This is a genomic window from Enterococcus sp. 125944, from assembly GCF_051909435.1.
GTDB lineage: Bacteria > Bacillota > Bacilli > Lactobacillales > Enterococcaceae > Enterococcus_D > Enterococcus_D gallinarum.
In genome coordinates, this window is record NZ_JBQASY010000009.1 from 1 (window position 1) to 55,796 (window position 55,796).

Below are 55,796 nucleotides of genomic sequence, written 5' to 3' on the forward strand. Positions count from 1 at the left end.
TGGCGATAGCGAGAAGGATACACCTGTAACCATGCCGAACACAGAAGTTAAGCTTCTTAGCGCCGATTGTAGTGAAGGGTTTCCCTTTGTGAGAGTAGGACGTCGCCACGCGTTTTTTTTAAATTATGGGGGTTTAGCTCAGCTGGGAGAGCATCTGCCTTACAAGCAGAGGGTCAGCGGTTCGAACCCGTTAACCCCCATATGAGCCGTTAGCTCAGTTGGTAGAGCATCTGACTTTTAATCAGAGGGTCACAGGTTCGAGCCCTGTACGGCTCATAGTAATAACCTATGCGGGTGTGGCGGAATTGGCAGACGCACTAGATTTAGGATCTAGCGCCTTCGGGCGTGGGGGTTCAAGTCCCTTCACCCGCACTTCATTGCCGGCTTAGCTCAGTTGGTAGAGCATCTGATTTGTAATCAGAGGGTCGAGGGTTCAAGTCCTTTAGCCGGCATCAGGAATACGCGGAAATAGCTCAGTGGTAGAGCACCACCTTGCCAAGGTGGGGGTCGCGGGTTCGAACCCCGTTTTCCGCTTTTGCCATCGCAATCAGCCGGGGTGGCGGAACTGGCAGACGCACAGGACTTAAAATCCTGCGGTGAGTGATCACCGTACCGGTTCGATTCCGGTCCTCGGCATTTCTTAATATGCGCCCATAGCTCAATTGGATAGAGTGTTTGACTACGGATCAAAAGGTTAGGGGTTCGACTCCTCTTGGGCGCGTTTTAGCAACGGGAAGTAGCTCAGCTTGGTAGAGCACTTGGTTTGGGACCAAGGGGTCGCAGGTTCGAATCCTGTCTTCCCGATTATATTTTCAAAAGGGGCCTTAGCTCAGCTGGGAGAGCGCCTGCTTTGCACGCAGGAGGTCAGCGGTTCGATCCCGCTAGGCTCCATATCATTTGAATAAATGATTTTTTCGCGGTGTAGCTCAGCTGGCTAGAGCGTCCGGTTCATACCCGGGAGGTCGGGGGTTCGATCCCCTCCGCCGCGATTATTAAGAGCCTGGACCTTTAGCTCAGTTGGTTAGAGCAGACGGCTCATAACCGTCCGGTCGTAGGTTCGAGTCCTACAAGGTCCATTGTGGCATTGTATATGTTGGAGGATTACCCAAGTCCGGCTGAAGGGAACGGTCTTGAAAACCGTCAGGCGGGTAAAACCGTGCAAGGGTTCGAATCCCTTATCCTCCTTTACTGGATTCTTGATCGGATTGTAGATCAATGAGTACAGCTTTTAATTACTTAAAGCAGCTATTGCTTAATTAGTAATTTATTATCGCGGGATGGAGCAGTCTGGTAGCTCGTCGGGCTCATAACCCGAAGGTCGTAGGTTCAAATCCTGCTCCCGCAATTGCTTCTGTTAATACAATAGAAGCGTCAAATAAAAACTAAAATATGGTTTGGTAGTTCAGTTGGTTAGAATGCCTGCCTGTCACGCAGGAGGTCGCGGGTTCGAGTCCCGTCCAGACCGCCATGCGGGTGTAGTTTAGTGGTAAAACCACAGCCTTCCAAGCTGTTGTCGCGAGTTCGATTCTCGTCACCCGCTTTAGTTTTTATTTTTTGGGCCTATAGCTCAGCTGGTTAGAGCGCACGCCTGATAAGCGTGAGGTCGATGGTTCGAGTCCATTTAGGCCCATTGAACTATATATTTTGTTACATTTGGGGAAGTACTCAAGTGGCTGAAGAGGCGCCCCTGCTAAGGGTGTAGGTCGGGAAACCGGCGCGAGGGTTCAAATCCCTCCTTCTCCGTTTTAGCGGTCCGTTGGTCAAGTGGTTAAGACACCGCCCTTTCACGGCGGTAACACGGGTTCGAGTCCCGTACGGATCATTGCAACACTTTTTGGAGGATTACCCAAGTCCGGCTGAAGGGAACGGTCTTGAAAACCGTCAGGCGGGTAAAACCGTGCAAGGGTTCGAATCCCTTATCCTCCTTTACTGAACTCTTGATCGGGTTGTAGATCAATGAGTCCAGCTTTTAATTACTTAAAGCAGCTATTGTAATTAGTAATTTATTATCGCGGGATGGAGCAGTCTGGTAGCTCGTCGGGCTCATAACCCGAAGGTCGTAGGTTCAAATCCTGCTCCCGCAATCAAAAAAACTAAATATGGTTCCGTGGTGTAGGGGTTAACATGCCTGCCTGTCACGCAGGAGATCGCGGGTTCGATTCCCGTCGGAACCGTTATGGCTCGGTAGCTCAGTTGGTAGAGCAATGGATTGAAGCTCCATGTGTCGGCAGTTCGATTCTGTCCCGCGCCATCTTGCGGGTGTAGTTTAGTGGTAAAACCACAGCCTTCCAAGCTGTTGTCGCGAGTTCGATTCTCGTCACCCGCTTTAGTTTTTTTATTTTGGGCCTATAGCTCAGCTGGTTAGAGCGCACGCCTGATAAGCGTGAGGTCGATGGTTCGAGTCCATTTAGGCCCATTGAATTTTACTTGGTCCGTTGGTCAAGTGGTTAAGACACCGCCCTTTCACGGCGGTAACACGGGTTCGAATCCCGTACGGATCATGAAAGCATCCTTTGGAATGCTTTTTTTTTATGTTTTAAAAAAGGCAATTTTAAAAGTTTTTCCATAAATTAGGCACAGTAGGTCAAAATTTGTTATAATCAGTCCGTTGCAAGTTCCCGAAAGGATTCGCAGCTGCGAAGATGCCTTGTAACCGAATCGAAATTTAGGGGGAATACAAAAAATGACAGAGAAACATTTATTTACTTCAGAATCTGTATCTGAAGGACATCCAGATAAAGTGGCTGATCAAATCAGTGATGCTATTTTAGATGCGCTGCTTGCTGAAGATCCAATGGCACGGGTTGCCTGCGAAACCTCGGTGACGACCGGATTAGTATTGGTTTTTGGCGAAATCTCGACAAGTGCCTATGTAGATATTCAAAAAATTGTTCGCGAAACCATCAAAGGAATCGGTTATACACGGGCAAAATTCGGCTTTGACGGTGACACTGTGGCGGTATTGGTAGCCATTGATGAACAATCACCTGATATTGCTCAAGGCGTTGACAATGCATTAGAAGTACGCGATGAAGCGAATGAAGAAGAAATCGGTGCCGGAGATCAAGGATTGATGTTTGGTTTTGCTGTTGATGAAACACCAGAATTGATGCCATTACCAATTGCATTGAGTCACCGTCTTGTTCGGCGATTAGCAGAACTGCGTAAAACGAATGAATTGACCTATTTGCGTCCTGACGCAAAATCCCAAGTAACTGTCGAGTATGATGATCAAGATCAGCCTCGTCGAGTGGATACAGTTGTTATCAGCACACAGCATGATGATGCAGTAGACAATGAAACGATTCGTCATGACGTTATTGAAAAAGTGATTAAAGAAGTGATACCAGCTTCTCTTTTAGACGATGAAACAAAATATTATATCAATCCGACAGGACGATTTGTCATCGGTGGGCCTCAAGGGGATGCCGGATTGACTGGTAGAAAAATCATCGTAGATACTTATGGTGGATATGCAAGACATGGCGGTGGCGCATTTTCTGGGAAAGATGCAACAAAAGTTGACCGTTCTGCTAGTTATGCTGCACGCTATATTGCTAAAAATATCGTTGCAGCGAAACTTGCCCGAAAGGTAGAGGTTCAGCTAGCTTATGCGATTGGTGTAGCACAACCTGTATCGATTCGAATTGATACGTTTGGAACCGGAAAAGTCAGTCAAGAGAAATTGATCCAAGCTGTAAGAGAGAATTTTGATCTGCGGCCAGCTGGAATTATAGAAATGTTGAATCTACGTCGTCCGATTTATCGTCAGACAGCGGCATATGGACATTTTGGTCGTACAGATATCGACTTGCCATGGGAACAAACAGATAAAGTGGATGCTTTATTGGCAAGTGTGAAGGAATAAAGAGGCGACCTCTGTTGATGTAAATCAATAGAGGTTCTTTTTTTTGACTTAGAAGAGGGGGAGAATGATGAAAACGAATGTGACACGTGTGACGATTGCTGTTTTTGTTGCAACATTTATGACGGCTATCGAAGGGACGATCATTACGACTGCTATGCCGACGATCGTTGGTTCTTTACACGGGATCGAGATCATGAATTGGGTTTTTTCGATTTACTTATTGACTAGTGCTATGTTGACACCCATTTACGGTAAACTTGCCGATACCATTGGTCGTAAACCGATTTTTTTATTTGGGACACTGCTCTTTATGATTGGTTCCGCACTCTGTGGCTTGTCAAACAGCATGCTGACACTCATCCTTTCGAGAGCTGTTCAAGGAATCGGGGCTGGTGCGATGATGCCTGTTGCATTGACGATCATCGCCGACTTGTACCCTGTAGAAAAGAGAGCGAAAGTCTTGGGTTTGAACAGTACTGCTTGGGGGATTGCTAGTGTCGTCGGTCCATTAGCTGGTGGTGTGATTGTTGATACAGTCGGTTGGCACTGGATCTTTTTTATTAATGTGCCGATTGGTGTGTTTCTTCTTGGCATGATTTGGTTTTATTTTCATGAAAACAAAAAGACGAAGAAATCTGAGAAAATGGATTTACTTGGTAGTTTTTTGATGATGGTCACATTAGTTTCTCTGCTTTTAGGGTTTCAGTTACTAGGCGATCAGGGGTTAAGTGTTGCTGTGGTAAGCTTACTGATTTTGACTATTGTAACATTCCTGCTGTTTTATCGAGTAGAGAAAAAAGCAGCAGATCCATTAATTGATTTAGCGTTATTCCATTCTAGAACTTTTGTGGTAGTAAATATTGTCGCAGCACTAGCTAGCGGTTTTTTGATGGGTATCGATGTGTATATCCCAATGTGGATGCAAGGAGTCTTAGGAATGAGTGCAGGTATCGGTGGTCTTGTACTAGCACCGTTATCGATTTTATGGATGGTCGGCTCATTTCTAGCCAGCCGCTGGTTGCTGAAGCGGTCGGTTTCATGGGTCCTAACGGCTAGTCTATTAATTACGCTTGTTGGCGCAATCTGGCTTTTTATTACCCCAATGAAAACGTCTTTTCTCTGGTTTTTAGGAATCTCTTCAATTACCGGAATCGGATTGGGAGCGACGATGGTCGTTTGTACCGTGACTGCTCAAACCAGTGTTCCTCATTCACAAATTGGGGTAGCGACCTCCTTCAATACGCTATTAAGAACAATTGGTCAGACAATCATGGTTTCTGTTTTCGGGATCGTCTTGAATATCAGCAATAATTTTGGATTGAAAGAAGCAGGTATTCAAGATCAGGAAATCATGAATCGCTTAGTGGACCCAACTGCTGCTAAGAAACTTTCAACAGACATTCTGCTTCAATTACGAGGAATTTTGTACGATGGATTACATTGGGTATATGGATTAGGATTGTTGCTGATTGTGCTTGCTTTGGTGTTTGCCCGTACAATTCGGCGAGAATCTGGTACAATGATAAAAAAAGAATCGCAGGTGATTTGATGGCTTTTATACAAGCAAATATCTATTCAAATGTTCTTGAAATGGAAGTAATGGTAAACGTGATTCTCCCCCAAACTACCATCAAAAAGGTAGGTACAACTACAAAAAATGATCAAAAAGAATTACCAGTTCTATATCTATTACATGGAATGGGCGGTAATCATAGTGTCTGGGAAAGACGAACTTCGATCGAGCGCTATGTGAGCGACTATCAAATGGCAGTGATCATGCCTTCGACTGATTTGGCTTGGTATACAGATACAACTTATGATATGAAGTACTGGACCTTTGTTGCAGAAGAGTTACCGCAAATCTGCCGAGAGCTGTTTCCTCAATTGAGCAGTGATCGGGAGAAGACATTTGCTGCCGGTCTATCTATGGGGGGCTATGGTGCTGTTAAGTTGGGTTTGCGTAAACCAGAGAGTTTTGCTGCCGTTGCCTCTTTGTCCGGGGCTTTAGCGATTGCTGAAAGCATGGATTCTCTTTTAAAGATTCGAAATACTTCTTACTGGGAAGGGATTTTTGGCCCATTGGATCAGTTTCAAGGTTCAGAGAATGATTTGATCCATTTGATCGATACGATTGATCCGCAAAAGGCACCGCGCTTTTATATTAGTTGTGGAACAGAAGACCAACTGTTTCCTGCAAGTGAATATGCAGTTGCAAAAATGCAGGAACGTGACTTGGCAGTGACATTTGAGTCTGGTTCCGGAGATCACGATTGGCAATTTTGGGATCAGTGGATCCAACGAGTATTAAACTGGCTCGTTGAAGGAAAATAAAAAACATCAGAGACCGAAGAATAGTCAACGGTTCTCTGATGTTTTTTTTCGTTCGATACAAAACAGGACTGGTGGTTGGTTGCGCTGATTGATGAATTGATAGGACAGCACGTTAAATTGCGCTTGTGGTAATTGACGACAAAAGCGATGAACAGCTTCTAACTCTTCAGGTCCGCCTTCGTGGCCATAATAGCATACAAGGATGATCCGACCGCAAGGAACAATACGTTGGATCAATGCTTGCAGTGCCTGTTCGGTCGTCTCAGGTAAAGTAATGATTTTTTTATCGCTCTTTGGTAAGTAACCTAGATTGAAAATAGCTGCATGAACGGCATCAGGGACGTAATCCGCTACTGTTTCATGTCCTTGGTGGATCAGTTCAACTTGCGGCAGGAGTCCTTTTGCTAACAAGCGTTCTTTTGTTGTGGTCACTGCTTGTTCCTGAATATCAAAGGCATAGACTTTGCCTTCAGGTCCGACTAGTGTTGCCAACAGCTCGGTATCATGGCCATTTCCCATGGTGGCATCAACTACGGTCTGTCCGGGTTTGACGACTTCTTGTAAAAGGGTGTGGCTATAACGCATGGCTGTTTGTAGCATAGATAGCCTCTTTTCTAACATCAAATTTTCCTTGATAGGAGTCGCGGCGCAGCATTTCTTTATCGATCTCATTCAAGACTTCCCATTTTTTGAGACTCCACATAGGTCCAATCAAAGCATCCCAAGGAGCGTCACCTGTCAGACGATGAATGATGATCTCCGCAGGAATCATTTCTAGTTGGTCGCAAATCAAAGAGACATAAGTCTCTCTTTGCATCAATTGCAGCTTGCCTTCATGATAGTCCCGGAGCATGCGGGTATTTCGCATCAAATGCAAGAGATGGAGTTTGATCCCTTGAATATCTGAGTCCAAGATTGTTTTCCGCACATTTTCCCGCATCATTTCTAATGTTTCACCAGGGAGTCCATTGATCAAATGAGTACAAACCTGAATGCCATGTTTTCTCAATTTAGCGACACCATCAAGATATGTTTGATAATCATGCGCACGGTTGATTGCGTTGCTGGTGGTTTCAAAGGTTGTTTGTAACCCTAACTCCACCCACAAATAAAAGCGTTGGTTCAATTCAGCTAGATAGTCTACCACATCGTCTGGAAGACAGTCAGGACGTGTACCGATAGAAACACCAACGACACCTGGCATGGTCAAAACTTGTTCAAACCGCTCTCGAATGACTGCAGCTGGGGCATGGGTATTGGTGAAATTTTGGAAATAAACGATGTACTTATCGACATGGGGCCATTTTTTGTGCATCATATCGATTTCTTTATGAAATTGAACGGGCAGCGGGGCTTCAGGTGCAACGATCATGTCGCCTGAACCAGATACGCTGCAAAAGGTACAACCACCTTTTGCAACAGTACCATCTCGATTGGGACAGTCGAAGCCAGCATCGATCGGTACTTTAAAGATTTTTTCACCAAATTCCTGACGCAATGCATAATTCCAAGAATGGTAACGTTTATGCTGATTTTCGGCATAGGGGAATGAATTCATGGATTTTACCTTCTTTTCTTTTTTCTAAGATTGTTTTTGTTGGAAACGCCAGACAAAACGCTTTTCTAAATAGTACGGATAGGTCAGTAACAGCCAAGAGAGTCCCACACAAAATCCGCCGAGTACGTCGCTAGGAAAGTGAACACCTAGATAGATCCGACTGATACCGATCAGAAAGATCAGTAAGCCAAGCAAGATTCTCATACCCCAGCGTAGCGCTTGTGACTGGAAAAAGACAGGAATCAGCAAAAGTAAGGTTCCATAAAATACCATGCTGCCAGTGGAGTGTCCGCTAGGAAAACTAGAGCTTGTCTCCAACACTAAATGTTCCAGTGTTGGTCTTTCTCGCATAAAGAATAATTTAATCAACGGATTGAAGACCGCTGAGATGCCAATCGTACCGAAACTGAGCCACAGTGCTTCGGAATAGAAGCGATTGATAAGCAACACGACCAATACAACAATGAAAAGCAGCCCAATCGTTACTGGATTAGCAAACTTGGTCACCCATAGGAAAAAGTCAGTCAAAAAAGGATAACCGCTACGGATCAAACGAGTGCTACTTTCATCGAAAGGATTCAGCCAAGTTGGATAGAATTTGACAACATAGCCTAAAAAGGCAAAGAGCAGCAAAAAACAGCTGCCGGCGAATTGATAATACAGTTTTTTGTTCATAAAAAAATCCTCATTTCTACAGGCAAACATAGTGAGTCTATTATACCATTTATCTTGGAGGGACAAAAGACAGTGGTGCAGGGGTGTTTCTTGAGGGACAATATTGTATAACAAGAAATTGTCGCTTACTTCTTCTTTCGAATAATGTACGTTAGATTACAAAGAGTTTACAGTTTGGCGAAAAGAAGGAAATAACTTTTATAAAATCTTAAGAAATTGTATACTAAACGTAGGAAAAAAATAGAAGACGGAGGAACGTTCATGAACATGAGTTTATCGCGCAAAGAGCGTCGCAGAGAAGGACAGTCCAGTGAATTTTATCAAACGATGAGAAAAAGTGCCGCTGTTGTAGGGACAACCATAACCGCTTGCTCAGTAGTAGCGCCTTTGCTGACTCCAGTTCAAGCGGATGCCGTAGAAAATACTGTGGTGAGAAGTAACTTTGCTGCACCTAATACAGCAGCATTCATTACAGAAATCGCAACTTATGCACAGCCTGTTGCCCAAGCAAATGATCTTTATGCTTCAGTCATGATCGCACAAGCCATTCTTGAAAGCGGCTGGGGAAGAAGTGCCCTGTCCCAATCACCTAACCATAATCTTTTTGGAATCAAGGGCAGTCATAATGGTCAGACAGTCTATATGAACACAGCAGAGTATTTAAACAATCAATGGTTGACTATGAAAGAACCCTTCAAAAAATACCCTTCTTACAAAGAATCTTTTGAAGACAACGCACGAACATTAAGAAATGTTTCGCTAGGAAACGGTAATTATTATTATGCAGGTGCTTGGAAGAGCAATACGTCTTCTTACCGTGATGCAACCCAATGGTTGACGGGGCGTTACGCAACAGCTCCCAACTATGCTTCTTCATTGAATACGGTGATCCAGCAGTATGGCTTGACTAAATATGATACACCAGCTTCAGGCAATGCCGGTGGTGGAGCAACGGTCAGTACGCCTAATACCGCTACAAATCCTGTCAGAAAGCCAGCAGCGACATCGTCAGTTTCTTCTGGTAGTCAAGGCTATACAGTTGCGTCAGGGGATTCTGTCTGGGGAATCGCTAATAAATTCGGCATCACAATGGATCAGCTATGTAGCTGGAACAATATTCGCAATAATTTTATCTACCCAGGACAAAAACTGACGATCAATGGTGGTACTGCCAAACAAACGACGAATACAGGGACCATATCTACCACGACAGCAAGTGCTGGTAGTTATACTGTTGCTTCAGGGGACTCGGTTTGGAGTGTGGCGAACAAGCATGGCATCACGATGGACCAATTACGCAACTGGAACAATATCAAAAATGACTTTATTTATCCTGGTCAACGCTTAGTCGTAAAAAATGGTACTGGGTCAAAAAGTCAGGCCAACAAGACTACAGCAACAAGTTCTGTAACCAATGCTGGTAGTTATACCGTTGCTTCAGGGGACTCGGTTTGGAGTGTGGCGAATAAGCATGGCATCACGATGGATCAATTGCGCAGCTGGAACAATATCAAAAATGACTTTATTTATCCTGGTCAACGCTTAGTCGTAAAAAATTCTGGAAATAAACAGACAAGTAGCCCGACCACAGCTTCTACGAGCATTTCTTCATCAGCTGGCAGTCAAAAGTATACAGTGGCGTCTGGGGACTCGGTTTGGTCGATTGCTAATAAATTTGGTATCACGATGGACCAATTCCGCAGTTGGAACAATATCAAAAATGATTACGTCTATCCTGGTCAAAGCGTACGGGTCAGCGGTACGGCAACGGCTGCGAATCAGACGGCAAGTACGAGCAACTATACCGTAGTATCTGGCGATTCTGTCTGGGGAATTGCGGATAAATTTGGGATTTCCAGAGATCAATTCATTCAATGGAATAACATTAAAGACAACTTTGTTTATCCTGGACAAAGCGTTCGCGTAAAATAGATTGCTATTCCGCTGTTTTTTTGATAGGATAAGTGCAAAGAATCTTTCACATTTGAGAAGGAATAGTAGAAACGTGTTGGAATCAAGAGAGTGCATGGCTGGTGGAAATGCACAGAAGACCTTTCGAACTCGCCTTCAAGTGATATTTGACTGAAATGAGTGTTTCTCAGAACCGCTCAAAGTAGGCAGATACGGCGATGGTCGTTAACACATCGAGGTCTGTTTCATAACAGATAAAATTAGGTGGTACCACGTTTATAACGTCCTATAAAAATCAATAGTGATTTTTATAGGACTTTTTTTAAGTTCTGCTGATTTTTGATCAAGTCAGAGCACCAATTTTTAGGAGGCGTCCATAGTGAACTACAATCACAAAGAAATTGAAAAAAAATGGCAAAAATATTGGGCTAAGAAAAATGAGTTCAATACCCACGATCAACCGGATAAACCAAAGTTTTATGCGTTAGACATGTTCCCATACCCTTCTGGACAAGGATTGCACGTAGGGCATCCAGAAGGATATACAGCGACGGATATTCTAAGCCGCTTCAAGCGCAGCCAAGGATTCAACGTTCTTCATCCCATGGGTTGGGATGCTTTTGGGTTGCCTGCTGAACAATATGCATTGGATACCGGGAATGATCCGGCCGAGTTTACGAAAAAAAATATTGAAACATTCCGTCGTCAAATCAATTCACTGGGGTTTAGTTACGATTGGAATCGTGAGATCAACACGACAGATCCTGAGTACTATAAATGGACGCAATGGATTTTTACCAAACTTTATGAAAAAGGGTTGGCTTATGAAGCCGAGGTTCCTGTCAATTGGGTTCCAGAGTTAGGAACGGTTATCGCCAATGAAGAAGTGATCGATGGCAAAAGTGAACGCGGCGGCTACGATGTTATTCGCAAACCTATGCGTCAGTGGATGTTGAAGATCACGGCTTATGCGGATCGCTTGCTAGATGATCTAGAAGAAGTTGATTGGCCTGAGAGCATCAAAGAAATGCAGCGGAATTGGATCGGTCGTTCTGTGGGTGCCAATGTCACCTTCAAAGTAGCGGGTAGCGATGCAGCATTCACCGTCTTTACGACACGACCAGATACATTATTTGGCGCCACGTATACGGTTTTGGCTCCTGAACATGAGTTGGTACAAGCCATCACTACACCGGAGCAAAAAGCAGCAGTTGAGGCATATGTAGCAGAAACAGCGAAGAAGTCCGATTTGAATCGGACCGATTTGTCTAAAGAAAAGACGGGTGTCTTCACAGGGGCCTATGCGGTCAATCCAGCGAATGGGAAAGAAGTGCCAATTTGGATTGCTGACTATGTGTTGGCTTCATATGGTACTGGTGCGATCATGGCTGTGCCAGCTCATGACGAACGTGACCATGAATTTGCAAAAGCTTTTGGGTTAGAAATCATTCCTGTTCTGGCTGGGGGAGACGTTGAAGAAGCTGCTTATACTGAAGACGGTCCTCATATCAATTCAGAGTTTCTGGATGGTCTAGATAAAGAAGCTGCAATTGAAAAAATGAACCACTGGTTAGAAGAACAAGGAGTCGGTAAAAAAGAAATCAGCTACCGTCTGCGAGACTGGCTGTTTTCTCGGCAGCGTTACTGGGGTGAGCCTATCCCGATCATTCATTGGGAAGACGGTACTACAACCACTCTTCCGGAAGATCAATTGCCACTACGCTTGCCAAAAACCGATAATATCAAGCCAAGTGGTACAGGCGAATCGCCATTGGCGAATGTCAGCGAGTGGGTCAATGTCGTTGATCCAGAAACAGGCATGAAGGGACGTCGTGAAACGAATACGATGCCGCAATGGGCAGGGAGTTCTTGGTATTTCTTGCGGTTTATCGACCCTCACAATAAAAATCGCTTAGCCGATTTTGACAAATTGAAACGCTGGTTACCAGTAGATATCTATATCGGTGGGGCAGAACATGCGGTGCTTCATTTACTTTATGCTCGTTTCTGGCATAAGTTCCTTTATGATCTTGGTGTCGTACCGACAAAAGAACCATTCCAGAAATTATTCAATCAAGGGATGATCCTTGGGGAAAACAATGAAAAAATGTCGAAGTCTCGCGGAAACGTCGTAAATCCGGATGATGTCATCGAACAATACGGAGCAGATACACTGCGCATGTATGAAATGTTCATGGGTCCATTAGATGCATCGATCGCTTGGAATGAAAACGGCTTGGAAGGCAGCCGTAAATTCCTAGACCGCGTTTGGCGTTTGATCGTGGATGAAAATGGCAAAATGCGTGATCGAATTACTACATTCAATGATGGCAAACTAAGTAAAGTTTACAACCAAACAGTTAAAAAAGTTACCGAAGATTTTGAACAGCTTCATTTCAACACGGCTATTTCACAGCTGATGGTCTTTGTGAACGAAGCATATAAGTCCGATGCACTACCATATGAATATGTTGCTGGATTTGTCCAATTGTTGGCACCGATTGCCCCTCATATCGGTGAAGAACTATGGGCAATTCTCGGAAATAAAGAGGGCATCTCTTATGTGCCATGGCCAACTTATGATGAAAGTGCGCTAGTCGAAGATGAAATCGAAGTGGTATTCCAAGTGAACGGCAAAGTTCGGGCAAAAGCCAAAGTTCCTGCGGATGCAGACAAAGCGACGCTCGAACAGTTAGCTCAATCAAATGAACTGGTAAAAGAACAATTGAATGGAAAAACGATTCGCAAAATCATCGTTGTACCAAATAAATTGGTCAATATCGTCGCTAATTAATTGAAAAGAGGGACTGTGCCATAAGTCTCCTACAAGTAAAACTATCCGAACATTAACTATTATTGCTCCTGCGGTGCAGGGACTCCTCGTCGCAAAAGTCAGAGGAATCTATCCTAGCAATAGACTATTATTCGGTTTAACTTGTTGGATGATGACTTATGGCACAGTCCCTCTAAACATGTCTAAACGGTCGAAGCAGATGCAACTCCGAGAAATAAGTCGAAATACCCAAAAATTTGAAAAGCAATTTCTGTGTATTCCTCCTTATTTCTCGGAGTTTAACACTTCTGTCCCCGCTTTTTTTGTACAAAAAAGCAGCGGTTCAGCTGATGCAAACATCAACTGCCGCTGCATACTATTTTTTGCGAATAATGCCGTAAAACAATACAGCTGTAGCCACTAATGGAATGAAGATCACCAATAGAAAGCCATTTGGATATGTTGCGCGAGTGAAGATTTCTGTGGAAGTATCATTTGTGCCGATCAAGTGGTTTGCTACTAAAAATTGTCCGACCAATGCGATCATTGCTAGAAAACCTACTGTTGCCCCTGTTCCAAAGAAGATTTTTTTCTTTGTGCTGTTCATTGCGTCTGCCCCTTTAATATTCTCTATGTCCCATTATACAAAAAATGAAAAAGTCTTCAATGCGATTTTGTCAAATCATTGATTCGTAATACACTTGAAATGAATTTGACATATTTTTCTAGTCAGCTGACTCTTTCTAAGTGAAACGGCAATCAAATCATTCGCTGAACTAAGAGGGGTCTCGTATAATAGAATTAACGCAAATGAAAGCGCAGAAAGAAGGAATAAAAATGGACTATCAATCTTTTGAAGGTCAAGAGGCTTTTTTCAATGATTATCAACGAGTAGCAAAAGCAGGTTACCAAGAAGAAGAAGTGATCGATGACGTGCTGGAACAGCTGAATCAGCAATTGACTGCGGACCAGCTAATTTACCGAGTGGAAGCGGAAAAAACGAAAGACGGCGAAGTCTTTCTGTTTCCTTTCAGCAAATTCATGTATACCGAAGATTTGGACGCAGCAATCTCGACAGAATTTCGCTATGATGGTGCTCCTTATGTCTATGAAACCTATGAGGATGAACAACCATAATTTTCAGCAAGGTATTTAAATCAAGAACTTTTTAAGAGGCATTTGCATAGACACAAAAATAAACACCCAAAGGATGACCCGCTTGATGCTGTCATTCTTTGGGTGTTTGTTGTTAACGGATAGGTGAGGCAATGAAAAAATCAAAGCAAACGCTGAGCGATCTGCAAATCACCTTCATAAGGTTCTTTTTGACCATTGACTTTCAAATATTGCTCAGCGCCTTTACCAGCTAGAATCACGATATCTTGACTAGCGGCTTCAGCAACCGCTGATTGGACCGCAAGGCTGCGGTCCATCTGTTCTTCAATAATGACAGTAGGTGCAGTGATCGCAGCGGCTATCTCGGCAGCGATAGCACGAGGATCCTCAAAGTTAGGGTCATCAGAAGTTAAATAGACTTTATCTGCATACTCTGAAAGCGCTCGACCCATGTCAGGACGTCGTGATTCTGCTTTGCCGCCGGCACTGCCGGTCACAAAAATCAGCCGTCCTTTTGGCCGCAATGTATGGGCTAGCTCACTCAGTGACTTAAAGCTTAAGTAGTTGTGGGCATAATCAACGATGATCAATGCGCCATTTTGTTTTTCCAGAACGATCATTCGTCCTGGAATCGTTACATTAGGCAAGACAGATTGTGCTTCTTCTTGGGTAGCTCCCGCAAGACAAGCAGCAACGATTGCAGCAGTAGCATTGTCGTGATTGAATTCTCCTAGCAAAGCCAACTGATAGTCGCCATTCACAAGAAGAATATCTTTTTCAGAATGGATGCGGAATGATTTAGGATCGCCCGATTCCGCTGGTAATACTTGATAATCTCCATCGCAGTGACCATAGGTGATCAATGGTACTTGATGAGCAGCACAAGTTTCTTTCAATAGTTCAAAATAATCGCTTTGTCGGTTAATGATCATTTGTTTACTATTGTGGATCAACTCGCGTTTGCAGAAAAGATAATCATCAAAGTCCGGATGTTCTACTGGACCGATATGATCGGGCGAAATATTTAGAAAGATTCCAATTTCATAAGTGATCCCAGAGACACGTTTGGTTTTATAAGCTTGGGAAGAGACTTCCATTACTAGATGTGTCATACCATTAGCGACTGCTTCGGCCATCATAGCATACAAGTCTAACGTTTCTGGAGTCGTCAAAACTGCTTCCTGATAGTTCTTTCCGTCAACAGTATTTTCTTCAGAGGAGAAAAAAGCTACTTTCTGATTGGTTGTTTTGGCTAAAATCTCCCGCACAAAATAAGCACAGCTCGTTTTGCCTTTTGTTCCTGTGATTCCAATTTTAAACAGCTGATCTTGCGGATTGTTGTAAAAAGCCTGGGCAATACAAGCCATGGCTGCTCGGATATCTGTAACGATGATGCCATAGGCGGAACAATTTTCATAAGGGTGTTCCGAAACATAACATTGAAGACCCTGAGCAACGGCACTTTCCAAATAGCTTTCTTTGAACGCGGCACCTTTACAGAAGAATAGCGTATTTGCGTCTGTCTGACGCGAATCATAACTTAATGAGGTAAAGATCAAGTCGTTCATTTCTTGTGGAACGGTATAATGCCATTCTTGGCCGATAAACTCTTTTAATAGATTTGCTTCGATCAACAACCCGCGGATCTGATGGGGGGTAATGGTAAGTAGTGACATCTTGGTTCTCCTCGTTTCAAAAAGTTTAGTTTATTATAGCATATTCAGGCAAATCGAATGGAAGACAGCATGCGATTGGTCGTTCTTCTTCAATAATGTGAAGAAACTTTAATATGTTGCAAAAATAGATTGCTCGAAGTCCTTTTTCGAATTAAAATGAAGGGGATATGTTTGTAGAAAGTTGGAGAGAACTGCCATGGATAATCATACGCAATCTGCGTCAAAACAATTAACGACACAAGAAAAAATGGCTCAAGGATCGGCTTGGATGACACTGGGAAACATTGGTTCTCGGTTGCTCGGTGCGATCTATATTTTGCCGTGGTACTACTGGATGGGAGCCAACGGAGATAAAGCAAATGCATTGTTTGGAATGGGTTACAATGTCTATGCTTTGTTTTTGATGATTTCTACTGCAGGAATTCCAGCAGCGATTGCGAAACAGATTTCCTACTACAACTCAAGAGAAGAGTATCGTACAAGTCAGCGCTTGTTCCTGAGAGCTTTACAGTTGATGGCAGGATTTGGGGTAGTAACTGCTGGTATCATGTACATAGCCGCTCCTTGGCTGGCAACCGCATCTGGTGGCGGAGAAGAATTGATTCCAACGATGCGCTCCTTAAGCGTGGCACTTTTGGTCTTTCCATGTATGAGTGTGATGCGAGGATATTTCCAAGGAAATCAAGACATGAAACCATTCGCGATTTCTCAGATTGTTGAACAGATCGCGCGAGTCTTCTATATGCTGTTGGCAACGTTTATTATCATGCGGGTGGTAGAAGGCGACTATACAGCTGCTGTGACTCAATCAACGTTTGCTGCCTTTATCGGCGTTTTAGCAAGTGTTCTGGTTTTGGTTTATTATTTCCAGAAGCAGCGGGTTCGGATGGATGTTTTGCTGGACATGAGCAAAGAAGAAACAGAGATCCAAACCAAAGAATTGGTTTTATCCACCATCAAAGAAGCGATTCCTTTTATTATTGTTGGTTCTGGGATCACAATTTTTAAACTAGTGGATCAGTATACCTTTGTTCGAATTATGAAAGGATTTACACAATATTCAAATGATCAGCTCTTAGACATGATGGCAATCTTTGGCAGCAATCCAGACAAGCTGACAATGGTCGTGATCGGCTTAGCAACGTCGATGGCATCTACAGGGTTGCCTTTAATCAGTGAAGCAGTAGCGAAAAAGAATCAAGGAAATTTAGCTAAATTGATCAGTAATAACCTCCAGTTGTATTCCTTTGTCATGCTGCCTGCTACGTTTGGAATGATCGTATTGGCGTATCCATTGTATACATTGTTTTATCGACCGGATACATTAGGGGCAAGCGTCCTCGTTGCTGCTTGTATCTCTGGCTTAATCCTGGGCTTGTTCATGCTGACTTCTAGCATGCTGCAAGGGATGTACCATAACACAGAAGCGGTTATCTTCTTCTTTATTGGTTTGTTGCTAAAATTTATTTTGCAGTATCCGGCCATCTGGCTGTTCCAAGTTTATGGACCTTTAGTCTCTACAACATTGGCACTTGGTGTGACTTGCTGGCTGAATATTAGAAAAATGTTGACTAAAGGCCACTTCAATGCCAAGTTGACCTTTAGAAGAACGGTTTTGATTTTCCTGATGACTCTCATTATGTTAGTGATCGCGCTGATTGCTCGGCAATTGTTTGGTCTGGTCTTAAGTTCGGATCGCAAAGTCCAAGCCTTTATTCTTTCTCTACTGGTTGCAGCAGTCGGTGGCGGGGCCTATATTTATATGGCATTGAAAATCCGCTTAGCAGAAAAACTACTGGGCTCATCAATGATTCGTTTGCGTAAGAAATTGCGAATCAAATAACCCAATAAACCTGATTAGCCGCTGAGATCGCATGGATCGATCAGGCGGTTTTTTCAGTAAAAAAGATCGCAAAGAAAGAGGCGAGAAAACATGCGACTAGATAAATTCTTAGCAGATATGGGGTATGGCTCACGAAAAGAAGTGAAGCAAGCAATCAAGAAAGGCGTTGTTGCGGTCAATGGTCAACAAGTCAAAAGTGATAAATTCCAAGTAGCTGAACAAGAGGATCAGGTTTCGTTTGCAGGAGAACTGGTACGTTACCAGAAAGATTTCTATTATTTATTGAACAAACCGGCTGGTGTGATTTCTGCAACGACCGATCCGGAAAAGACGGTCTTGGATTTGTTTGCGGCGGAAGATTATCGCCGGGATCTTTTTCCAGTCGGTCGTTTGGATAAAGACACCGAAGGACTACTGCTAATTACGAATGATGGCCAGCTAGCTCATCGGTTATTGTCACCCAAAAAACACGTCGAAAAAGAGTATTATGCAGAAGTTCGAGGGATCATGACCGAAGAGGATCGTCACCAATTTCTCCAAGGAATCGAACTGGATGGGGAAACTCTTATGCCGGCACAGCTGACGATTTTAAAGGTAGACGAGCAGGCCGAGACATCCACGATTACCTTGATTTTGCATGAAGGGAAGTTTCACCAAGTAAAACGAATGGTGCAGGCAGTGGGAAAAGAAGTGACTTATCTCAAGCGTACTCGAATGGGCGGTCTACAGCTGCCGAAAGATTTGGCATTAGGAGAGTATCGCTCAGTGACAGAAAAAGAGCTGGCACAGCTTTCTGCTGAACCAGCGGAAGATTGAATTGTTGCAGCGAATGAAGCCTGACGGCTGTGCCCAGTATGTGGAATGAGACTAGAGGCAATGTCTCTGCTGCTTCAGAAACATTCTGTCCATCACCAGAGCCCAGGCAGCGCTTTGATCTGCAGTGACTCTTGTGAGAATGGATGGGTCAAATAAAGTTCATAGGCATGCAGCTCAAGGCGAGCTGCAGTTTTTTTCTGATAAAGAGGGTCTCCGACGATAGGATGTCCAACGCTAGCAAGGTGGACACGAATCTGATGCGTACGTCCTGTATCTAACACACAATAGATCGAAGTCGTTTGGGCATTGCGAGCGGCAATCTCAACGTGTGTCACCGCAGATAAGCCATTGTGTGGGTCAATGACTCGTTTGCGACGGTCGTGGCGATCGCGTCCGATTTTTTTGCGAATGGTTTGGTTTTGATCCAATTGTCCCCAGACTGTTGCTTGGTAGCGACGATAAATTTGCTTACTTTCAAGCATTCGTCCCAAAATAGGCAAGACTAAGGGGTTTTTAGCAAATAAAATGACGCCGCTGGTCTCTTTATCTAATCGGTGAACGACATAGGGTCTTGTCTCTGGTGCAAGATATGCAGCCAGATCATTCATAAGTGTGTCGGTTTCATTTGGTTGGTTGGGGTGGGTTTTGATACCAGCGGGCTTATTGACAACGATCAGATGTTCATCTTCAAACAACACCGTAATCTTCTCTTTGTTCCCAGAAATCACTGGCTGATACGTGTAATCTGCTTCTTCTAGAAGAAGCGTGAGCTGATCCCCACCTGCTACTTCCTGATGAAAAAGGGCTGTTTCACCGTTGACGCGTACATTTTTGCGGGTTCGCAGTAAATGGCGTACTTTGCGAGGGACGAGCCATTCTTGTTCTAATAATTCCCGAATCGTTGTTCGGGGATGGTCATTAGGTAATGTAATGGTATATTCCATAAAAATCCCTTTCTAAGTTGTGATCTATTTGCTATTATAGCATCTTTAAGATTTTCTTATAAAAAAAACAACAAAAAACAGAAGTTTCGCTGATAGAATTGACGAGCAATCTTTTGTGGATGAAATTTACTGCTAGAGCCGTATTCCAAACGGTTTGATTTATGCTACACTTTGTTAAAAGGAGCGTGGAGAAATGGATTTGAAACAAATCCTTCACAAGATAAAAGAATCGATCCAAACTTTCTGGCGTTGGATCAAGCCTTATCTACAGCAATTCCATCAATGGCGCAAACGCATTTGGAAGAAATATCATGTGAATAAAATAGTTATTTTACTGACTTTAGTGGGTATTTTAGTGATGAGCGGTTACTTGTTTTATATCGCCAAGAATACCAAAGTTAGTGAATTAGAATCAGGATTGAAAGAGTCCACTGTGATCTACGATGCTAAAGGAGAAGAAGCTGGGCAGCTCTATTCTCAAAAGGGCACCTATGTTGATTTAAAAAGCATTTCCCCAGCAGTCGTTCACGCACTGATCTCAACGGAAGACCGGAATTTTTATAATCACCATGGATTTGATATCAAAGGGATCGCTCGGGCGGCCTTGCGGATGGTAGTCAATCGTAGTGCAGAAGGTGGCGGTGGGAGTACAATTACGCAACAGCTAGCAAAGAATGCCTATCTTTCTCTCGATCAAACCTTTAGTCGAAAAGCCAAAGAACTGTTTCTAGCGATTGAAATCGAAAAAAAATACTCAAAAGATGAAATATTGGAAATGTATTTGAACAGTTCCTATTTCGGTAATGGAGTCTGGGGGATTCAAGATGCTTCGCTCAAATATTTTGGTGTCAATGCTTCAGATTTGACGGTAGGAGAAGCAGCTACCTTAGTAGGTATGCTTAAAGGCCCATCAATTTATAATCCTATCGATCATCCAGAAAATGCGACGAACCGCCGAGATACTGTTCTAGGACTGATGGTAGACAACAAAATGCTGGATCAATCTGTGGCCGATCAAGAAGAGCAAGTTTCAATAGCTAGCCTGTTGTACGATGGCTATGGCAATTCAGAATCTGGCTATAAATATCCTTATTACTTCGATGCAGTGATCGATGAAGCGGAGTCTTACGGACTTGATGCGGATGATGTGATGAATCGTGGATACAAAATCTACACAGCACTGGATCAAAACTATCAGGCACAAATGGAAGCTGCCTATAAAAACGATGCGCTCTTTCCAGAAAATGCGTCTGATGGAACGATGGTCCAATCAGGTTCGGTGGCATTAGATCCGACAACTGGCGGTGTTCAAGCATTGGTAGGGCGACGAGGCGAACATGTTTTTCGCGGGTTCAATTTTGCTACCCAAATGAAACGCTCGCCAGGTTCGACAATCAAACCCATCAGTGTTTATGCACCTGCAATCGAAGCGGGCTATAATCCAGATAGTATTTTGGAAGACAAACCTCAAAGTTATTATGAGGCAAAGAATTACGATGGGACCTATTCCGGTGAAGTGCCGATGTATCAAGCATTGGCTCAAAGTTTAAATCTGCCAGCTGTTTGGACACTTCATGAAATTGGTCTCGACCGCGGATACAAAAAGACTCAGGAATTTGGGCTAACATTGTCAGAATCGGACAAATATTGGGGATTGGCGTTAGGGGGATTGGAAACTGGCGAATCACCGTTGACCATGGCTGCCGCGTATGGTGTCTTTGCTAGCGGAGGCTATTACTACCAACCGCATTTGATCACCAAAATCGTTGATTCAACGGGCGCGGTTATTGTAGATAATACTTCAGTCAAAGGAAAACAAGTCATCTCCAAAGAAACAGCAGACAAGATGACAAGCATGATGCTGGGTACCTTCTCTAATGGAACTGGGGTCAGCGCTAGCCCTTATGGATTTACGATCGCAGGAAAAACCGGGACAACGGAAACAAACTTTGATTTATCAAAAGTCAATGATCAGTGGATCGTTGGGTATACACCTGATCTCGTAATCTCCACCTGGCTGGGCTTTGAACAAACGAGTGCCGAACACTATTTGACTGGAACCAGCGGGCAAGTCGTCGGCAAGATATTTAAAGCGGAAGCCGAAAGTCTGTTGCCTTACAGCCAAGGAAGTCAGTTCCAAGTAGCAGATGCCTATATGACTGGTGGGAAACTGATGGCAGCAGATGAAGTGCCAGATCCAAATGAATCAACGGACAACGATGACTGGAAAAAATCAGTTGACGAGTTTGCCGAAAATGCCAAAGAAGGATTAAAAGATTTTGGTGAGCGCGTCAAACAAGGAACCAAAGAACTTTTTGGTAATCTATGGAATACGATCAATGGTAATTGATGTTAGCTTCTACTGCATGTGCATCCGAACAGTATGTTATAATAAGAAAAAAACAAAGTGAGGGAACAGTATGGCAAACATTTATGACACAGCGAATCAATTAGAACGAGAATTACGAGAATCCGAACAGTTTCAAGATTTAAAAGCCTCGTTTGATCGTTTGAAAGAAAACCAAGAAGCGTATAGCTTATTCAAGGAGTTCCAAGGCTTGCAACAAGCTTTGCAACAAAAAATGATGGCAGGCCAAGAAATGACAGAAGAAGAAGCACAGCAAGCACAAGAACTCTCTCAAAAAATTCAGCAAGATCCAATCGTTTCGGAATTGATGCAAAAAGAGCAAGCATTTAGTCTGGTGGCCAATGATTTGAATCGAATCATCATGGGCCCTGTGCGGGACTTATACGAAGCCTAAGCGCTAGCCTGCTGACTTACCGCAGCACAAAAGAGTCCAAGAGGGGTTCTCAAACAGAGGCCTCGGACTTGTGCCAATTCTATGCCAATTTACAGTGCTTTAGATAGCGTTAGAGGCTAATTTGAGCGGACAACATTCGAAGGATCGGGGACTTCCTCGACCCTTCGAATTTTTTTGTTCAAAAAGGCGAACAAATTTTCGTATTTTGCTGACGGAAAAACAAAGAAATGTTATGATAGAAGCAAAAGGGGGAAAGGTATCATGCGTTTTTTACATAGTGCTGACTTGCATATTGATCGTTCTTTCGAAGGGATCCGCATGTTATCGGATAACGTCAAAGAGCAGCTTCCGCTGATCAATCGAAAAATAATCAAAAAACTGGTTGATACGGCACTGGAGCATGAAGTAGATTTTGTTCTCTTGGCGGGGGATACCTTCCACCAAGCCCGTCCAAGTCTGCGGATCCAGCATGACTTTTTTCAAGAGATTTCCCGACTTGCGTCAGCAGAGATCCCTGTCTATATGATCTTTGGTAACCATGATTACTATGATCCGCAGCGTTATTGGTTTGATTTTCCTGAGAATGTTGTGCTGTTTCCCAGTGAGACGGTTGAAACGATCAAAGGCGTAACCAGAAATGGTGAGACCTATGCTATCAGTGGCTTTAGTTATCAGCAGCCTTGGATTACACAGAACAAGATCAGGGAATTTCCTAATCGCCAAGCGGTTGATTTCCATATCGGTATGTACCACGGGGATAGTGCGGGGGAACATTATGCACCATTTTCTGTGAGTGAAATGAAGCAGAAAGGCTATGATTATTGGGCACTAGGTCATATTCATGTTCCTAAGATCCTTTCAGAAGAGCCTGCGATCGTTTATCCAGGGACCCCACAAGGCAAAACGCAAAAAGAACAAGATACAGGCGTTGTTTTAGCCACTTTGAGTTCCCATGGTACCGAGATCCAGACGGTCGACGTAGCAGAAATCACATGGGCACAACAAGAAGTCTCATTAGCAGCTTGTAAGGATCAGCGTTCGATTTTGCAAACGATTTTGAAGGAGGTCAACACGAATCAGCCACGACTGATCAAATTAGTGCTGACAGATACGGATCAGTTATCTTCAGATTGGTTTTCTGAAACCGAAAAAAATGAAATGATCGCCTATTTGAACGAGCAGCTGTCAAGAGACGTATTACAGACAATTTATGCAATCGAAGTCTACAAAACAGAGACAGAAAAAATTCCATTAGCGATCCCGGCGTCCTATGTTGATCAATTACTAGCTATTTATCAAGACCCGTCTATTTTTGCTGAAGGACTGAATGATTTGCTTCGTCATCCGTTGCTTTATCGCGGGATTGATCAAGGTGCCTTTCAAGAAGAGGTCTTACAGCAGACGAAACACTTGCTGGAGAATGATTTCCAGTGGGAGGAAGAAGTATGAGAATCTTAAAAGCAGAGATCACTGGGTTTGGCCGTTACCATGATCAAGTGATTGAATTATCCCAAGGAAATCAATTGCTTTTTGGCAACAATGAAATCGGCAAGTCGACATTGTATCAGTTTATTGCGGCTATGCTGTTTGGTTTTCCTAAAAGAACAGCTAAGAAAAAGGATTATACCCCAAAAAATGGGGCCGCTTATGGAGGCAGATTGTGGCTAGTTGTCGAACCTTACGGGGAAGTGATGATCGAACGTTACCGTCAAATCGATCGAGGAAGAGCCAAAGTCCATTTCAACGGGCAGACCGGCGACGAGGAAATGCTGGCACAGTTGCTGCAACCCTTGAATCAGACGTTGTTTTTCGATGTATTTACTTTTCAGCAAGAACAACTTGCCCAAATTGACAAGCTGCAAGAAAATGAATTGCATCAAGCACTGATTTCTTTGGGAATCAGTGGGAGTCAAAAGATGCTGCAACAAGTGGCTCGCTATGAAGCAATCAATCAACAAAATTATAAACCGCGGGGACAAAAACTCCCTTTGAACCAAGCGTTGAAACGTTTGGAGAAACTACAGGAGAAAATTGCCCAAAAAGAAAGCGAAGAACATCGCTTGCAACAGCAGTATCAGCAGATTTCACAGATTCAAAAAGAATTGCGGCAATTAGAAGAACAGCAGCAAGTGCAAAGCGATGCTTATCAAGCTGTTCAACAACAGATCAGCCATTGGCCATTGTATGAAGAATGGCAACAGCTATCAAGCCAGCCAGCTGCAGTAGCAGAAAAAGACGCTCAGGAAATCAGCAGATTTTATCAGACCTATCAGCACTTAACAGAAGATATTCATCAAAAAGAAGCAGAACTTGATCGTTTGGAACAAGGGCAAGCTTCAGATAAATATTTCTTTTATCTGGACAACGAACATTTGATCACTCAGATCCTTCAGAAACAAGTTGAGATGGCCCGATTGATGGATCGGCAGGAACAGGCGCTAGAAAAGGAACAACAAGCACGAATGGCGTTGAACCAGCTGATCAATAGACGGCAATGGTCAAAAGAATCACCACCACTGCAGACAGAACAAATCCAGGAACAATTAATGAATCTGGAGCAAAGCGACTACCAGTTAGAGGAAGCAAACAAGCGCTTAGAGTGGTTAGAAGAGAAGGAAAATCATCTTCAACATGCTTTATCACGGTTGGAACAGGCGCACCCAGGATTGATGGGAGAGCAAAAAATGGCTATTCCTATGGTGCCATTAGTAGGTGGTTTGGTTGCTTATGTTGCAGCATTCTTTTTACCGTCTCCATGGCGCTGGTTGTGTATAGCGGCTGGCACCGTTGGTATTGGACTAGCAATTTGGGAGGCAATGAAACAACGTCCTCATAAACAAGGTGACAGCAAAAAACAATGGCAAGAGTTATTGTTGCAAACGGATCTGGTTGCCTCAGAGATCGCAGATCTGACAGAAGCCAATAATTTACAAAAACAGCAGAATGAACGATGGCGTCAGGCGCTGCAACCTTTTTTTGGAACGGAACCTTATCACAGATGGCCGGTCTTCTTGCTGCAGTACCAAGAAGATGTTACTAATTATCAGTTGTATGCTCATCAGCTTCGCGAAGCCAAAGAACAACTGCAAGAGGTCACAGAACAGCTTCAGCCTTATCAAGCGATGTTTACACCTTTTGCTGATTGGTTGCCCCTGCAAAATAAGACAATACTGGAGCAGGCTCAGCTATTGCATGAATTCAATGAAGAGATGCAGGCTGTTAAATTGGCGCGTTTACAGCAGCCCAGCACGTTGTTGGCGCAGCAACTTGCTCGCAAAAAGGCGGAGCGGGCTGAATTGTTGAAGGCTTCTCAAGAGATTCTCTCACAAGCTGGCATTGATCAGCCAGCAGAAATCAGTCTTTGGCTCAAACAATGGGAGACGCATCAGCGGGCGGCAAAGCGGGAAGCCGAATTAGCAGTCATGCTGGATCCGATTTTCCCGGAACCAATCACACAAGAAGAATTGCTGGAAAAGAAAACGCAAGTGGCACAAAAGCAAAAAGAGCTGCACCAGCTTAGTCGACAAAAGGCAGAGCAAAGGCAACGGCTTGAACTAGAAGTAGCCGCCAGCCAAAAAAGCGGTACGTTGAGCCAGCTCTATCAGGAAGAAAGCGAACTGCGGGCAAAAATCGAGGAATTGGCTCTTGCTTGGAGCAGTCGACAATTAGCTGCTTCGGTATTGTCCGATTTGACGACTGAATTGTCTGAGCAACAATTGCCGCAATTACTAGAAAAAGCTTCGATATATTTCAAACTGCTTTCCAATGACCGCTATCACCAAGTAACACTGCATGAGGGGCAATTAGTTGCCAGCAATGCTAGCGATAGTTACTCGATCATCGATCTATCAACAGGAACAAAAGATCAGCTGATCATGGCGATCCGCTTCGGTTATCTTGCGTTGCAACAAAATCATCCGCTTAGTCCCATCATTATCGATGATGGCTGGTTGCATTATGATAGTGCACGAAAAGAACGGTTAGCGGAATTATTCGCTGAGTTTGGCCAATATTACCAAGTAATTTGTTTGTCTTCTGACCAAGAAATGGTAAGCTATTATCATAAATACCAGCAATCCGTACAAGAACTTAGTCAAAGGATGTGAGAAATTTGGCTATGCGCCAAATGTTAACATGAAAAAAATTCGAGAATTGACCGTAGATGAGACGTTTCAACTGTTTTTGCTGATTAAAAATGCGGATGTTCGTATCGCAAAAAATGGCAAAAAGTTTATCGCGTTTACTTTTCAAGATACTTCTGGAACAATCGACGGAAAGTTTTGGGATGCTTCTGAGGAAGAAATCAATCGCTTCGAGGCTGGTAAGGTCGTTTTATTAGATGGAAAGCGAGAAGTTTATCAAGGAAATCCCCAAGTCAAGATTTTGCATCTGCGTCTGGCAAAACCAGAAGAACCTCATGACCCGAGCCAGTACATGGAAAGAGCCCCTCTGAAAAAAGAAGACATGGAAGAGGAAATTAATCAGACATTGTTTGAAATCACCAATCCTCATTGGAATCGTATCGTTCGTTTTTTGCTGAATAAATACAAGAAAGAATTTTTTGATTTTCCAGCAGCTAAACGGAATCACCATGCCTTTGCTAGTGGATTGGCTTACCATACAACGACCATGTTGCGAATCGGAAAATCTTTGGTCAAAGAGTATCCGGAAATCAATGCACCGCTTTTGTATGCAGGAATTATCCTGCATGATTTAGGAAAAGTGATTGAATTGACGGGACCAATGACCACAGAGTATACATTAGCTGGAAATCTGGTTGGACATTTAGTGCTAGTAGATGAAGAAATCACCCAAGCGTGTATTGCTCTGAAATTTGATGATAAACAAGAAGATATCGTTGTGCTGCGGCACATGGTTTTGGCTCATCATGGATTGTTGGAATATGGCTCACCAGTTCGCCCAAGAATTATGGAGGCGGAGATCCTGCATCAAATCGATAACATCGATGCTTCTATGCAAATGATGTTGTCATCTATTCGCTTAACGGAACCAGGAGAATACACTGAGCGGATTTTTGGGATGGATAATCGTAGTTTTTATGTGCCGAAAGATGTATAAATAAAAAAAGATTGGCTTTTGCCAATCTTTTTTTGCTGTTATTTTTCAGAGGAATCTGTAGCAGATGAACTAGTTGTTTCAGTTGATTCTTTTGTAGAATCAGTTGCATTTTCTTTGTTATCTGATGCATCTGTAGCAGAAGAATCAGTTGAATTTTTTGTTTCTGCTGCAGAAACATAGTCAGAAAGAATATCAGCTAGATCTTCATCTTTCATTTTCACATTGGCAGCTTTCAATTCTTTACCAATCGTTTTTGCCACGAATGTAGAATCGTTCAATAGCGTGTTTTGTGCGATTTCTGTGATTTGATCTTTGTATTTATCCATGTCGTTGCCTTTGTCTTGGTTTTTGACCATTTTGACAATGTAATAGCTTGTTGTATAAGTAGAAGCATCCGTAGCAGAAATGACCTCTGAAATTTCACCATCTTTTAATGCAAAGGCAGCTGTTTGTACTTCAGCTGGCACAGTTGTTGAGGTTGAGTCGAATTTGACTGTACCGCCATCTTCTGCAGTCGCTGTGTCTGTTGATTTTTCTTTTGCTAATTTACTAAAGTCAGCACCATCTTTTTGAGCTTCTTTTAATACATCTTTTGCATCATCTTCACTAGTCAATTTGATCAATTGTGCTTCAACTTCTGGATGGAAAGAATCCCAAGCTGCTTTCAGCTCATCATCACCAATATCCATGTTCGCTTTTAGCCCTTCTTGTAATGCTAATTGCTGTCTGATTTGTTCACGATAGCTTTTTTTAGTAAGCCCAGAAGCTTCCAATGCAGACTCAAATTTATCGCTGTCGCCATATTGTTTCGCAGTTTGATCGTATTGCTTGTCGATCATTTTCTCTGTAACATCATCCCCATATTTTTGATCGAAGACTTTTAAGACGATCAATTGGCGGATAAGACTTTGGTTATTCTGATCTGTTTTTGCTTGTTCGTAAAAATCTTCAACCGTGATTTTACCGCCTTTCATGGTTGCAATCTCATTACTTGAACTTCCGGAACAAGCAGCTAATGTCAAAACGCTCAGTGCACTGACTGCTGCTAAAATCAATTTTTTCTTCATTCGTTTAAGCACTCCTATTTTCTAAATATTTCAAAGAATCACAGCTAATACTATACCACACTCTTTTTTTAATTGGGAAGAAAACAAATGATGTTTCAAACAAAATTCATAGATTCTCCAATATTTGCTACTTATTTTCTTCTTGGGGAACTGATTTGGCTTGTATCGTCGTGACATGTTGGTTCAAACGATCCACGTGGGTCTTTATCCGCTCGATTCTTGGCTGTGCTTGGAATTTGAATGATTCAAAATCTTTTGTGAAAGACTCTTTGACAACAGGAATCGTTTCGTCAACCGTTTTACGCGTCAATGTGACAGCATCTTTTAAGTTTTTGACACTTTCATTAAACTCAAGAGTCGCTTCCGTGGTCTCATCGACATAACGAATCATTTGTTCACGGGTTTCTTTACCGCTTTTTGGTGCAAATAGCAGCCCGCCTAAGCCGCCGGCGAGAGAGCCGAATAACAAACCTTTGATAAAGTTACCGATCATTTAGTCCACCAGCTTTCCGATTTTTTCAGCGATCTCTGTTAGCTGTTCCTGTGAGTAATCCTCTGCATGATTACCGAAATGCATCGAGAAATCATCTTTTTCATCGTAACGAGGAATCAAATGAATATGGGAATGAAAAACAGATTGATAAGCCAATTCTTTATTGTTATTGATTATGTTGAGTCCATTGATCTCAGGAAAGGCTTTTTCGATTGCCCGAGCGATTTTAGGAACGCGAGCAAAGACCTCTGCAGCAAGGGCTTCATCATACTCAAAAATATCCGTTACGTGGACTTTCGGAATAACTAATGTATGTCCAGGTGTTACTTGGGAAATATCCAAAAAGGCATAGACTTGATCATCCTCATATACTTTGTAACTAGGGATGTCACGATTGTTGATCTTACAAAAAATACAATTTTCCATTTCATAAACCTCCTTGTTCTTCTAGTCCTACTTTACCATATTCTGCTGATTTCGGCAGTTTTTGTTCTTGAATTCCTTCAAAAGCAGGCCATCGCTTCTTTTCCATGTAAAGTACGGATGTTTGTGGAGAGAAACGCTTGCATTTGTCCGCTTGCACCAATAGACTTAAAAGCAGAAATAGAAAAGGACGGATACGATGAAACCAATCATTAAAGAAACATTACAGAAAAAAAAGACCAAACGAGAAAAAATCAGCTATCTTGCCTATGCGTATAAGGAGTGGCTGATTGCAGGACTAGCAGTCATTCTAGTAGGAGGTTCGCTGATCTATTCGATGACAAGACCAAAAGAAGTTGTTTATACAGTGGCTGTTGTTTCTGAGACTGAGCAACAACCAACCCAATCCGAATTTAAAAAAGCAGCAACGGATTGGGTGAAGCAAAACGTGGCGCCTGATCACGAAATAACAGTTACATTTGTTTCCTATGAAGATCCAGCCGCTGTCCAAGCCTTTACGACCCGTTTAGCTGCCGGAGCAATTCAAGCCGTCATTTTTGATGCGTCCGAAGCAGACATGTGGGTCGAGCGTTTTGGTAGCAGTGAGCTGCCAAAAGAACCATTGCAAGTAGCTGGACACGAGTATGTTGTTCAAATAACTAATAACGGAAAATAGCAGATTTCAAGAAGTAGATGACTGCTCTTTGACCGCTGCTTCATGGTATAATAGTCGATATTGGAGGAACGAAAATGACATTACAAGTAGAAAATGTAACAGGCGGTTATACACAGCTACCTGTTCTAAAAAATATTGATTTTTCGATCGCGGATGGTGAACTTGTGGGGTTGATCGGTTTGAATGGTGCTGGTAAAAGTACCACGATTAAAGAAATCATTGGTCTGCTACAACCTCACACTGGAAAAATCACTATCAACGGACTATCGCTGAAAGAAGATCCACAAGCGTATCGCAAGCAGATCGGCTACATTCCTGAAACGCCTTCGCTTTATGAAGAATTGACTTTAAAAGAGCATATCGAAGTAACGGCAATGGCCTATGACATCCCCAAAGATGTCGCACTGCAACGGGCGGAGCGGTTATTAAAAACATTTCGCTTGGAAAATAAGTTGGACTGGTTTCCAGCAAATTTTTCTAAGGGAATGAAACAAAAAGTCATGGTTTTGTGTGCTTTTCTAATTGAACCAAGTTTGTACATCATCGATGAGCCTTTTTTGGGCTTAGATCCATTGGCAATCAATGCATTGCTTGAATTGATGAATGAGATGAAACAAACCGGGGCATCGATTTTAATGTCGACCCATATCTTGGCTACAGCTGAGAAATATTGTGATAAGTTTATCCTGCTTCACAATGGCGAGATTCGAGCCCAAGGAACGCTGTCGCAATTACAAAGCCAATTTGGGGCTGAAGGTGCTTCCCTCGATGAGTTGTACTTAGCATTGACAAAGGAGAGTCAGCTATGAAGGGGTTCTTCTCACAACGCTTGCAACGACACCAGAAACAGATGAGTCGCTATTTGCGTTATGTTTTCAATGATCATTTTGCGATCCTCAGCACATTTCTAATGGGTGGATTGGGTCTATATTATTCGAATTTGTTAAAAACGCTCCCTCGGCCGTTCCCTCAAGGGGGGATCGTATTGCTATTGATCTGGTTGGCACTTTTGTCAGTCGGCAAGTTGGCAACATTGGTGAAACCAGCAGATTTGATTTTTCTTTTAGCTAAAGAAAAGCAGATGGCGGACTATCTTGCTCAAGCACTGCGCTATTCGATGTGGCTGCCTTTTGGGGTCTCCTTTTTAGTCGTTGGTGCGACGATGCCTTTAGTCGTAGTAGTTACTGAACAAACGTTTGCGAGCTTTTTCTTTTATTTAGGGACGATTTGGTTGTTAAAAGTTACGGATCTCTGGTTACAGCGTTTGTCTCTTTATCAAGGACAAGAACAGCGTAACAACCAGCGTGTTCTGTGGGTGATTGCTGCATTAAGCAGCCTTTTAGCTAGTCTGTATGTTGCACCTTGGGTTGGATTGCTCTTAGCTGTTCTACAAGCTGCTTGGTTCAACCTTCAGTGTCGTCCGACAGGTCTTCTATTAGATTGGGATCGCATGATCCACATGGAAGAAACGAGACTTCATCGCATTTATCGGTTTATCAACTTATTCACAGATGTACCTCAAATCACAGCAGCAGCCAAACGCCGCAAGTATTTAGATGGTCTGTTGAATAGGATTCCTTTTGGACAGGAACAGACTTATCGCTATCTATATGCTCGCCGCTTTTTGCGAGGGGAACAATATAGCGGGCTTTTTTTCCGTTTGACACTGATTGGCGTATTAGTGCTTTTCTTTGTTCAAGAATGGTGGCTTAGTCTAGGGTTAGGATGTATGTTTCTTTATTTGATCGGTTTTCAGCTACTGCCGATGTATAATGAGTTTCAGTACATGATTTTGACTCATTTATATCCAATCGAGGAAGGGCAAAAACAGACAGCCATTAATTGGCTATTGCTTAGATTATTAGGCGGAGCTGCTTTCATTTTTGGTGTAGTCGGCTTGTTCCGAGCGGCAATTCTTTGGCAAGGAGTGCTAGTGCTGTTGGGCTTTTTGTTATTTACAGGACTCTTTTTGGTTTTCTATGTACCTGCCCGCTTGAAAAAAATGCAAAGTCAATAAAGATGGCTGGACGTTACTCGAAAAAACCGAACGCATATGCGCTTGACGTTGACTCTTTAGGAAGCTAGAATAAGAGATACTGTGAAATAAGGAGAGAAGCTAGGATGGATATTCGCTTGGATCAAGATTGGCGCCTGAGACCAATCAAAGGCGACACCGGCAAAGCCTACATTGGCTTGAAGGACAATGATAAAGTCTTTATCAAACGAAATACGACCCCGATGCTTGCGGCACTCTCCAAAGAGGGGATTACTCCTAAACTTGTGTGGACCAAGCGTACCGGCAATGGCGATACGTTGTCTGCTCAAGAGTGGCTAGATGGTCGTGTATTGGACCCCGAAGAGATCGGTCAAAGAAATGATGTGATCGATGTATTGTATCATTTGCACCATTCCAAAACATTAGCGAAGATGCTGAGCAAAATCGGTGGTCAAGTGATGACACCAGAAAAAATGTTAGTTGAATATGAAGAAAACTTACCTAAAGCGGTTGTTCAAAATCGCTTTATTGCTATTGTTTATCGTTATTTAAGAGAGAATATTCCAGAATTTCAGGAACAAAAGGCCTCCGTCGTTCATGGGGATGTCAATTACCGTAATTGGCTTGTTTGCCAAAACTATCTGTATTTGGTTGATTGGGATTCGATCATGTTTGCGGATCCCGCAATGGATATCGGTACGATCTTAGGGCATTATGTTCCATTATCCAGCTGGCCGCATTGGCTAGTGCGTTACGGGATTCATGGCAGCAGTGAAGTGATCGAGAAAATTTATTGGTATGCTTTATTAAGTATGCTTCAGGAAGTAAAGAAGTACTACCAACGCGGGGATTATAAAGCAATGAATGCAGAGATTCTGCAATTAAAAAGAATTTATAGTGAATGAGAAGATGGAGCGAAGCAACAAGTTCCATCTTGTTTTTTCGGAAAGGAAACAACATGAGAGTAAGAAAACGTGCGGGAGCAGAAGAATTAGTCCAAGCGCATCCCGAATTTGTAGTAGCTGAACCGACAGCGTGGAGAGGCCGTTGGAAGGAACGATTTGGCAATGATCACCCATTGCATATTGAAATCGGTATGGGAAAAGGCCGTTTCATTACCGAAATGGCTAAAGCACATCCGGAAATTAATTATATTGGCATCGAAATGCAAATCAGTGTGGTTTCCATTGCACTGGATAAACTGATCGAACAAGATATCCCTAATGTGCAACTGCTGCACGTTGACGGTTCCGCATTGACGAATTATTTTGCGGATCATGAAGTCGATCAAATCTATTTGAATTTTTCAGATCCTTGGCCAAAAAAGAAGCATGAGAAACGCCGACTAACATCCAAAGCTTTTTTGGCAGTCGATGAACAAATTTTACGTCCGAATGGTGAAATTCATTTCAAAACGGACAATCAAGGCTTATTTGAATATTCACTCGCCAGCTTTTCACAATATGGTATGGTTTTAAAACAAGTATGGTTGGATCTTCATCAAAGTGACTATGAAGGAAATATCATGACCGAGTATGAAGAGAAGTTTTCCAGCCGCGGTCAAAGAATCTACCGGGTAGAAGCCCAATTTGTGGCACCAGAAGATACGACCAAAAGTTAAATAAGCGAGTCCTAGCGTTCAGACTGTAGCACAAGGCAGAAAATGTCTTTGTTCTACAGTTTTTTTGTATAGAAAAGTAAAAGCTGCGTATCTCTTTTTAGGAGGGTGACAATGGACATTTGTACATTTTCAGATGAGTTGGTGGAGTATGCGAAGGTGCAGAAAATGCAAGATCTATCCATACTGCCAACAGTCGAAGGGATGACTCTGATTTTCAGCAAAAGTTACTATCGGCAAATGTATCGCAAAGTTACTACAGAAGACGCGCAACAATTGATCACTCGATTCAAATTTCTGGGCGGTATGGAAGTAGGAGAAAAACGAAGAGCGCAATTAGGGGCTATCAGCTATCCTTTGGCAGATGGAGAGCAGCGTATCCGGGTTTCGACTGTTGGGGATTTCCAAGGTCAAGAAAGTTTAGTTCTACGTTTTTTGCACCCTTTAGGTAAGTTCCATCGATTCTTTATGAATGAACAATATGAAACGATCGCAGATGCATGCCGCTATCGAGGGCTCTATCTCTTTTCTGGTCCTACTGGATCGGGGAAATCCACACTGATGTATCGCTTAGCTTCAGCTGCAGCAGGTCAGGTGATCACGATCGAAGACCCGGTTGAGATCGTTGAGCCTCGTTTTTTACAGTTGCAGACCAATCCAATGATCGGCCAGGATTATGATGAGCTGATTCGTTTGTCGTTGCGGCATCGACCTGAGCTATTGCTGATTGGTGAGATCCGCAACAAAGAAACGGCCAAGGCTGCGATCCGTGCGGCACTGACAGGACATCGGGTTTTTGCGACGATCCATGCACGGGGATTAACGGAAACAATTGCGCGATTGCAAGAGCTGACAGAGGAAGCAGCTGTGATCGACCAATGCCTCCAAGGAATCATTTATCAGCGCTTACTGCCAGATCTTCACGGAGTCCCTCACGCATTGATGGCCTACACCTTTTATGAACCCCACAAATCCTCAATGACTTGGGATCAAGCACTAACAAGGATCAGAGAAAAGGAGCAGATCACCCATGAGGTTTTTGACAAGGAAAAGTAAACGGCTTTCCCGCAAACAGACCCACGCCTTATTAGCCACATTTACGGTTTTATTAGAGAGTGGTTTCTCATTACAAGAGAGTTTGCTTGTTCTACTTCGCAGTGGCCAATTTGATCCGAATACAGTAAAAGATATTGATCAGCGTCTGAAACAAGGTCAACGACTCAGACAGGCCTTTTCTTTGCTGCATTTATCTGAAGCCGAACAAAATCAGCTGGACTTGGCAGAGACCCATGGCAATCTGGTGGATACGTTGCAGCGAATGGTCGCTTACCAGATCCTTTTGGAAAAACAAAATCAGACATTACAAAAAGTGTTGGCGTATCCCCTTCTATTGCTGGTATTTGTCTTTACCGCTCTCTTTGCCATGCGTCGGTTTCTATTGCCTCAACTTCTGGCCTCCGGTATGATCGATGCGAATCATTGGGGCATTCTCTTTATTACGGCAGCACCATGGATCGGTGCGGTCATTGTAGGCGGATTGGGAGGTTTCGTTCTTGTTGTAAGAGGAATCTTTGCCAAGCAGACAGCGTTGAAGCGAGCCGCTTTTTTGAGTCGATTGCCTTTTTTGGGAGACTTGTATCGCTGCTATCAAACTAGTTATTTTGCATTAGAGTGGGGGAAATTGTTTCAGCAAGGCTTGGAAATTCGTCAGATCATTATGTGCATGCAACAAACAAGTACAGCAACATTAGTACAAGAACTAGCTGTTCAATTAGAGCTGTGCTTGGCAAGTGGCGGATTGTTGCCGGACAAATTAAAGGACTATGCATTTTTGACGCCAGAGTTTTCATTGATTGTGTTCCAGGGCGAAATGCGAGGGAAATTAGGAGAAGAATTGTTTGTTTATAGTCAGCTTTTGACAGATCGGCTTTTCCAACAAATCGAGAAGAAAATCCAGTGGATTCAACCAGTCATTTTTTTATTAGTGGCCCTTCTGATCGTAGGTGTTTATGCTGCAATGTTTTTGCCGATTTACGGCAATATTCAAGGAGTGATCGAATGAGAAAATTGAAGCATCAAGGGTTCACATTGGTGGAGATGCTGATTGTACTGTTAGTGATCAGTATTTTGATTTTATTGTTTGTACCAAACTTATCTGCACAACGTACAGTGATAGATGAGAAAGGAAATGCGGCAATCGTCAAAGTCGTAGAAACCCAGATTGAATTGTTCCAGCTTAATGAGAATCGAACACCTACTCGACAAGAATTACTAGCTGGAAATTATGTAACGGAGGAGCAGTATGCGATTTATCTTGCCCATCGGAACGAATAGCAGTTTTTTTACTTGGCGGGGATTTACAATGGTGGAGAGTTTGATTGTCCTCTTAGTCGTTTCGATTTTCATCTTTCTTCCGATAATAGCTATCGACCGTTACCAAGCATATTTTGAAGTGTGGGGGTTTTGTGCTCGTTTGGAAAAAGGATTGGCAGTAGCACAACAAACAGCGATTATTGATGCTCGCGAAACGAAAGTCGCTTATTCTGATTCACCAGTTCCTACGATATATTTTCATTCGACGATCACAGGTGAAATTAAAATGGAGCCACTTGAAGTACCCTCGCAACTCGCAGTACGTGTTTTTCCTGTACTTACATTCACCAGTCAATCTGGCAATTATACGCGGATGGAAACATTACGGTTTGAATGGATGGACCAAGAAAAAAAGATTACCTACAAATTTCTTTTTGGAAGTGGACGATATGATAAGATCATCGAATAAAGGATATATCATGCTAGAAAGTATCATTGGCTTTGGTTTGCTGACGACGAGTGTCTTCCTTTTTCTGACTGTCCAGACCCATATTTTGCAGCAAAGTGCACAGTTACAGGCCAAGGTGGCTGCTATTCGGGTATTGTATGAAGAAGTCCAATGCCAAGCATTTGAACAGGAAGTCGTTTATTCGACACAACGTACAGAGTCGTATCAGTTGTCTTTCGGTTTCAAGCGTGACCGAAGCTATGGACGGATTGTAAGAGGCCCTCTTATCATGGAGATCAACTATGAAGAGTAAGGGTTTTACTTTGTTGGAATGTTTGCTGTCTTTAATGATCTTAGGACTCAGTGTGTTGTTGATCAACGGAATCATTCGCCAGATGCCTCAAGTTAATCAACAGCTTTTTGCTCGCAAAGACCAAGAATGGCAGATATTTTTGATTCAGTTAGAAAGGGAGCTTCAAACGTGTACGTATGTTTCAGTGAGTCCGTATACACTTTTTTTAAAAAGCAGCAAAGAAAATGTAGTCACGATCGATCGAATCAATGGGAAAGTCCGTAAAAGAGACAATAATGGCTACCATCCGTTATTGACGGAAGTATCATTGATTTACTTTGAAAAAAAGGCATCCTCGATCCAGTTTACAGTGACTTTCGAGAATGGAGAGGTGAGAATTGGTCAATGGCAGATTCCTGCATAAGGGCGGTATCTTTTTGTCAGCAATGATGCTGATTCATTTGCTGAGCCTTATGTTGCTAACGGTTTTAGAAAATACTCGGACAACTACTGATTTCTATATTAAGACTCTTCACATGTATGAGGCACGAATCATGAAAGAACTTTTTTTGGCGGATTATCAGCGGTTAACCTATGCCGAGCAGGGCAGTGTCAACTACAATGTAGGGAGGGTCATTTACGAACAAAAAGAAGAGCTGTTGTTGATTCAATGTGTCGTCAATCAGCGCACTTTCCGTTTTACCGAAATTTTGTCAGGTGATTTAGAAAAAATAGCAACAGATCTTGAGTAACTATAATACAGAAAAAGGCACAGACATACTGTGTCTTTTTTCTGTATAAAAGAGTTGAAAAGTATGTTTGTCTCTTCACAAATTATTCTGAAAGATAGCGATTGATTATTTTGGCTGAATCAGCTAAAATTAAACAGGTATGTATGTTGTTATAGTTTTGAAAAGAGGTGCAAGATGTCTCCAGAAAAAATGGAAGAGTCTTTTCATTTATCGCTAGAAGCGATTCAAGTGCTCCAAAACGCATTAGAAACATCTTATTTGGATGCATATATCGAGACGATCGAGAATTTTATTGATCAGTATCGCGTACGGGTGATCGACGGAGTACCTAGTGAAGCGGATGCTCAACGGTTGGAAGCGATTTATAAAAAATTAGAGCAGATACCCTTAACAGCAGAAGAACGGCGTAAACTTGCTCAACTACTTCTGTTAAAGGGCGGACAAACCGAACATCTGCAGCCTAATCATCAGCTGACACCAGATAGTATCGGTTTTTTGTTTGTGTATTTGATCGAGCAATTGACACCAGCGAAGCAACAAATCAAGATTCTGGACCTTTCGGTTGGAATGGGGAATCTTGTCTTAACGCTCTTGCTCAATTTGCAGTTAGCGCAAAGAGATGTGCAAGCAACAGGTGTTGACATTGATGAAACATTACTGAGTGTTGCTGCAGCTACAAGCGAATGGACTCAAGCCCCGCTGCATTTGTTTCATCAAGACGGGTTGCAAGAATTGTTAATCGACCCAATGGACATTGCTGTCAGTGATTTGCCAGTCGGCTATTATCCACAAGATGAAAAAGCAGCATCGTTTCTTACTTCAGCTCCCGAAGGCGAAGGACATAGCTTTGCCCACCATTTATTGATGGAACAAGCAATGAACTATGTGAAAGAAGATGGCTATGGACTATTCTTAGCTCCGGCTAATTTCATGGAAACTGAACAAAGCGATTATTTGAAGAAATGGCTCAATGAAAAAGTTTATCTGCAAGGAATCATTCAATTGCCAGACGAGCTTTTCAAAAATGAGCGATCAAGAAAAAGTATTGTGCTGATTCAAAATCATGGTGCAACGAGCAAGCAAGCACCAGTGTTACTTGCTAAACTCGCATCTCTCAAGGAACCAAAAAACATCAAGAAATTTTTCGAACAATTTGAAGCTTGGAAAGCATCAAATTTGTAATATAAATCGGATAAGGAGAAAATTATGTCTAAAACAATTGCAATCAATGCTGGAAGTTCAAGTCTAAAATGGCAGTTATATCAAATGCCAGAAGAAACGGTGGTCGCTAAAGGGATCGTTGAACGTATCGGATTAAAAGATTCGATTTTTACCATCAAATATGGGGAAGATCAAAAATTCGAACAAATCATCGACATCAATGATCATGAAGTCGCAGTAAAAATGCTTTTGGATCAATTGATCGAATTGAACATCTTAGGTTCATATGATGAAATCACTGGTGTTGGTCACCGTGTCGTTCATGGAGGAGAAGACTTCCCGGATTCTGTTGTGATCACAGATGAAGTGATGGAACGCATTGAAGCATTGGCAGAGTTTGCACCATTGCATAATCCAGCCAACTTGATGGGGATCACTGCTTTCAAGAAGATCTTACCAGATATTATTAGTGTTGCTGTTTTCGATACTTCTTTCCACGCAACCATGCCAAAACACAACTACTTGTACAGTCTGCCATTGGCTTACTACAACGACTATAAAGTTCGTAAATATGGTTTCCATGGTACAAGCCACCGTTATGTGTCAGAACGTGCGGCTGAAATGTTAGGCAAACCGATTGAAGACTTGAAAATCATTACTTGTCATTTAGGAAATGGCGCATCGATCACTGCAGTTGATGGTGGAAAATCTGTTGATACATCAATGGGCTTCACACCACTTGCAGGAGTGACGATGGGTACTCGTTCTGGTGATATCGACCCAGCTGTATTGCCTTATTTAATGGAAAAATTAGACCTATCAATCGATGAAATGATCGATGTTTTAAACAAAAAATCTGGTTTGTTAGGACTTTCCGGTATTTCTAGCGATATGCGGGATCTTGAAGCTAATTATGACAAAGAAGAAGTAAAAGTTGCGTATGATGTCTTTACTGACCGCATTCGTAAATATATCGGTGGCTATGTAACAACAATGAACGGTGTTGATGCAATCGTCTTTACTGCTGGTATCGGTGAGAACGATGCCCATGTCCGCAGTGAAGTTATCAAAGGAATGACTTGGTTTGGTTGTGAACTTGATGAAGAACAAAATGCCAAACGCGGTGAAGAGTTAGTCATTTCTACAGAAGATTCTAAAGTGAAAGTCTTGTTGATTCCAACAGATGAAGAATTAATGATTGCTCGCGACGTGGAACGTTTGCGCGGTTAATTGTCGGAGATCAATTGGAACAAATGAGTTTCATTATTTGATTAAAAAAAGTGTTAAGCCTCGGCTTAACACTTTTTTGTTTTGAACAGCTGTACACCTTGGATACCTGGATACCAATGAATAATGCTTGAAAGTTGCAAATTTAGTTAGCGCTATTCTTATTTTTCTTTATATTTTCAGAAAATCCAACGGTGGAACTCAAAACTTATCTAGCCATTTTCTCATAGCTTTTTTGACTTTGGTTCCATTTCGTTGTCAGAGGTTGCTTGGTTTACCAGCAATCCGTCCGCAAAGGCGGCCACGTCTTCGCCAGTTACTTGAAGAACACTTTTTTCTTGTTGCGCACTGTCTTCAAACAAATCCAACAGATCAACGAGTGGTTGGAAATCGCTGGCAAGATTTACTGGATCAACTTTCATAAAGTACTTTTGGATTTCTTTATAGACGATTCGATAATCATTCGGCAACTGATTTGCCCGTTTTTGCAGAGCACGCCATTCTTTTTTACCTTCTAATGCTTCTTTTATTCCCATCTTCATCCCTCACTTTAGTTTTTTGGTCACTTGATTCAAGTGTTCTCGCAATTTGTCTCGCTCATTTTTGGCACCAGCTGCTTCAGCGATTTCTGAGATGAAGGTAGTCATATTTTCACCGATCACGCTATTGATTGGCAGTTTTTCTGCGGCACTTTCTTCAAAAAGACCGACGATCCCTTCCAAGATAGGGTACAGATTTCTTCCAGAAAAATCACTGTAGTTCCAGATCTTTTGATTGAGTTCGCGCCACGCATCTTGGTAGCCAGCGGGTAACTTATCAATACGAAGTTGAAATTCTTTTTGTTGCTTATTCATGTCGTTACCTGTTATTTTGTCATAAAAGTTCATGGTGGGCCTCCTAATTAATAAATAGTTGTTTGTAGCGTTTCATTGACAGAAAAGAGAAAAAACTTAGTAATAGGGCTAGCCATAAAAGGGTCAAGAGGCTGCTTTGGGAACCAAAAGAGAATGTACCAGCAAGCAAATTCTTTGTCGTTTCGATAATGGGCGTCATTGGCTGGTTCTCAGCAAATAGGCGCACAGGTTTTGCCATTCCAGCGACCGGCACAAAGGCTGGACTGATAAAAAGCAGGAAGATCAAAATATACGAAAAGGCTCCTGCTCCAGCATAATCTTTTGCTGTTAACGAGAAGGGGATAGCTAGCACAGTGAGACTAACGGCAAAAAGTACGATCAAAAGGGTGAAAAGCAGGAAGTCACCAATCGTTGCTTGTGGTCGATAACCCAATACTAGTCCGATCAGCAGTACAGAAAGTACAGAAACAAGCATAAAAATTGTTGAGGCGACAATGTGCGATCCTAGAATCACCCAACGTTTCATTGGCATAGATAATAATCGCGTCAGGAATCCTTTTGTTTTATCATTGTTGATCCTCAAAGCAGTGTAAGCCGATCCCATTGCCATAGACATCAGCAAAAATCCTGGCATAACGTAGCTAAGATAATCTGAAGGCTCTCCTGCAGTGCCCCCGACTAAAATATTGCCACCAATGACATAAACGAAAAAAAGTAAGATGAAAATAGGCATAACGATACTTGTAATGATCGTATCGACACTTGTTAAATTTTGTCTAACGATGCGGTTCGTTAATGTGAAAAGTTGCTTGATTGTCTTCATTTTTTAGTCCTCCTTTCCAGTAGCATCCAAGAATATTTCTTCCAAACTAAGTTCAATCGGAGCAGTTGTTAGAATGTCAATATCATTTTGCAAGAGTTTCATCATCGACTCTTTTAAATCATTTCTAGCAAGAATAATGGTGTCATTTTCAACCATATAGTGAATCGCAGATTCGTTTAGAAGAGAAGTCGCTTGATCGATCACTTTTTTTGGAACGATGACTTTGTGCAGATCTCTTGCTTGCTTTTTCAATTCTTGTGGTGTGCCAATCAATGAAATCTTCCCATCGTTGATAAAAGCGATTCGATCAGCTAAACGGTCTGCTTCATCAAGGTATTGAGTTGTCAGAAAGATCGTCTTTCCTTCTGCTTTAAGCTGAAGGATTAGTTGCCAAATCTCTAATCTGTTTTTTGGATCCACACCAGTAGTTGGCTCATCAAGAAACAAAATTTCTTTGTCAGGGAGCAGAGAGACTGCAATATCTAGTCGTCGCTTCATTCCTCCAGAATAGGTAGCGACTTTTTTATAGAGAAAATCTGCTAAATGAAGTCGTTCTGATAAGGTATCTATTTTCCTGCGCAGATGAGGGATGTCCAACAGCGTGCCAATTAGTTTCAAATTTTCAAAACCGGTAAATTCATCATCTAGTGTGATCGATTGACTATTCAAGCTGATGACATCCCGCACTTGATCGGAGTCATTTCGTAGGTCTAACCCTAAAATTGTTGCATTGCCGGATGTAGGGCTAGCGAGTGTAGTTAGAATATTGATCAGTGTTGACTTTCCAGCACCATTTTCTCCAAGTAAAGTAAAGATTTCGCCTCTTTTGATTTCAAGAGTAATTCCTTTTAATACGTCAAGATCACCATAGGTTTTTGTAAGATGATCCACAGTGATGGCTTTCATAGTTATCCCTCATTCCTGATTGAAAAGTGTCTCGTGCTTGATTTTATCTAGCTGATCTACAAGAAACGTCCATTTACTCCAGAAATCTTGGAGGTAAATTTCCCCATTTGCGTTCAAACGATAAAACTTCCTTGCCGGTCCAAGGTCAGATTTCCTTTTTTCAACAGTTACCAATTCTTTTTTTTCTAAACGGAGTAAGACCGTATAGACGGTGCCTTCGACGATATCTTGAAACCCTAATTCGATCAGTGTATTCGTGATTTCATAGCCATAAGTCTCTTTGCTGTTATGGATGACTTGAAGCACGACACCTTCTAGCACACCTTTTAGTAATTCAGTCATTCCTTTCACATCGCTCATCCTCTCAAAAACCATTTGTCTCAATACCTAGTATTACTCAGTACTGCTACATAATAATACTTAGTAGATGGACTGTCAACTACTAAGTATCATTAAGCAAAGATGCAAAAAAAAGTAACACCTTGAAAAAAGCTTCCCGCTTAGTGGCGAATGGTACTCAGGAGACTGGATCCTGTTAAACTGAGCTTTATTGTGGGCTGCTCTGCAACTTCTTCGTTCGAATCTAAGTTTGCAGCTAATCATCGAAGACAGTGATTAGCTGTTGCTCGCCGTTGTTATCACTCTTAAGAACAAGTTCAACAAGATAGGCTCTGATTTGATGAATTGTGTTCAGTAAAGAGAAATAGGACTTCGGTACCGATCATGGTGTGAATCATTGACATGAAATGTTAGACATCAATTGAGAAGGGAGCAAAAAAAATCGAGATTTATTGGGCTCTGTTATGAAACTAAGGATTGTTTCGTTAGGGAATGCCGCTGATACATAGGCGCCCAATGCACTTGATTTGACTGAGACAGTAAGCAAGCCTAGACTAAAAGAGGAAAGCTCACAATTGCTGCTCTTTATGCCCAGTCGGTGGAAATGTTCTGCCAGATGTTGAGAGAGGCTGTGTCCTGCTAAATAACAAAGAACATTGAATAAAAAATCGTCTGATTCAGCATATAAGTGTATGAATAAACATTAATGTGATAAATCAGGTTATTTTTATTAACAAATTCTTGAATCTAGAATAAAAAAACGGTAAAAATAATTTTAATCGATAAAAAATGTTATTTAATTAACGTACAATTTTTTAGGTTGTTAGATCAGTGATTTCCTAGTATCTAGTAAAAAACTCTCATTTTCGACTCAGCATATCGCCATTTTACAAAACATAATCTAAGCAAAATAACCTTGTAAAGGAAGCCAAACGGGAATAAACTGGCATTTGTGAATTTTCAGAAAAATTTCTAAATTTGTTTTTTATAAGGAGCCAGTAAGTATGGAAAAAGAAAAGACTTTCCTAGGACAGCCGCGAGGGTTGTCGACACTATTTTTCACTGAGATGTGGGAACGATTCAGCTACTATGGCATGCGGGCCATCTTAGTTTACTTTATGTATGATGCTGTAACAAATGGTGGCTTAGGCCTACCTAAATCAACGGCTGTAGCGATCATGTCAATCTACGGTTCACTCGTTTATATGTCTAGTATCGTTGGCGGATGGATCTCTGACCGCTTATTAGGATCGAACAAATCCGTTTTTTATGGCGGGATCCTTATTATGTTTGGACATATTGTTCTGGCAGCGCCTCTTGGTATTGCTGCACTATTTGTTTCTATGATGTTGATCGTTATTGGAACAGGTTTGTTGAAGTCCAATGTGTCAGGGATGGTCGGCCACTTATATTCGAAAGAAGATGTGCGCCGAGATGCAGGATTTTCAATCTTTTATATGGGGATCAATATTGGTGGACTTTTAGCACCGATCATTGTGGGTATTTTAGGACAAAACGTCAATTACCATTTAGGTTTTTCAATAGCAGCTATCGGAATGTTCATTGGTTTGGTGCAATATTATGTTCAAGGGAAGACAACGTTGAAAGATGTTGCAACGACACCAACTAATCCATTATCTGCGCAAGAGAAAAAAATCTTTTTCCGTAACGTTATCATCGTACTAGTGCTTGTAGCAGTGGTTTTCGGCGGTGCAGCTGCGATGGGCTATCTGACCGTTGATTTCTTTATCAATTGCATCAGTATCTTAGGAATATTTTTGCCGATCTACTACTTTACTAAAATGTTGCGTTCTCGTGATGTGACACCGGATGAAAAGAAAAAAGTTTTAGCGTATATTCCTTTGTTCTTATCTGCAATCGTTTTTTGGTCCCTAGAAGAACAAGGGTCATCAATATTGGCACTTTTTGCGGCCGATCGGACACAAGATACGTTGTTTGGGATCACGATTCCGGCGAGTCTGTATCAAACACTAAATCCATTGTTTGTCGTGTTGTTGACACCGGTATTTGTTTGGTTGTGGACGAAACTTGGCAATAAACAACCTAGAACGGAAGTGAAATTTGCAATTGGTTTGATTTTAGCAGGTTTGTCTTTTGTCTTGTTGATGTTCCCAAGTATGCTGTTCGGAGTCAATCAACGGGTAAGCCCATTGTGGCTAGTCTTTAGTTTCTTTATCATGATTGCTGGCGAAATGTGTCTGTCACCAGTTGGATTGTCTGTAACGACCAAATTAGCACCAAAAGCCTTCGAAGCCCAAACTCTTGCTATTTGGCTATTAGCAGATGCTTCTTCGCAAGCGATCAATGCTCAGATTGCTCGTTTCTATACACCGCAAACAGAAGGGGCTTATTATGGCATTGTCGGTGGTGTTGCAGTAGTCGTAGGGATTATTCTTTACATGGCAAGAAAACCGATTCGTAAGCTGATTGGGAATATTCACTAATCAACGGACTTGATCTTGAAAAAGATCAAGTCTTTTTTTGCACTTTTAGTCAAGTTATGAGAAAATAAATGGGAACGTAAGTTCTGTAGGAGGGGTTAAATGCACACGCGACGCTATAAAACAATTCTTTCACCAAACAATACAATGAATCTCTATCGAGGGTGTACACATGACTGTATTTATTGTGATAGTCGCAGCAGCTGCTATCAGATGGCGCATCGGTTTGAGGATATCGAGATCAAAGAAGCAGCAATAACGATTTTGGACCAGCAATTAAAGAAGCGCCGACAGCCTTGCATGATCGTTACCGGTGCTATGTCAGATCCTTACGTTCATGCAGAACAGCGTTTGAGACAAACGAGGCAAGCACTGGAAGTAATCAAAAATAACGGTTTTGGTGTCGCGCTTTTGACCAAATCAACGCGTGTGTTGGAAGATTTGGATTTGCTGATAGAAATCAACCAGCAAACGAAAGCAGTTGTTCAAATGACTCTAACGACTTATGATGAAGCACTATGTAAAAAATTAGAACGACAAGTCGCTACCACTTATCATCGTTTTTTGGCGCTTAAGACGTTTCAAGCAGCAGGGATTCCTACTGTTGTTTGGTTATCACCTATTCTTCCTTTTATCAATGACAGCGAGGAGAATCTGTTGGGGGTTTTGGACTACTGTCGCCAAGCGGGAGTGAAAGGCATCATCTGTTTTGGATTTGGGGTGACGATGCGGGAAGGAAATCGCGCATACTTTTATCAGCAACTAGACCGTGATTTTCCTGGTATGAAGGAAAAGTATCAGCAAACTTTTGGCGATCGGTATGTTTGCGACAGTCCGAATCAGCAAAAGCTAATGGCTATTTTTTGTGCATTCTGCCAAACCTATCAAATTCTTTATCGACCAGAAGAAGTCTTTGCCTATATCCATCGTTTTGAAGACCAGCAGTTGACACTCTTTTAATTCGCGTCTTTTAAACAAATGAAATAGCCGCAGGGACTGAGAGTGTTCCAGTGTACGAACAACACCTCGTCACCCTGTCACGAGGTCTGCCAGTTCTCTTATCCTGCGGCTATTTTTATTTGATTTTTCTGATATACGATTCCTTATGGTGAAAAAAACGAACGTGATCTTCTTAAAGAGCCTGCCAGTCGATGGGCTGCCGCATGACCTGCTGGTCGCGGATCAACAGCATGTCTTGGAAAGTTTGTTTTAGAAAATAGCGGTCATGGCTCACAGCAATTAACGTACCACCAAAGCGCTGAATCAATTCTTCAATTTCTTCACGAGCATAGATATCCAAATGATTGGTAGGCTCATCTAATAGCAGGACGTTGATTTTTTTATGAAAAAGTTTCAGCAGATAAAGGCGAATCTTCTCACCGCCAGAAAGATCCTGAATGCGTTTTGAGACATCATCCTGATAAAAACCGATTTGTGCCAGTTGTTGTCGTGCAGATTGTTCATTGCCTATGAACTGATAGGCAAAGGATAGGACCCGCATAGCGGGATTAGAAAATGAGAGCTTTTGAGGCAGATACCCGATCTGCAGATTACTGCCGGATTTGATCGTTCCCGCGTCAAGCGCCAAAGTACCTAACAAAAGCTGAATCAGGGTCGTCTTACCGGTGCCGTTTTCACCAATGATCGCTAAGCGATCACCACGGTAAATCGAGAAACTACTGTCTTCAAAGAGTAGCCGATCAGCCATGACTTTACCGATATTTCGGGCGATAAAGACTTCTCTGCCTGTTCGATCACTTTGATTGACTGTGCGTATCCTTTTTTTAGGAGGCAGCGGGGGCTTGACGAGAGTGATCTTCGCTAAACGCTTTTCAATTTCTTTGGCTTTACGGAAAAAGTCCTCATTGTCCCCTTCATTCCCCCATTGGCGATAACGGCGAATCATCGCTTTAAGCCGCTGGCATTCTTTTTGCTTCAGCTCATAGTTCTTAGTCAGTTCTGCGATTCGAGCTTGTTTCAATGACCGATATTGGCTATAGTTTCCCGGATAAGAAATCAATTGACCATCTTCGATCTCACAGATCCTAGTCGTCACTTTGTCCAGAAAAGCGCGGTCATGAGAGATGACGATATATGCTTTTTTCGTATTGATAAGATAGTTTTCCAGCCAATGAAGACTAGCTAAATCAAGATGATTCGTGGGCTCATCCAGTAAAAGCAAGTCATGCTCTGTCAACAGCAATCTTGCTAGTTCTACTTTGACTCGCTCCCCACCACTTAACGCCTGCAAAGAAGTTTCTTGCAACTGCGCTATTCCCAATCCTCTTAAGCTAGCAAGAATCCGGTCTTCTAACAGATAGCCACCGAGTTCTTCAAATTGTAGCTGTAATTGACCATAGCGGTCCAATAATTTCGATAAGTCAGCGTCAGGATCGCTCATCTGTTGTTCACAACGTCGCATCTTGCGACTTATCTCTTGCAGTCGGGGGGAAGAGGTTTGTAAATACGTCAGCACCGTTTCTGAAGAGGGCGAAAATTCTTGTGCCAAATGACCAATAGAAAGACTTTTACGTCGGCTGATCGTTCCAGTATCGTTTTTCTCGGTCCCGAGTAATAAATCTAATAATGTTGTCTTACCAGAGCCATTGATGCCGATTAAACCAATCTTTTCACCGGGATCAATTTGGAAAGTTAATTGTTCAAATAGCGGGGTACCGCCAAAATTTTTACTGATTTTATTTGCTTGAATTAGCATGATCTCACTCCTTGAGACCACTCAAAAAGGCCATGGAAATCCATGGCCTGTGTTATTTTTATCTGATGTTGTTCGAGATAAACACCTTGAGATGGCCATTGATTTTACGAATATTCAACTGTTTTAGACAGACTCGTCCCTAAAACGGTTTTTGTAAAACCAATTGCATGGCTAAATGCGATATGGTAACGCTGATAGTTGACGTTACATGTTATTTTAGTCATGCGCATCATGGTGTTTCCTCCTTTTGCTTATTTGCCAATAGTGTACCGCAAGTGACCTTACTTTGCAATTAGTCAGTTAGTTTTTTCTTGACTGGAACAATTTCAGAAAGGTTACTTGCCTTCGGTTGCCCAATCACTAATGGAACGGTCTCATGGACCACGTCACTGTAAGTGAGTCCAAACCAACGTTCCGGAGAAATAGTATGCCGTTTGATAAAGAGTTTGGTTAACATTACTTGCCGCTCCCATCGGGTTAATGAGGTGACATTCGACAACTCTTCTTCGATCAGAACAAACTGGAAGTCGCCAACTTGACGTCCCGGGGTCAATGAGTATTTTTGCGGCTGTTTTGGTAAGCGACCATCCTTCATCAATTCTTGAATGATTTGTCGGATGTAGACATTGACTTCTTGAGAAACCCGAAAGCCCAAGTAGAGTTTCAATTTTACGATGAAATCTGTCTCAGCCATCGAGACTTCGTACTGTTTTGTATAAGGTTCATCTGTGACTTCCACATTCACAAACCAATAAACTTTGGCGCGTTTCGGTCGTTTATCAAGGATCGAATAAATAAACTGACGGCCAATCGTATTTCCTTGCAGTTTAGGAACTAAAAAGACGACATTGGTCTGAGAAAATGGCAATGTCTCATCATTCCGCAATTCCTGTAGTTGGGGAATGTATTCGGTCAAGTCAACTTCTTCGGCAGCTTGTTCTTGAATGTGGTTGCCCCATTCCCAAATGAGCATGATGGCGATAATCAAAGCGGCCATCAAAACCGCAACGAACCCACCGTGGAAAAATTTTGCGGCACTCGAGATGAAGAAGATGCCTTCGATAGCTGCAAAAAATAAGGTAATAAATGGAGCGATAAATCGCGCTTTTTTGAATTGACGCAAAAAGAAATATAACAAGACTGTGGTCATCAGCATAGTTACTGTAATCGCTAAACCATAAGCGGCCTCCATTCGCGTGGATGTCCGGAATAAGAGAACGACACCGGAACAAGCGATCCACAGCATCAGGTTAAGCGCGGGGATATACATTTGTCCGATGGAAGAACCAGGATACATGATCTGCATCCGCGGCAACAAACGCAACTTGATTGCTTCCGAAACTAACGTGAAAGATCCGGAAAGTAAAGCTTGGGAGGCAATGATTGCAGCCAACGCAGAAAAGCCGACGCCAAAAACGGTCCAACCTTGAGGCAAAGCCTGGAAAAAAGGGTTTAGGTTTTCAATCTGTTGATAGGCAGGATCTTGATAAACCTTTAATAACCAAGCAGCTTGACCTAAGTAATTAAGCATCAAACAGATTTTGATGTAAGGCCAGCTGGCATAAATATTCTTTTTGCCCACATGTCCTAAATCGGAATATAGTGCTTCAGCACCAGTGGTTGCCAGAAAGATATTCCCGAGAATGAACAGACCTGAGGTGTTATCAGGGCTAAACAGCAGCCCGATGGCATAACGGGGATCCAACGCACGAATGACAGACAGATCACCGGAAAAGTTGATCAAACCGACGATCCCCAAAAAAGTAAACCAACCAAGCATGATCGGTCCAAATGCTTTCCCAACGAATTCTGTCCCAAAGCGTTGCAGGCTAAAAAGAACGAAAAGGATCGTTAATGTAATCCAAACAATAATGGATTGATCATTCCCAAAATGATCATAAAACATCGGAATGCCCCGCAACCCTTCAATGGCTGTCGTGACAGTGACGGCAGGGGTTAGTACACCATCTGCCAATAACGCAGCGCCACCAATGATTGCCGGAATGATCAAGTAGCGGCTTTGCTTACGAACAAGTGTGTATAAGGAAAAAATTCCGCCCTCACCGTGATTATCCGCGTTCAAAGCGATTAAGACGTACTTAATCGTGGTAAGCAGAGTCAGAGTCCAAAAAACGAGGGAGACACTTCCCAATACAAAGTCCGGGGAGAGTGTTTTCAACCCGCCGTTGTCTTCAACGATTGCTTTCATCACATAGAGTGGGCTGGTCCCGATATCTCCATAGACCACACCCATGGCGACCAAAAGGCCTCCCGCGGTTAATTTTTTCATTTTACTCATAGATTTTCCCTCCAAATTGAACTGCAAAAAGACCCAAGAGGCCCTTTGCCACTTAGGTCTTGCAAGAAACATCATAGACCAGCGGATTCCCGCTTGCTGTTGATCTATGATCATGGAAAAACCCATGTGCTACTCCCCTAAATTGCTATAATTATCTTTGTTTTGCTGATTCCTGTCAACTTTTTTCATTTAAAATGTAAATAAACATTTTAAATTTTCTGTTTATTCACGTAAAATTACGTTAAGTCTTATTTCTAAGGGGGATAGTAAATGATTGAATTGAAACATGTAAGTAAAACGTACGGAACAAAAAAAGCATTGAAGGACCTTTCTTTGACGATTCAGCAAGGTGAGATCTTTGGTTTTTTAGGACATAATGGTGCGGGAAAATCAACGACCATCAAGAGTCTAGTTAGTATTTTACAGCCGACGAGTGGCGAAATCGTTTTTGATGGCAAAGCATTAGCCCAATACCGAGAAGAAATAAAAAAACAGATTGCTTATGTCCCGGATTCACCGGACATGTTTTTGCAGTTGACCGCCGGAGAATATTGGGATTTGATCGCAGCTGCTTATGAAGTACCGGAAACCCAAAAAAAGGTACGCTTAAATGAACTGGGCCAGTTATTTGATATGACGACGCATGCAGAAGAAACGCTAGCCAGTTTTTCCCATGGTATGCGGCAAAAAACCATTCTAATTGGAGCATTACTGCCGGATCCGGATATTTGGATCTTAGATGAGCCTTTGCAGGGATTAGACCCGCAGGCAGCGTTTGATCTAAAAGAAATGATGAAAGCACATGCTGCGAAAGGCAAAACGGTTATTTTCTCGACGCATGTCTTGGATACTGCCCAACAGCTTTGTGATCAGTTAGCTATTTTGAAAAAAGGCGAATTGCTTTATAACGGTTCTGTCGATGAATTGCTTGCACAAAATCCAGATCTTTCTTTGGAAGCGATCTATTTAAAAATGACAGGTAGAGGCGCGGAAGAGCCATCGTTGACAGAAAATGGAGGCGAGTTCAGATGAACAAGCGACAGTTATTGACGTTGACAAGCGTCAATCTTCGGTACGCCAATCCGCAAGTCACAGACAAAGCCCGTAAAAAAGGAAAAAGCGGGACACAATTGACTCGTTATTTGATCCAACAATATGTATTATCAGGTTTCGTTTTTTTAGTGATTTACGGCCTAACAATGATCGCACTGGATTTCAGCCGTTTGCCAGGTTTTTTCACTTATTATGTTGCTCTTTTTGGCGTTCTAGGATTTTCTCAAGGAATCTCGTCCATTTTTAATGTCTTCTTTGAGAGTCAAGACTTGCCTGCATATTTGCCATTGCCTTTCCGGCAAGCAGAAATTTTCACCGCCAAGATTCTTGTTGTCTTTTTAACAGTGGCACCATTTGTTTTTCCGTTATTTGTCTTATTTCTTTTAACGGGAATGCGTTCACAGGTCTTTATTCTGCTCACGCTTTTGTTAGCGATTGTGCTCTTTTTATTATTTCTGGTGATTGTTTTTAGTATTTGTAGTTTGATCGTTTTTGGATTGGCTCGAACAAAATTGTTTCGTGAACATAAAAAAATGATGACCAGCTTGTTGTTGGGAATTTCTATGATCGTAGTAGTGGTAGGGATCTTGATGATGAATCAAACCAGTTCCTACGATACACAGATCATGGATCGCGGGGCCATTGCCTTTTTACTGCCATTTTTCTATATCATGCACAGTCCCTTTGCAGTTGCAGGAATCGGGAGCTTTGCTATTGTTCTAGTGGTTTGTTTGTTGCTGCTAGGAGCGATTCGGTTCTTTATTTTACCGAAGTTTTATGATCAGGTGGCGATGGCTGTGCCCGACCATGGAAGCGTGCGACGGAAGCAGAAATCCGGGCAAGGATTGTCGCAGATGTTATTCAGTTATAATTCCCAGCTGGTTCGAGATCCCAACTTGATTATGCAAGTATTGTCCACTTCACTGATGACACCGATCATTTTTATTGTGACATTTGCATTGAGCGGTACGTTTGATCTAGGACAAATGGATGCTCGTTTTTGCGGAGTGTTCTTTTTGGCAGGTATCGCATTAGCTGTGATGATGGTCAATCCAACCTCTTTTATCAGTACCTTGATTTCATTGGATCAGCAAAATTTTCTGTTTGTTCGTTCATTGCCGTTGTCTATGAAAAAATATTTACAAGCAAAATTCCGATTTGGCTTAATGCTTCAAATGGTTTTGACTGGCGGGATTGCCTTATTGGCGATTTTGCTCTTTAAGATGCCGATCCTATTGGCAACGACTTTCTTTCTAGGTACGTTACTTGGTTGTTACTTGCTATGCTTAAAATATTTTGCTCGTGATTATCGCTTGCTTTTGCTTGATTGGACCAATGTCAGTCAATTGTTTACCCGGGGTGCCGGAAGTGTGGGAATGATCGTCGGCATGATGGTGGCACTTCTCCTTAGTATTCTGTTACTCGTCGGTTACGGTTTTGCAGCAACGATGATTCCATTTTGGCTCTTGAATGGCCCAGTCTTGCTAGTTCTGTTGATTGGTAGCGTGCTATGGCACAACTACTATCAAAGAAAATTTTGGCAGTTGATTCACTGAGTCTAGTCGCCATCAATAGCGCATTGAAAAAGAAATAGATTTAATCAGAAAATTCAGAAAAAAGACTTTACAAGTATTCAGAAACATGATTAGATAATAAATAACCTATTACTTTGCTTTCATTTTTTGCTGGCAAGCTTGCTCCACAGGCTTGTTGCAAGAGACTGTGCCAAACGTCATACTGATCAGAAGGAACCAGAAGGTGTCCTCTTCAAGAAAGACAGCTAGGTCATTTTGAGCTGAGACGGATGGTACAGTTTTTTTAATGGCTAAAACTAACAAATCGTGAAAAATAGAAAAAAACACTCTGACAAGAACCTTTTTGTCAGAGTGTTTTTGTTTTTGATTTGAGTATGTGTTGGTTCATTCAGAGATTATGCTTCCTCTTTTTCGTTGGTTGTTGGCAGATGATTGTCAAGGTCTGTCCGTACGACCAATACGTCACAAGAGGCATGACGGATTACATACTCAGAGACTGAACCAATAAAAATTCGTTCGACGGCATTGAGACCAGTAGCGCCGATCATGATTAAATCGATTTGATTATCTTCTGGTAATTGTTTCGCAATGATTGGTTTTGGCGAACCGTATTCGATGACAGTCTTTACTGCAGTTACTTGGTTCTTACGGGCATAGTCTTCATAATCTTTCAATGTTTGCTTAGCCATTTCAGTCGCTTGCTCAGCCAACATGCCATCAAAGGAAGAAACAGTTTGAAAGGCACGGGTATCGATTACATGGGCTAGTACCAGTTCAGAATTGTTCCGTTGGGCTACATTGACCGCTTTTTTAAAAGCTAATTCTGACTCACTTGAGCCATCTACTGCAACCATGATTCGTTGATATTGTTGTAACATATGAAACACTCCTCTCAGATAACTTCATCTTTATTGTAAAACTTTTTGACTAAAAAGAAAAACCTAATTATCTGTTTTTTTCATCTTACGGGCAAACAGCAAACTGAATGAGGCAGAAGTAATCATTAACACTGCTAAATAAACGAGGGCAATCAACTTTTTGTCTAAAAAAGCCACGATGATTGCAAGAATACCTAAAATACCATGAAGATAGCCATAAATGGTCAAAAAAGTTTGATTTTTAGTATTTTCAGGAATAAGGGAAAAGAAAATGGCATGTTTTGTTAACAGTAAGTAGCAGACGCCAAACAACAAAACAGCAGCAATCAAAAATAATAGAAAAATCATCCGTGAAATCCGTCCTTCTCTTATAAGATAGTTTTAGTATAGCGAAGTGCTAAAGGAATAGCAAAAAGCACAAAAAAGCCACCTGTCTAAAACAGATGGCACATTCAATAAAGAATGGGTAATATCCGTAGATGCCGTTCTTTTTCCCGTAGTATTGATCCCGCAAATTCTAGCAGGTGGGTTCCACGGTCTAAGCATCGAACTACCAAATGAAAAGGCATGTTACCAGCTTTGACACAAGACGGATCCCAATATATCAATAAAAATGTTCGGTCAACACACAGATGGGACAACTCGTACATCACAGAATTCCCACCTTCATAGTAGCATAGGACAACAAAAGTAGCAATAAAGAAGATTGAAAACGGTGACAAAAACCTTTCTCGCTTCCATGAAGCGGCTGCTGAGGGTTAGGTCTGTTTTTTTCGTTGCTGCAATTGTTGATATCTTTGACCTAGAGCTTGCTCGTATTTTCCGGTAGCCTTTGGCTGATAATAGTGAGCTTGCTTGATTTTATCGGGTAAGTATTGCTGATCGACCCACGCATCATCAAAGTTGTGCGGGTATTGATAACCGACGCCTCGGTTCAAGGCTTCAGCTCCTTTGTAATGACTGTCTCTTAGATGATCAGGGACATCCCCGGCATTGCCTGCACGAATATCTGCGATGGCAGCGTCTAGTGCCATATAAGCCGAGTTGGACTTAGGGGATAGACAAAGGTCGACCACAGTATCTGCTAAAGGGATCCTCGCCTCAGGTAAGCCTAATCGTTCCGCTGCTAAGACAGCATTGACTGTTCGAGCAGCTGCCGCTGGATTGGCCAACCCGATATCTTCATAACCGATCACCATCAAACGCCGGCAGATGATTGCCAAGTCTCCTGCTTCTACCAGACGACCCAGATAATGGAGTGCCGCATCAACATCACTGCCGCGGATCGATTTTTGAAAAGCAGAGATGACATCATAATGGGCATCGCCATCTTTGTCATGGGTCAATGCTTTGCGCTGAACACACTCTTCAATAATTGGCAAAGTCAAATGGATTTTCCCATCAGAACTTGGCGGCGTGGAGCGAGCAGCGAGTTCTAATCCATTGAGTGCACTGCGGAGATCCCCATTGGTCGCTCGTGAAAGATGGAGACGAGCTTCTTCTGTCAACTGGATCGATTCTGTTCCCAAGCCACGTTCTTTATCAGCTAAAGCCGCATCAATGGCGGCTAAAATATCTGATTCTTGCAATGGTTTTACTTCAAAAATCTGTGTACGACTACGGATGGCTGGGTTGATAGTGATATAAGGATTTTCAGTTGTGGCCCCGATCATAATGATTTTTCCGCTTTCTAAATGAGGCAGTAAGAAATCTTGCTTTGTTTTATCCAGACGATGGACTTCATCCAAAAGTAAAATGACTGTGCCGCTCATTTTGGCTTCTTCGGCGACGATTTGAAGGTCTTTTTTCGTATCAGTCGCAGCATTCAGCATGCGGAATGCGTAACGTGTCGAACCGGCGATTGCACTAGCGATACTTGTTTTTCCGGTCCCTGGTGGACCATACAGGATCATGGAAGAGAGCATCTTGGCCTCAACCATCCGGCGAATGATCTTTCCGGGTCCAACTAAATGCTGTTGACCTACGACTTCATCAAGGTTGCGGGGACGCATGCGGTACGCAAGTGGTTGCTGCATAATAAGCTCCTTTCTTTTTTCTTTAGTATATCATAAGAACGTATATTCCCATAAGGAAGCGGGTATTTTGCTATTGA

At 42.3% G+C, this 55,796-nt stretch carries 51 protein-coding genes, 25 tRNA genes, 1 rRNA gene, 1 other RNA gene, 1 riboswitch and 1 other annotated feature; of the genes, 57 read left to right on the top strand and 21 right to left on the bottom strand.

Annotated elements, in window-relative coordinates:
* From rrf to ACTFWY_RS09405, 29 genes are all read left to right on the top strand, one after another.
* A 5S ribosomal RNA gene (rrf, locus tag ACTFWY_RS09265) occupies positions 1-111 on the top strand; the annotation flags it as partial.
* Positions 112-127: 16 nt separating this feature from the next.
* Positions 128-200, top strand: a tRNA-Val gene (locus ACTFWY_RS09270).
* Between the two features lie 3 nt (positions 201-203).
* Positions 204-276: transfer RNA gene (locus ACTFWY_RS09275), tRNA-Lys, on the top strand.
* A gap of 14 nt (positions 277-290) precedes the next feature.
* A tRNA-Leu gene (locus ACTFWY_RS09280) sits at positions 291-372 on the top strand.
* A gap of 7 nt (positions 373-379) precedes the next feature.
* Positions 380-452, top strand: a tRNA-Thr gene (locus ACTFWY_RS09285).
* A gap of 10 nt (positions 453-462) precedes the next feature.
* A tRNA-Gly gene (locus ACTFWY_RS09290) sits at positions 463-534 on the top strand.
* 16 nt (positions 535-550) lie between these two features.
* Positions 551-636, top strand: a tRNA-Leu gene (locus tag ACTFWY_RS09295).
* Between the two features lie 11 nt (positions 637-647).
* Positions 648-721, top strand: a tRNA-Arg gene (locus ACTFWY_RS09300).
* 9 nt (positions 722-730) lie between these two features.
* A tRNA-Pro gene (locus ACTFWY_RS09305) sits at positions 731-804 on the top strand.
* Positions 805-818: 14 nt separating this feature from the next.
* Positions 819-891 (top strand) — tRNA-Ala (locus tag ACTFWY_RS09310).
* Between the two features lie 24 nt (positions 892-915).
* Positions 916-989 (top strand) — tRNA-Met (locus ACTFWY_RS09315).
* Between the two features lie 13 nt (positions 990-1,002).
* Positions 1,003-1,076: transfer RNA gene (locus ACTFWY_RS09320), tRNA-Ile, on the top strand.
* Positions 1,077-1,095: 19 nt separating this feature from the next.
* Positions 1,096-1,185 (top strand) — tRNA-Ser (locus ACTFWY_RS09325).
* An 86-nt stretch (positions 1,186-1,271) separates the two neighbouring features.
* Positions 1,272-1,345 (top strand) — tRNA-Met (locus ACTFWY_RS09330).
* Between the two features lie 46 nt (positions 1,346-1,391).
* Positions 1,392-1,468 (top strand) — tRNA-Asp (locus ACTFWY_RS09335).
* Between the two features lies 1 nt (position 1,469).
* Positions 1,470-1,540: transfer RNA gene (locus ACTFWY_RS09340), tRNA-Gly, on the top strand.
* A 16-nt stretch (positions 1,541-1,556) separates the two neighbouring features.
* A tRNA-Ile gene (locus ACTFWY_RS09345) sits at positions 1,557-1,630 on the top strand.
* Positions 1,631-1,655: 25 nt separating this feature from the next.
* Positions 1,656-1,743: transfer RNA gene (locus ACTFWY_RS09350), tRNA-Ser, on the top strand.
* Positions 1,744-1,750: 7 nt separating this feature from the next.
* Positions 1,751-1,822 (top strand) — tRNA-Glu (locus ACTFWY_RS09355).
* Positions 1,823-1,836: 14 nt separating this feature from the next.
* A tRNA-Ser gene (locus ACTFWY_RS09360) sits at positions 1,837-1,926 on the top strand.
* 84 nt (positions 1,927-2,010) lie between these two features.
* Positions 2,011-2,084, top strand: a tRNA-Met gene (locus ACTFWY_RS09365).
* 17 nt (positions 2,085-2,101) lie between these two features.
* Positions 2,102-2,174, top strand: a tRNA-Asp gene (locus ACTFWY_RS09370).
* A gap of 4 nt (positions 2,175-2,178) precedes the next feature.
* A tRNA-Phe gene (locus ACTFWY_RS09375) sits at positions 2,179-2,251 on the top strand.
* Positions 2,252-2,255: 4 nt separating this feature from the next.
* A tRNA-Gly gene (locus ACTFWY_RS09380) sits at positions 2,256-2,326 on the top strand.
* 16 nt (positions 2,327-2,342) lie between these two features.
* Positions 2,343-2,416: transfer RNA gene (locus ACTFWY_RS09385), tRNA-Ile, on the top strand.
* A gap of 13 nt (positions 2,417-2,429) precedes the next feature.
* Positions 2,430-2,501: transfer RNA gene (locus tag ACTFWY_RS09390), tRNA-Glu, on the top strand.
* 102 nt (positions 2,502-2,603) lie between these two features.
* A riboswitch (SMK box riboswitch) is annotated at positions 2,604-2,686 on the top strand.
* Positions 2,684-3,868 carry a methionine adenosyltransferase gene (metK, locus tag ACTFWY_RS09395; protein ID WP_003128403.1) on the top strand — a complete coding sequence of 395 codons (1,185 nt, stop codon included), beginning with the start codon at positions 2,684-2,686 and terminating at the stop codon, positions 3,866-3,868. (Overlaps the previous riboswitch by 3 nt.)
* Before the next feature lie 67 nt (positions 3,869-3,935).
* The gene (locus ACTFWY_RS09400) at positions 3,936-5,417 is read left to right on the top strand and encodes an MDR family MFS transporter (protein ID WP_003128404.1); all 1,482 of its coding nucleotides are present in this window, start codon (positions 3,936-3,938) and stop codon (positions 5,415-5,417) included.
* Complete coding sequence (locus tag ACTFWY_RS09405; RefSeq protein WP_021149016.1) at positions 5,417-6,199, top strand: alpha/beta hydrolase; 783 nt, start codon at positions 5,417-5,419, stop codon at positions 6,197-6,199. The genes ACTFWY_RS09400 and ACTFWY_RS09405 overlap by 1 nt, the downstream gene beginning before the upstream one ends.
* A 24-nt stretch (positions 6,200-6,223) precedes the next feature.
* Here the strand turns inward: ACTFWY_RS09405 and ACTFWY_RS09410 are convergent, their stop codons facing one another.
* The 3 genes from ACTFWY_RS09410 to ACTFWY_RS09420 are packed head-to-tail and all read right to left on the bottom strand — an operon-like array spanning position 6,224 to position 8,432.
* The gene (locus tag ACTFWY_RS09410; protein WP_005472914.1) at positions 6,224-6,799 is read right to left on the bottom strand and encodes a tRNA (mnm(5)s(2)U34)-methyltransferase; all 576 of its coding nucleotides are present in this window, start codon (positions 6,797-6,799) and stop codon (positions 6,224-6,226) included.
* Complete coding sequence (locus tag ACTFWY_RS09415) at positions 6,774-7,757, bottom strand: TIGR01212 family radical SAM protein (protein ID WP_029487327.1); 984 nt, start codon at positions 7,755-7,757, stop codon at positions 6,774-6,776. The genes ACTFWY_RS09410 and ACTFWY_RS09415 overlap by 26 nt, the downstream gene beginning before the upstream one ends.
* 24 nt (positions 7,758-7,781) lie before the next feature.
* Entirely contained in the window at positions 7,782-8,432 is a 651-nt protein-coding gene (locus ACTFWY_RS09420) for a phosphatase PAP2 family protein (RefSeq protein WP_003128409.1), read from the bottom strand.
* Positions 8,433-8,693: 261 nt separating this feature from the next.
* Here ACTFWY_RS09420 and ACTFWY_RS09425 point away from each other — a divergent pair, with 261 nt between their 5' ends.
* Entirely contained in the window at positions 8,694-10,364 is a 1,671-nt protein-coding gene (locus tag ACTFWY_RS09425; protein WP_311828413.1) for a LysM peptidoglycan-binding domain-containing protein, read from the top strand.
* 43 nt (positions 10,365-10,407) lie between these two features.
* Positions 10,408-10,635, top strand: a binding site (T-box leader).
* Between the two features lie 87 nt (positions 10,636-10,722).
* Entirely contained in the window at positions 10,723-13,137 is a 2,415-nt protein-coding gene (gene leuS / locus ACTFWY_RS09430) for a leucine--tRNA ligase (RefSeq protein WP_003128411.1), read from the top strand.
* Positions 13,138-13,492: 355 nt separating this feature from the next.
* Here leuS and ACTFWY_RS09435 read toward each other — a convergent pair whose 3' ends face one another.
* Positions 13,493-13,723 (bottom strand): hypothetical protein, encoded by a 231-nt coding sequence (locus ACTFWY_RS09435; RefSeq protein WP_003128412.1) that lies wholly within the window; start codon positions 13,721-13,723, stop codon positions 13,493-13,495.
* 230 nt (positions 13,724-13,953) lie between these two features.
* Here ACTFWY_RS09435 and ACTFWY_RS09440 point away from each other — a divergent pair, with 230 nt between their 5' ends.
* A complete protein-coding gene (locus ACTFWY_RS09440; RefSeq protein WP_005472910.1) occupies positions 13,954-14,253 on the top strand; it encodes a DUF5960 family protein in 300 nt (99 codons plus the stop codon).
* 140 nt (positions 14,254-14,393) lie between these two features.
* Here the strand turns inward: ACTFWY_RS09440 and murE are convergent, their stop codons facing one another.
* Positions 14,394-15,908, bottom strand: a complete 1,515-nt coding sequence (gene murE, locus ACTFWY_RS09445; RefSeq protein WP_311828414.1) for a UDP-N-acetylmuramyl-tripeptide synthetase — start codon at positions 15,906-15,908, stop codon at positions 14,394-14,396.
* 196 nt (positions 15,909-16,104) lie between these two features.
* Between murE and ACTFWY_RS09450 the strand changes: the two genes are divergently transcribed.
* Positions 16,105-17,751: a putative polysaccharide biosynthesis protein gene (locus ACTFWY_RS09450; RefSeq protein WP_003128416.1), complete on the top strand. Its 1,647-nt coding sequence runs from the start codon at positions 16,105-16,107 to the stop codon at positions 17,749-17,751.
* Between the two features lie 90 nt (positions 17,752-17,841).
* Positions 17,842-18,567, top strand: coding sequence for a pseudouridine synthase (locus tag ACTFWY_RS09455; RefSeq protein WP_003128417.1), 726 nt, complete (start codon positions 17,842-17,844; stop codon positions 18,565-18,567).
* A 92-nt stretch (positions 18,568-18,659) separates the two neighbouring features.
* Here ACTFWY_RS09455 and ACTFWY_RS09460 read toward each other — a convergent pair whose 3' ends face one another.
* Complete coding sequence (locus tag ACTFWY_RS09460) at positions 18,660-19,511, bottom strand: RluA family pseudouridine synthase (protein ID WP_311828415.1); 852 nt, start codon at positions 19,509-19,511, stop codon at positions 18,660-18,662.
* A 193-nt stretch (positions 19,512-19,704) separates the two neighbouring features.
* Here ACTFWY_RS09460 and ACTFWY_RS09465 point away from each other — a divergent pair, with 193 nt between their 5' ends.
* The 5 genes from ACTFWY_RS09465 to ACTFWY_RS09485 all read left to right on the top strand — a co-directional run bounded on the left by ACTFWY_RS09465 (position 19,705) and on the right by ACTFWY_RS09485 (position 27,352).
* Positions 19,705-21,861 carry a PBP1A family penicillin-binding protein gene (locus ACTFWY_RS09465; protein ID WP_003128419.1) on the top strand — a complete coding sequence of 719 codons (2,157 nt, stop codon included), beginning with the start codon at positions 19,705-19,707 and terminating at the stop codon, positions 21,859-21,861.
* A gap of 70 nt (positions 21,862-21,931) precedes the next feature.
* A complete protein-coding gene (locus ACTFWY_RS09470; protein ID WP_003128420.1) occupies positions 21,932-22,273 on the top strand; it encodes a YlbF family regulator in 342 nt (113 codons plus the stop codon).
* Positions 22,274-22,534: 261 nt separating this feature from the next.
* Positions 22,535-23,722, top strand: a complete 1,188-nt coding sequence (locus ACTFWY_RS09475) for a metallophosphoesterase family protein (protein ID WP_311828416.1) — start codon at positions 22,535-22,537, stop codon at positions 23,720-23,722.
* Positions 23,719-26,379, top strand: coding sequence for an ATP-binding protein (locus tag ACTFWY_RS09480; RefSeq protein ID WP_311828417.1), 2,661 nt, complete (start codon positions 23,719-23,721; stop codon positions 26,377-26,379). The genes ACTFWY_RS09475 and ACTFWY_RS09480 overlap by 4 nt, the downstream gene beginning before the upstream one ends.
* 28 nt (positions 26,380-26,407) lie before the next feature.
* Positions 26,408-27,352, top strand: a complete 945-nt coding sequence (locus ACTFWY_RS09485) for a 3'-5' exoribonuclease YhaM family protein (protein ID WP_060815081.1) — start codon at positions 26,408-26,410, stop codon at positions 27,350-27,352.
* Between the two features lie 38 nt (positions 27,353-27,390).
* Here the strand turns inward: ACTFWY_RS09485 and ACTFWY_RS09490 are convergent, their stop codons facing one another.
* The 3 genes from ACTFWY_RS09490 to ACTFWY_RS09500 form a co-directional block, all read right to left on the bottom strand.
* Positions 27,391-28,419 (bottom strand): peptidylprolyl isomerase, encoded by a 1,029-nt coding sequence (locus ACTFWY_RS09490; protein ID WP_113850257.1) that lies wholly within the window; start codon positions 28,417-28,419, stop codon positions 27,391-27,393.
* A gap of 127 nt (positions 28,420-28,546) precedes the next feature.
* Positions 28,547-28,912 carry a YtxH domain-containing protein gene (locus ACTFWY_RS09495; protein ID WP_103300289.1) on the bottom strand — a complete coding sequence of 122 codons (366 nt, stop codon included), beginning with the start codon at positions 28,910-28,912 and terminating at the stop codon, positions 28,547-28,549.
* The gene (locus ACTFWY_RS09500) at positions 28,913-29,338 is read right to left on the bottom strand and encodes an HIT family protein (protein ID WP_005472896.1); all 426 of its coding nucleotides are present in this window, start codon (positions 29,336-29,338) and stop codon (positions 28,913-28,915) included.
* A 196-nt stretch (positions 29,339-29,534) separates the two neighbouring features.
* Here ACTFWY_RS09500 and ACTFWY_RS09505 point away from each other — a divergent pair, with 196 nt between their 5' ends.
* From ACTFWY_RS09505 to ACTFWY_RS09570, 14 genes are all read left to right on the top strand, one after another.
* Positions 29,535-30,011 (top strand): hypothetical protein, encoded by a 477-nt coding sequence (locus tag ACTFWY_RS09505; RefSeq protein ID WP_257602604.1) that lies wholly within the window; start codon positions 29,535-29,537, stop codon positions 30,009-30,011.
* Positions 30,012-30,085: 74 nt separating this feature from the next.
* Positions 30,086-30,820 carry an ABC transporter ATP-binding protein gene (locus ACTFWY_RS09510; protein ID WP_003128430.1) on the top strand — a complete coding sequence of 245 codons (735 nt, stop codon included), beginning with the start codon at positions 30,086-30,088 and terminating at the stop codon, positions 30,818-30,820.
* Positions 30,817-32,028 (top strand): ABC transporter permease, encoded by a 1,212-nt coding sequence (locus ACTFWY_RS09515; RefSeq protein ID WP_138371441.1) that lies wholly within the window; start codon positions 30,817-30,819, stop codon positions 32,026-32,028. The genes ACTFWY_RS09510 and ACTFWY_RS09515 overlap by 4 nt, the downstream gene beginning before the upstream one ends.
* Before the next feature lie 104 nt (positions 32,029-32,132).
* Entirely contained in the window at positions 32,133-32,912 is a 780-nt protein-coding gene (locus ACTFWY_RS09520; RefSeq protein ID WP_003128432.1) for a phosphotransferase family protein, read from the top strand.
* Positions 32,913-32,965: 53 nt separating this feature from the next.
* Complete coding sequence (trmB, locus tag ACTFWY_RS09525) at positions 32,966-33,628, top strand: tRNA (guanosine(46)-N7)-methyltransferase TrmB (protein ID WP_138371442.1); 663 nt, start codon at positions 32,966-32,968, stop codon at positions 33,626-33,628.
* Between the two features lie 111 nt (positions 33,629-33,739).
* The gene (gene comGA / locus ACTFWY_RS09530; RefSeq protein WP_005472888.1) at positions 33,740-34,681 is read left to right on the top strand and encodes a competence type IV pilus ATPase ComGA; all 942 of its coding nucleotides are present in this window, start codon (positions 33,740-33,742) and stop codon (positions 34,679-34,681) included.
* Positions 34,656-35,687: a competence type IV pilus assembly protein ComGB gene (comGB, locus tag ACTFWY_RS09535; RefSeq protein ID WP_113850255.1), complete on the top strand. Its 1,032-nt coding sequence runs from the start codon at positions 34,656-34,658 to the stop codon at positions 35,685-35,687. The genes comGA and comGB overlap by 26 nt, the downstream gene beginning before the upstream one ends.
* The gene (comGC, locus tag ACTFWY_RS09540; protein WP_029487321.1) at positions 35,684-35,959 is read left to right on the top strand and encodes a competence type IV pilus major pilin ComGC; all 276 of its coding nucleotides are present in this window, start codon (positions 35,684-35,686) and stop codon (positions 35,957-35,959) included. Before comGB ends, comGC begins: the two co-directional genes overlap by 4 nt.
* On the top strand, positions 35,928-36,407 hold the full coding sequence (comGD, locus tag ACTFWY_RS09545; protein WP_081131435.1) for a competence type IV pilus minor pilin ComGD: 480 nt from the start codon (positions 35,928-35,930) through the stop codon (positions 36,405-36,407). Before comGC ends, comGD begins: the two co-directional genes overlap by 32 nt.
* Positions 36,408-36,417: 10 nt before the next feature.
* Positions 36,418-36,699, top strand: a complete 282-nt coding sequence (locus ACTFWY_RS09550) for a hypothetical protein (RefSeq protein ID WP_103300412.1) — start codon at positions 36,418-36,420, stop codon at positions 36,697-36,699.
* Positions 36,689-37,102, top strand: a complete 414-nt coding sequence (gene comGF, locus ACTFWY_RS09555) for a competence type IV pilus minor pilin ComGF (RefSeq protein WP_003128440.1) — start codon at positions 36,689-36,691, stop codon at positions 37,100-37,102. The genes ACTFWY_RS09550 and comGF overlap by 11 nt, the downstream gene beginning before the upstream one ends.
* A gap of 22 nt (positions 37,103-37,124) precedes the next feature.
* A complete protein-coding gene (gene comGG, locus ACTFWY_RS09560) occupies positions 37,125-37,430 on the top strand; it encodes a competence type IV pilus minor pilin ComGG (protein WP_231455746.1) in 306 nt (101 codons plus the stop codon).
* Positions 37,431-37,604: 174 nt separating this feature from the next.
* Positions 37,605-38,612, top strand: a complete 1,008-nt coding sequence (locus ACTFWY_RS09565) for a class I SAM-dependent methyltransferase (protein ID WP_311828401.1) — start codon at positions 37,605-37,607, stop codon at positions 38,610-38,612.
* 24 nt (positions 38,613-38,636) lie between these two features.
* Positions 38,637-39,821: an acetate/propionate family kinase gene (locus ACTFWY_RS09570; protein WP_003128443.1), complete on the top strand. Its 1,185-nt coding sequence runs from the start codon at positions 38,637-38,639 to the stop codon at positions 39,819-39,821.
* Between the two features lie 221 nt (positions 39,822-40,042).
* Here the strand turns inward: ACTFWY_RS09570 and ACTFWY_RS09575 are convergent, their stop codons facing one another.
* Genes ACTFWY_RS09575 through ACTFWY_RS09595 form a run of 5 tightly spaced genes read right to left on the bottom strand, consistent with a single transcriptional unit; the run spans position 40,043 to position 42,752 of the window.
* The gene (locus ACTFWY_RS09575) at positions 40,043-40,354 is read right to left on the bottom strand and encodes a DUF1048 domain-containing protein (RefSeq protein ID WP_081131434.1); all 312 of its coding nucleotides are present in this window, start codon (positions 40,352-40,354) and stop codon (positions 40,043-40,045) included.
* A 9-nt stretch (positions 40,355-40,363) separates the two neighbouring features.
* Positions 40,364-40,705 (bottom strand): DUF1048 domain-containing protein, encoded by a 342-nt coding sequence (locus ACTFWY_RS09580; protein WP_113850253.1) that lies wholly within the window; start codon positions 40,703-40,705, stop codon positions 40,364-40,366.
* Positions 40,706-40,715: 10 nt separating this feature from the next.
* Positions 40,716-41,495, bottom strand: a complete 780-nt coding sequence (locus ACTFWY_RS09585) for an ABC transporter permease (protein WP_311828400.1) — start codon at positions 41,493-41,495, stop codon at positions 40,716-40,718.
* A gap of 3 nt (positions 41,496-41,498) precedes the next feature.
* Positions 41,499-42,401 (bottom strand): ABC transporter ATP-binding protein, encoded by a 903-nt coding sequence (locus tag ACTFWY_RS09590; RefSeq protein WP_252712263.1) that lies wholly within the window; start codon positions 42,399-42,401, stop codon positions 41,499-41,501.
* A gap of 9 nt (positions 42,402-42,410) precedes the next feature.
* Positions 42,411-42,752: a PadR family transcriptional regulator gene (locus ACTFWY_RS09595; RefSeq protein WP_005472869.1), complete on the bottom strand. Its 342-nt coding sequence runs from the start codon at positions 42,750-42,752 to the stop codon at positions 42,411-42,413.
* Positions 42,753-43,744: 992 nt separating this feature from the next.
* Here ACTFWY_RS09595 and ACTFWY_RS09600 point away from each other — a divergent pair.
* Entirely contained in the window at positions 43,745-45,205 is a 1,461-nt protein-coding gene (locus ACTFWY_RS09600) for a peptide MFS transporter (RefSeq protein WP_003128449.1), read from the top strand.
* 99 nt (positions 45,206-45,304) lie between these two features.
* Complete coding sequence (locus ACTFWY_RS09605; protein ID WP_242387264.1) at positions 45,305-46,162, top strand: SPL family radical SAM protein; 858 nt, start codon at positions 45,305-45,307, stop codon at positions 46,160-46,162.
* 172 nt (positions 46,163-46,334) lie between these two features.
* On the opposite strand, the gene abc-f is transcribed toward ACTFWY_RS09605, so the two are convergent.
* The 3 genes from abc-f to ACTFWY_RS09620 all read right to left on the bottom strand — a co-directional run bounded on the left by abc-f (position 46,335) and on the right by ACTFWY_RS09620 (position 50,217).
* On the bottom strand, positions 46,335-47,918 hold the full coding sequence (gene abc-f / locus ACTFWY_RS09610; RefSeq protein ID WP_138371448.1) for a ribosomal protection-like ABC-F family protein: 1,584 nt from the start codon (positions 47,916-47,918) through the stop codon (positions 46,335-46,337).
* 104 nt (positions 47,919-48,022) lie between these two features.
* Positions 48,023-48,151 (bottom strand): hypothetical protein, encoded by a 129-nt coding sequence (locus ACTFWY_RS09615; protein ID WP_005472862.1) that lies wholly within the window; start codon positions 48,149-48,151, stop codon positions 48,023-48,025.
* Positions 48,152-48,210: 59 nt separating this feature from the next.
* Positions 48,211-50,217 carry a KUP/HAK/KT family potassium transporter gene (locus ACTFWY_RS09620; RefSeq protein WP_005472860.1) on the bottom strand — a complete coding sequence of 669 codons (2,007 nt, stop codon included), beginning with the start codon at positions 50,215-50,217 and terminating at the stop codon, positions 48,211-48,213.
* Between the two features lie 270 nt (positions 50,218-50,487).
* Between ACTFWY_RS09620 and ACTFWY_RS09625 the strand changes: the two genes are divergently transcribed.
* A complete protein-coding gene (locus tag ACTFWY_RS09625) occupies positions 50,488-51,249 on the top strand; it encodes an ABC transporter ATP-binding protein (protein ID WP_003128453.1) in 762 nt (253 codons plus the stop codon).
* Entirely contained in the window at positions 51,246-52,826 is a 1,581-nt protein-coding gene (locus ACTFWY_RS09630) for a hypothetical protein (RefSeq protein ID WP_003128454.1), read from the top strand. The genes ACTFWY_RS09625 and ACTFWY_RS09630 overlap by 4 nt, the downstream gene beginning before the upstream one ends.
* Before the next feature lie 374 nt (positions 52,827-53,200).
* Here the strand turns inward: ACTFWY_RS09630 and ACTFWY_RS09635 are convergent, their stop codons facing one another.
* The 4 genes from ACTFWY_RS09635 to ACTFWY_RS09650 form a co-directional block, all read right to left on the bottom strand.
* Complete coding sequence (locus tag ACTFWY_RS09635; protein ID WP_003128457.1) at positions 53,201-53,683, bottom strand: universal stress protein; 483 nt, start codon at positions 53,681-53,683, stop codon at positions 53,201-53,203.
* Positions 53,684-53,746: 63 nt separating this feature from the next.
* Entirely contained in the window at positions 53,747-54,031 is a 285-nt protein-coding gene (locus tag ACTFWY_RS09640; RefSeq protein ID WP_003128458.1) for a hypothetical protein, read from the bottom strand.
* A 118-nt stretch (positions 54,032-54,149) separates the two neighbouring features.
* A non-coding RNA gene (gene ssrS / locus ACTFWY_RS09645) (6S RNA) lies at positions 54,150-54,344 on the bottom strand.
* 97 nt (positions 54,345-54,441) lie between these two features.
* On the bottom strand, positions 54,442-55,719 hold the full coding sequence (locus ACTFWY_RS09650) for a replication-associated recombination protein A (protein ID WP_005472852.1): 1,278 nt from the start codon (positions 55,717-55,719) through the stop codon (positions 54,442-54,444).
* Positions 55,720-55,796: the final 77 nt, after the last annotated feature.

Coding starts and splice junctions, on each gene's coding strand:
- metK (WP_003128403.1), top strand. CDS start 2,684: ATGACAGAGAAACATTTATTTACTTCAGAATCTGTATCTGAAGGACAT.
- ACTFWY_RS09400 (WP_003128404.1), top strand. CDS start 3,936: ATGAAAACGAATGTGACACGTGTGACGATTGCTGTTTTTGTTGCAACA.
- ACTFWY_RS09405 (WP_021149016.1), top strand. CDS start 5,417: ATGGCTTTTATACAAGCAAATATCTATTCAAATGTTCTTGAAATGGAA.
- ACTFWY_RS09410 (WP_005472914.1), bottom strand. CDS start 6,799: ATGCTACAAACAGCCATGCGTTATAGCCACACCCTTTTACAAGAAGTC.
- ACTFWY_RS09415 (WP_029487327.1), bottom strand. CDS start 7,757: ATGAATTCATTCCCCTATGCCGAAAATCAGCATAAACGTTACCATTCT.
- ACTFWY_RS09420 (WP_003128409.1), bottom strand. CDS start 8,432: ATGAACAAAAAACTGTATTATCAATTCGCCGGCAGCTGTTTTTTGCTG.
- ACTFWY_RS09425 (WP_311828413.1), top strand. CDS start 8,694: ATGAACATGAGTTTATCGCGCAAAGAGCGTCGCAGAGAAGGACAGTCC.
- ACTFWY_RS09435 (WP_003128412.1), bottom strand. CDS start 13,723: ATGAACAGCACAAAGAAAAAAATCTTCTTTGGAACAGGGGCAACAGTA.
- ACTFWY_RS09440 (WP_005472910.1), top strand. CDS start 13,954: ATGGACTATCAATCTTTTGAAGGTCAAGAGGCTTTTTTCAATGATTAT.
- murE (WP_311828414.1), bottom strand. CDS start 15,908: ATGTCACTACTTACCATTACCCCCCATCAGATCCGCGGGTTGTTGATC.
- ACTFWY_RS09450 (WP_003128416.1), top strand. CDS start 16,105: ATGGATAATCATACGCAATCTGCGTCAAAACAATTAACGACACAAGAA.
- ACTFWY_RS09455 (WP_003128417.1), top strand. CDS start 17,842: ATGCGACTAGATAAATTCTTAGCAGATATGGGGTATGGCTCACGAAAA.
- ACTFWY_RS09460 (WP_311828415.1), bottom strand. CDS start 19,511: ATGGAATATACCATTACATTACCTAATGACCATCCCCGAACAACGATT.
- ACTFWY_RS09465 (WP_003128419.1), top strand. CDS start 19,705: ATGGATTTGAAACAAATCCTTCACAAGATAAAAGAATCGATCCAAACT.
- ACTFWY_RS09470 (WP_003128420.1), top strand. CDS start 21,932: ATGGCAAACATTTATGACACAGCGAATCAATTAGAACGAGAATTACGA.
- ACTFWY_RS09475 (WP_311828416.1), top strand. CDS start 22,535: ATGCGTTTTTTACATAGTGCTGACTTGCATATTGATCGTTCTTTCGAA.
- ACTFWY_RS09480 (WP_311828417.1), top strand. CDS start 23,719: ATGAGAATCTTAAAAGCAGAGATCACTGGGTTTGGCCGTTACCATGAT.
- ACTFWY_RS09485 (WP_060815081.1), top strand. CDS start 26,408: ATGAAAAAAATTCGAGAATTGACCGTAGATGAGACGTTTCAACTGTTT.
- ACTFWY_RS09490 (WP_113850257.1), bottom strand. CDS start 28,419: ATGAAGAAAAAATTGATTTTAGCAGCAGTCAGTGCACTGAGCGTTTTG.
- ACTFWY_RS09495 (WP_103300289.1), bottom strand. CDS start 28,912: ATGATCGGTAACTTTATCAAAGGTTTGTTATTCGGCTCTCTCGCCGGC.
- ACTFWY_RS09500 (WP_005472896.1), bottom strand. CDS start 29,338: ATGGAAAATTGTATTTTTTGTAAGATCAACAATCGTGACATCCCTAGT.
- ACTFWY_RS09505 (WP_257602604.1), top strand. CDS start 29,535: ATGAAACCAATCATTAAAGAAACATTACAGAAAAAAAAGACCAAACGA.
- ACTFWY_RS09510 (WP_003128430.1), top strand. CDS start 30,086: ATGACATTACAAGTAGAAAATGTAACAGGCGGTTATACACAGCTACCT.
- ACTFWY_RS09515 (WP_138371441.1), top strand. CDS start 30,817: ATGAAGGGGTTCTTCTCACAACGCTTGCAACGACACCAGAAACAGATG.
- ACTFWY_RS09520 (WP_003128432.1), top strand. CDS start 32,133: ATGGATATTCGCTTGGATCAAGATTGGCGCCTGAGACCAATCAAAGGC.
- trmB (WP_138371442.1), top strand. CDS start 32,966: ATGAGAGTAAGAAAACGTGCGGGAGCAGAAGAATTAGTCCAAGCGCAT.
- comGA (WP_005472888.1), top strand. CDS start 33,740: ATGGACATTTGTACATTTTCAGATGAGTTGGTGGAGTATGCGAAGGTG.
- comGB (WP_113850255.1), top strand. CDS start 34,656: ATGAGGTTTTTGACAAGGAAAAGTAAACGGCTTTCCCGCAAACAGACC.
- comGC (WP_029487321.1), top strand. CDS start 35,684: ATGAGAAAATTGAAGCATCAAGGGTTCACATTGGTGGAGATGCTGATT.
- comGD (WP_081131435.1), top strand. CDS start 35,928: ATGCGATTTATCTTGCCCATCGGAACGAATAGCAGTTTTTTTACTTGG.
- ACTFWY_RS09550 (WP_103300412.1), top strand. CDS start 36,418: ATGCTAGAAAGTATCATTGGCTTTGGTTTGCTGACGACGAGTGTCTTC.
- comGF (WP_003128440.1), top strand. CDS start 36,689: ATGAAGAGTAAGGGTTTTACTTTGTTGGAATGTTTGCTGTCTTTAATG.
- comGG (WP_231455746.1), top strand. CDS start 37,125: ATGATGCTGATTCATTTGCTGAGCCTTATGTTGCTAACGGTTTTAGAA.
- ACTFWY_RS09565 (WP_311828401.1), top strand. CDS start 37,605: ATGTCTCCAGAAAAAATGGAAGAGTCTTTTCATTTATCGCTAGAAGCG.
- ACTFWY_RS09570 (WP_003128443.1), top strand. CDS start 38,637: ATGTCTAAAACAATTGCAATCAATGCTGGAAGTTCAAGTCTAAAATGG.
- ACTFWY_RS09575 (WP_081131434.1), bottom strand. CDS start 40,354: ATGGGAATAAAAGAAGCATTAGAAGGTAAAAAAGAATGGCGTGCTCTG.
- ACTFWY_RS09580 (WP_113850253.1), bottom strand. CDS start 40,705: ATGAACTTTTATGACAAAATAACAGGTAACGACATGAATAAGCAACAA.
- ACTFWY_RS09585 (WP_311828400.1), bottom strand. CDS start 41,495: ATGAAGACAATCAAGCAACTTTTCACATTAACGAACCGCATCGTTAGA.
- ACTFWY_RS09590 (WP_252712263.1), bottom strand. CDS start 42,401: ATGAAAGCCATCACTGTGGATCATCTTACAAAAACCTATGGTGATCTT.
- ACTFWY_RS09600 (WP_003128449.1), top strand. CDS start 43,745: ATGGAAAAAGAAAAGACTTTCCTAGGACAGCCGCGAGGGTTGTCGACA.
- ACTFWY_RS09605 (WP_242387264.1), top strand. CDS start 45,305: ATGCACACGCGACGCTATAAAACAATTCTTTCACCAAACAATACAATG.
- abc-f (WP_138371448.1), bottom strand. CDS start 47,918: ATGCTAATTCAAGCAAATAAAATCAGTAAAAATTTTGGCGGTACCCCG.
- ACTFWY_RS09615 (WP_005472862.1), bottom strand. CDS start 48,151: ATGATGCGCATGACTAAAATAACATGTAACGTCAACTATCAGCGTTAC.
- ACTFWY_RS09620 (WP_005472860.1), bottom strand. CDS start 50,217: ATGAGTAAAATGAAAAAATTAACCGCGGGAGGCCTTTTGGTCGCCATG.
- ACTFWY_RS09625 (WP_003128453.1), top strand. CDS start 50,488: ATGATTGAATTGAAACATGTAAGTAAAACGTACGGAACAAAAAAAGCA.
- ACTFWY_RS09630 (WP_003128454.1), top strand. CDS start 51,246: ATGAACAAGCGACAGTTATTGACGTTGACAAGCGTCAATCTTCGGTAC.
- ACTFWY_RS09635 (WP_003128457.1), bottom strand. CDS start 53,683: ATGTTACAACAATATCAACGAATCATGGTTGCAGTAGATGGCTCAAGT.
- ACTFWY_RS09640 (WP_003128458.1), bottom strand. CDS start 54,031: ATGATTTTTCTATTATTTTTGATTGCTGCTGTTTTGTTGTTTGGCGTC.
- ACTFWY_RS09650 (WP_005472852.1), bottom strand. CDS start 55,719: ATGCAGCAACCACTTGCGTACCGCATGCGTCCCCGCAACCTTGATGAA.